Here is a 57,671-nt window from a genome sequence, read left to right as displayed (position 1 = left end):
GACGCGGATGCCGAGTCGGCCGACCTCTGTCGCCAGCGTCTTCGTCAACTGGACGACGGCCGCCTTCGCGGCGCTGTAGCACAGCAGCCCTGACCCTCCGGTGTCGATCGCACCCGAGGCCATGGTGACGATGCTGCCCCTCGTGCCCCGGTCGAGCATCAGCCGGGCCGCCTCCTGACAGGCGTACAGCACCCCTTTGAAGTTGACGTTCAGCACCCGGTCGAGATCCTCGTCCCGGGTCTCCAGCACCGTGCTGCTGTGCATGATCCCGGCGACCGCGGCCATCACATGCAACTCCTCGCAGGACTCGACGGCCTGCCGGACCTGCGCGCGATCGGTGACGTCGAGCTGATGGGTGCGGGCGGTGCCCCCCTTGTCCTTGATCAGGGTCGCCGTGTCGTGCAGACCCTGCGGGTCACGGTCGGCGCAGTGCACGGTGGCACCCGCCTCGGCGAGCAGCACGGCGGACGCGCGGCCGATACCGCTGGCGGCGCCGGTGACGAAAGCGGTGCGTCCGGTGAGGTCGTACGCCTTGACGGGCATGCAGCGACGGTACGAGGGTTTCTGACGGGTCGTCAATTAGTCGTACGGTGCTGAGTTCCGCGCGGTGGAGAGGCACCCGGCGCCGGACCCACCTGGCAGGCCGGGCACCAGTAGGTGGGCCGCTCGCGGGAGCCGTCGCCCTGGTCGGCCGTGCGGATCGGGGTGCCGCAGCGCAGACAGGGGCGGGGTGCGCGGCCGTAGACGAACAGGTCGGGGGAGTGGGGGCCGCCTGTGGGGCGGTGCGTGGAACCGTTCGTGATGGTGCTCGTGGTGTTGCGAACCGGGCGGTCGCGGTTGGCTTCCAGGAGTCGCTTGGCGATGGCGGGCAGCTTCGCGGCGCGGTCGGCGGGGAGGGCGCCGACGGGGAGCCAGGGGGTGGCGCCGAGGAGGTAGCAGAGTTCGCTTTTGTAGATGTTGCCGATACCGGCCAGGTTCCGCTGGTCGAGCAAGGCCTCGCCGAGGGGACGGGAAGGGGCGGCGAGGAGGTTGGCCAAGGCCTGCTCCGGGTTCCAGTCGGGGCCCAGGAGGTCGGGGCCGAGGTGGCCCACGGCGCGGTGTTCGTCGGCGGTGCGCAGCAGTTCCAGGACGGGGAGGCGGTAGCCGACGGCCGTGCGGTCGGCGGTGCCGAGGATCGCGCGGATCTGGTGGGCCGGGCCGCCACCGCTCCAGCGTCGACCATTGGCGTACACCCGCCAGGTGCCGTCCATGCGCAGGTGGGAGTGGAGGGTCAGGCCGCCCTCGACACGGGTCAGCAGGTGCTTGCCCCGGGGTGTGACGTCCAGGACGGTGCGTCCGGTGAGGTCCGCCGTGGCGTACTTGGGGACCCTGAGGTCGCTGCGGGTCAGCACCTTGCCCGCGAGGGCCGTGTGGAGGCGCTCCGCGGTCTGCCAGACGGTGTCGCCTTCAGGCATGGGTCAAGGGTGGCATGCGGTGGTGAGGGTCGGTTCGGTTCACGCGCGCAGGCGCAGGCCGCGCGGTGTCGCGATGAAGCCCGCTCCTTCCAGGAGGGTGCCGATGGGGGAGGTCAGAGCCGAGGCGCCGTTGACCCGCTCCACCGTGACCGTGCCGAGCGAACCGGCTCGGGCCGCTGCCGCGAGGGCTTCGGCGGCCCCTTGGAGGCGTGGGTCTTCGGTGGCTGTGGTGTCCGGCGCGGAGGGCCAGGCGAGCAGGGTCTTGCCGCCGCGCTCCATGTACAGCGTCAGCTCACCGTCGACGAGTACGACGAGCGAGCCGGCCTTCCGCCCCGGCTTGTGCCCGGCGCCCGTCGGCGGCTCGGGCCAGGGGAGGGCGGCGCCGTACGCGTTCGCCGGGTCGGCTGCGGCCAGGACCACGGCTCGGGACGAGAGGGACGGACGGCGGGGGTGGTGGCTGGCGTAGGGAGAGGCGGTGCTGGTCCGGGGTGTCGGGGCGGGGAAGTCGCGGGGTGAGATGTAGTCGCCCGGGGACGGGGGGTGGGAGGAGGGGGAGCCTTGGAGCCGTGAGGTGGGCCCGGCCGGTGTGCCCGTGTCGTCGAGGTCATCGAAGTCGGTGAACGGGCCGAAGGCGTCGGCGAAGTCGTGGACTCCGGAGGGGGTGGGTGTGTGCGGCTCGGAAGTGGCGTGCCGACCGTGGTCGTAGGGGGTCGGGGCTGCTGTGGAACGGTCTGCCGAACCGGGGGTCGGCGTCGGGGAGTTGTCGAGGGCCCCGAAACCGTACGGGTCGTTGTCCGTGGCGTCCGGTGCGGGCAGTTCGTCGCCCCGGTCGCGGGCGTTGGCGACCGCGCGGAGGCGGTCCACCGCGCCGTCCATCGCGAACTGGGCGGCGCCGAGCCCCTCCACGACATAGCCGCGCCGAGCCTGACCGCTGTCCTCGAAGACCGACAGGACGCGGTACGTCGCCGAGAAGCCGCCCTCGACACCCTCCGCGGCGACCGCTCCCCGGGTCACCACGCCGTGCCGGTCGAGCAGGGTGCGGGCCAGGGCGTGGGCGCGCACGGTGGGGTCCGGTTCATGGGCGGGGAGCAGGGACCAGCGGCCCGCGACGGTCGGCGGACCGGTTCGGGAGGCGGGGCGGGCGGCCGCGGTGAGGGAGCCGTAGCGCCCGCGCGGGACCGTGCGTTTCGCGCGGTGGGCCGTGGAACCCGCTGTACGGCCGGAGCCCAGCAGGGAGCGCATGGGGGTGAGCGTGTCGTTCGTGAGCCGACCGGACCAGGCCAGGTCCCAGACAGCGTCGGCCAGTTGGGGATCGGTGGCGTCAGGATGGGTGGTCGCGCGGATCTGGTCGGCGATCTGGCGGAAGAAGAGGCCGTAGCCGCCGGAGAGGGCGTCCAGGACTGACTGGTGCAGTGCCGTGAGTTCGAGCGGGTGCGGGGGCGGGAGGAGCAGGGGGGCCGCGTCCGCCAGGTAGAGGGAGATCCAGCCGTCCTTGCCGGGGAGGGAGCCCGCGCCCGCCCACACCAGCTCGCCGGCGGAGGTGAGTTCGTCGAGCATGGCGGGCGCGTAGTTCGCCACGCGGGACGGCAGGACGAGCTTCTCCAGGGCGGACGCGGGCACGGAGGCACCCTGCAACTGCTCGACCGCGCGCACCAGTCCGTCGATACCGCGCAGTCCATGGCCCTTGCCGATGTGCTGCCACTGGGGGAGGAACTGCGCGAGCGCGGCCGGCGGCACCGGCTCCAACTCGTGCCGCAGCGCGGCGAGCGACCGGCGGCGCAGGCGCCGCAGCACCGTCGCGTCGCACCACTCCTGACCGATGCCGGCCGGGTGGAACTCCCCTTGTACGACACGGCCGTTCGCCGCGAGCCGCTGCAACGCGCCGTCGGTGACCGCCACGCCCAGCCCGAAGCGGGCGGCTGCCGTGGCCGATGTGAACGGACCGTGGGTGCGGGCGTGACGCGCGAGGAGGTCGCCGAGCGGGTCCTTGACCGGTTCGGTGAACGCCTCCGGGACACCGACCGGCAGCGCCGTGCCGAGCGCGTCGCGCAGGCGGCCCGCGTCCTCGATCGCCGCCCAGTGGTCGGCACCGGCGATACGGACCCGGATCGCGCGCCGCGCGGAAGCGAGGTCGTGGGCCCATGGTGCTGCCGCGCCCCGCTCGGCCAACTCGGCGTCGGTGAGCGGGCCGAGCATCCGCAGCAGGTCGGCGACGCCTTCGACGTCCTTGATGCGGCGGTCCTCGGTGAGCCACTGGAGCTCCCGCTCCAACTCGGTGAGCACCTCGGCGTCGAGGAGTTCGCGCAGTTCCGCCTGGCCGAGCAGCTCCGCCAGCAGTCGGGAGTCCAGGGACAGGGCGGCCGCGCGGCGCTCGGCGAGCGGTGAGTCTCCCTCGTAGAGGAACTGGGCGACGTACCCGAAGAGGAGGGAGCGGGCGAAGGGGGACGGCTCGGGGGTGGTGACCTCGACGAGGCGGACCTTGCGGGACTCCAGGTCGCCCATCAGCTCGGTGAGGCCCGGGACGTCGAAGACGTCCTGGAGGCATTCGCGGACCGCCTCCAGGACGATCGGGAACGAGCCGAACTCGCTTGCCACCTGGAGCAGTTGGGCCGCTCGCTGGCGCTGCTGCCACAACGGGGTGCGCTTGCCGGGGTTGCGGCGCGGCAGCAGCAGCGCGCGGGCGGCGCACTCGCGGAAGCGGGCCGCGAACAGGGCCGAGCCGCCGACCTGGTCCGTGACGATCTGATTGACCTCGCCCTTGTCGAAGGCGACGTCCGCCGCGCCCACGGGGGCCTGGTCGGCGTCGTACTCCGCGCCGGCCTTCATCGGCTCCTGGTCGAGCAGGTCCAGGCCCATCAGGTCGGCGTCGGGCAGCCTCAGGACGATGCCGTCGTCGGCGTGCATCACCTGGGCGTCCATGCCGTAGCGCTCGGAGAGGCGGGCGCCGAGGGCGAGTGCCCAGGGGGCGTGGACCTGGGCGCCGAAGGGGGAGTGGATGACGACGCGCCAGTCGCCGAGCTCGTCGCGGAAGCGCTCCACGACGATCGTGCGGTCGTCCGGGATGTGGCCGCAGGCCTCGCGCTGTTCGGCCAGGTACGACAGCACGTTCTCCGCGGCCCAGGCGTCGAGACCCGCGGCGAGGAGGCGCGGGCGGGCGTCCTCCTTGGGCTGGGAGCCGACCTCGCGGAGGAACGCGCCCACCGCGCGGCCCAGTTCGAGCGGGCGGCCCAACTGGTCGCCCTTCCAGAAGGGGAGCCTTCCCGGGACACCCGGCGCGGGGGAGACCAGGACGCGGTCGCGGGTGATGTCCTCGATCCGCCAGGAGCTGGTGCCGAGGGTGAAGACATCGCCCACCCGGGACTCGTAGACCATCTCCTCGTCCAGCTCGCCGACCCGGCCGCCGCCCTTCTTGGGGTCGGCGCCCGCGAGGAAGACCCCGAAGAGACCGCGGTCGGGGATAGTGCCCCCGGAGGTGACGGCGAGGCGCTGCGCGCCGGGGCGGCCGGTGATCGTGCCGGCGATGCGGTCCCACACCACACGCGGGCGCAACTCGGCGAACGCGTCGGACGGATAGCGGCCCGCGAGCATGTCCAGCACGGCCGTGAACGCCGACTCCGGGAGCGAGGCGAAGGGCGCGGCACGGCGGACCATGGCGAGCAGGTCGTCGACCTGCCAGGTGTCCAGCGCCGTCATCGCGACGAGCTGCTGGGCGAGGACGTCCAGCGGGTTGGCGGGGACCCTCAGGGACTCGATGGAGCCCGTGCGCATCCGCTCGGTGACCACGGCGGCCTGGACGAGGTCGCCCCGGTACTTCGGGAAGACCACTCCCGTGGAGACCGCGCCGACCTGGTGTCCCGCGCGGCCCACGCGCTGGAGACCGGAGGCCACGGAGGGCGGGGACTCCACCTGGATGACGAGATCGACGGCACCCATGTCGATGCCCAGTTCCAGACTGGACGTGGCCACCACGGCGGGCAGTCGGCCCGCCTTGAGGTCCTCCTCGACCTGGGCGCGCTGCTCCTTGGAGACCGAGCCGTGGTGGGCGCGGGCGATGACCGGTGGCGCGCCCTGGGCCGCGCCGGAACCGCCCATCAGCTCGGCCGGTGCGTGGTGCTCGTCCAGGGGCTCGCCGGTCGCGCGCTCGTAGGCGATCTCGTTGAGCCGGTTGCACAGACGCTCCGCCAGGCGGCGGGAGTTGGCGAAGACGATTGTTGAACGATGGGACTGGACGAGATCGGTGATGCGCTCCTCGACATGCGGCCAGATCGACGGCTTCTCCGCGCCCTCACTGCCGTCGGCCACCGGGGAGCCGCCCAACTCGCCCAGGTCCTCGACCGGGACGACCACGGAGAGGTCGAACTCCTTGCCCGACTTCGGCTGGACGATCTCCACCTTGCGGCGCGGGGAGAGATAGCGGGCGACCTCGTCGACCGGGCGCACGGTCGCCGACAGGCCGATACGGCGGGCCGGCCTCGGCAGCAGCTCGTCCAGCCGCTCCAGGGACAGCGCGAGATGCGCGCCCCGCTTGGTGCCCGCGACCGCGTGCACCTCGTCCAGGATCACCGTCTCGATACCGGTCAGCGCGTCACGCGTGGCCGACGTCAGCATCAGGAACAGGGACTCCGGGGTGGTGATCAGAATGTCCGGCGGGCGTGTGGACAGGGCGCGGCGCTCGGCGGGCGGGGTGTCGCCGGAGCGGATGCCGACCTTGACCTCGGGCTCGGGCAGGCCCAGGCGCACGGATTCCTGGCGGATGCCGGTGAGCGGGCTGCGGAGGTTGCGCTCGACATCGACCGCGAGGGCCTTCAGCGGAGACACGTACAGGACGCGGCAGCGCTTCTTCGGGTCGGCGGGCGGAGGTGTCGCGGCGAGCTGGTCCAGGGCGGCGAGGAAGGCGGCCAGGGTCTTGCCGGAGCCGGTCGGGGCGACCACCAGCACGTCCGAGCCCTCGCCGATGGCCTTCCACGCGCCCGCCTGGGCCGCGGTGGGCGCGGAGAAGGCCCCCGTGAACCAGCCGCGGGTCGCGGGGGAGAAGCCGTCGAGGGCTCGGTGTGCGGAGCTGACCATGCGTCCATCCTGCACCCGACCACTGACAATGCGTTTGACCAGCGGGAATTCAACTGCGACGGCTTGCGGAACCGTTTTGGTGCCGGTCGGCCGCCGTGGCGGAGAATGGCCGTATGGCGGGTTCGGGCGAGCGGGCGAGGCACTGGCGGTACACGGAGCTGCCCGGGGTCGACCTGCTCCGGGCCCGGTACATCCGCAAGACGTTCGTACGGCACACGCACGAGAACTTCGTCATCGCCGCCATCGCGGACGGCGCCGAGGTGTTCCATCACGGTGGGGGCGATGTCTACGCCGGGGCCGGGGCGCTCGCCCTGGTGAACCCGGACACTCCGCACACCGGCAGGGCGGGCGTTCCCGAGGGCTGGCGGTACGGCGCGGTCTACCCGTCGCCCGAGGTGGTGGCCGCGATAGCCGCAGAGACCACCTCGATCCGAGGCACGCCCGGGTTCGTCAGCCCCGTGCTCGACGACCCCTACACCGTCGGGCTCGTCCACCAGGTGCTGCGGGCAGCCGACGAGGGCAACGCGCTCGCCGCCGACACCCTGCTGCGGGTCGCCGTCACCAGGCTGCTCCGGCTGAACGGTGGATCGCTGCCGCAACGCGCCGTGCCCACGGCGGGCGGTCGGGTCGCCGCACGCGCGCGTGCCGTGCTGGAGGACCGGATGGTGGATCCGCCCACCCTGGAGCAGCTCGCCGGGGATCTGGAAACCAGTCCGTTCGCGCTGCTGCGCGCGTTCCGGGCCGCCTACGGAATGCCGCCCCACACCTGGCTGACCGACGCCCGGGTGCGCCGGGCACGTCGGCTCCTGGACGCGGGCACGGCGCCCGCGGAGGCCGCCGTAGCCGTCGGATTCACGGATCAGCCGCACCTCAACCGGCACTTCGCCCGGATCGTGGGCGTGCCCCCGGGCGCCTACCAGCGGGAGCGCAAGAACGTACAAGACGCGGGGCGGCGGCTCCTCCTATCGTCCGACATGTGCCAGAACAGATCGCTTCAGACGACATACACACCAGAGAGGAAGGAGAAGAGGCCGGGAGCAAGCCGGACTCCGCCGTCGTACGGGACGCCCTCGGGGTCGGGATCGCCGTAGGGCTGTCGGGGTTCGCCTTCGGGGTGACCTCGGCAGGTGGCGGGCTCACCCTGCTCCAGACCTGCGCTCTCAGCCTCCTCGTGTTCACCGGCGCCTCCCAGTTCGCGCTCGTGGGAGCGCTCGCGGTCGGCGGCAATCCGCTCACCGCGGCGGCGGGAGCCTTCTTCCTCGGCGTGCGCAACACCTTCTACGGGCTGCGCCTCTCGCAGTTGTTGGCCCTCCCGCGCGCGGTGCGGCCGTTCGCAGCCCAGTGGGTCATCGACGAGACGACGGCCGTCACGCTCGCCCAGCCCACCCGGCGTGCCGCGCGGATCGGGTTCACCGTCACCGGGCTCACCCTGTATGTGCTGTGGAACCTCACCACGCTGCTCGGCGCGCTCGGTGCCAAGGCCATCGGCGACACCGACGCCTGGGGTCTCGACGCGGCCGGACCCGCCGTCTTCCTGGCACTGCTCGCGCCCATGCTCAAGTCCACCGTCGAGCGTGCCGTCGCCGCGCTGGCGGTCCTGCTGGGGCTTGGGCTGTTGCCCGTGCTGCCGGCCGGAGTGCCGGTGCTCGCGGCGGCTCTCGCGGCGCCGATCGCCCTCTACGTAGAGGGCCGTCGGCAGGGCGGAACACGTAATGACGCACAGGAGGAAGACCGTTGACCGTCTGGATCGCGATCGCGGCCACCGCCCTCGGCTGCTACCTCGTCAAGCTCGCCGGACTCCTGGTACCCGCCGGTGCGCTGGAGCGTCCGCTCGTGAAGCGGCTGGCCGCCCTGCTGCCCGTCGCCCTCCTCGCCGCGCTCACGGCCCAGCAGACCTTCGCCGACGGGCACGCGCTCGTGCTCGACGCCCGGGCCGCGGGGCTCGCGGCCGCCGCCGTGGCGCTGGTGCTGCGGGCACCCTTCCTGCTCGTCGTCGCGGCGGCCGTGCTGGTGACGGCGGGTGTGCGGGCCATGGGCGGCTGAGCCCCCGAGTCAGCCGACGGAGCGGCCGTACGCCTTCAGGGTGCGCAGCGCCTGGATCGTCACCATGGGGCGTGCCTCCAGGGCGATGCCCGGCGCCCACTGACGCCAGCGGATGGGCCAGCCGCCGTCCTCCCGCTGACCGGCCGACAGATGGTCCAGGGAGCGGGCCATCTCGTCGTCCGTGAACCACGCGCGCGCGAGGGAACTCGGCGTCTTCGCGTAGTCGTACGGGAAGTGGTGCTCGCCCGGCGCGTATCCGGGGGCGACCGGGTAGGCCTCCAGGTGGTCCGGGTCCAGGGCGGCGAGACGATGCTCACGCACCAGGCGGCCGAGCCGGTCGGCGGCGGCCTCCGCGCGCGGGCGGTCGGGCGCCGAGTCCAGGAAGGCGACGGCGGCCTCGATCTCGTAGGGGTGCGACTTCTCCAGGGAGTCCACGGCCTGCCAGCAGAAGTCGGTGGCCCGGAACAGCCAGGCGTGCCACACCTCGTTGCGGTGCAGGAGGCCCACCACCGGCCCGGTGGCGAGGAGTTCACTGGGCGGGTCGTCCACGATCGGCACGAACGGCGCCGTCGGATAGCCGCGCTGGCCGGGAAGGATCGTCGGCAGGGCGCCGTCGGCGGTGGAGACCGAGGTCAGATAGCGGCACACGCGTTCCACCCGCTGCCCGCCGCAGCGCCCGATGGAGTCCAGGACGCGAAGAGCGTGACCGGTGTGCAGCGGCTGGCTCACCGGGCCGCGCAGATCGGGTTCCAGCGCGTGCCCGTACCCGCCGTCCTCGTTGCGGTACGCGTCCAGGGCCGTCTCCACCGGATCGGGTTCGCCGTTGAGGAAGTGGTACGCGAAGAGGCGCTGCTCCAGCACGCGCGCGGTGAGCCAGACGAAGTGCTCGCCGCGGAAGAGCGGGGAGTGCGCCGGGGGCGTCGGGGGGAGTGGGGAAGCTCCTGTTTCGGCCATGCGTCAGACCGTAGGACGGAAAGCGGTCTCGGCAGGCGGTCCCGGCCCGGGCCCACTCTCAGGGGCGGGATACTGGCGTCATGCGGTTGACGGTCTTCTGGCAGCGGATGACGGAGCACTTCGGCGCGGGATACGCCGAGAGCTTCGCGCGCGATCACGTGATGACGGAACTCGGCGGGCGGACGGTGGACGAGGCGCTGGACGCGGGCTGGGAGGCCAAGGACGTGTGGCGCGTGGTCTGCGCGGTCATGAACGTTCCGCGGGAAAGTCGCTGATCGGTCACGAAGATCGACGGCGGTGACCGGTTGTCAGTGGCGTAGGCGAGACTTGGCCCGTGGCATCCACTGACGAGAGCGGGCACGACGCCCCGCAGGCACCCCCGTTCGGTACGACGCCGCCGACCCGGCCCCCGGCCGACGGCGCCGCGCCGGGTACCGGCATGCCACGCTGGCTGCCGCGCGCCATGGTGCTGGCGCTCGCGCTCGTCGCCGTGTTCCAGCTGGGCAGTTGGGCCTTCCACCAGCTCATCGGACTGCTGATCAACATCCTCATCGCGTTCTTCCTGGCCCTCGCCATCGAGCCCGCGGTGAGCCGGATGTCCGCCCACGGCATGCGTCGGGGGCTGGCCACCTTCCTGGTCTTCCTCGGGCTGCTGATCGTGAGCGCCGGGTTCGTCACCCTGCTCGGCTCGATGCTCGCCGGCCAGATCATCAAGATGATCGAGGACTTCCCGGACTACCTCGACTCCGTCATCAACTGGGTCAACGGCCACTTCCACACCGACCTGAGACGGGTCGACATCCAGGAGGGGCTGCTCCACTCCGACTGGCTGCGCAAGTACGTGCAGAACAGCGCCACCGGCGTGCTGGACGTGTCCACACAGGTCCTCGGCGGCCTCTTCAAGCTGCTGACGATCGGCCTGTTCTCGTTCTACTTCGCCGCCGACGGGCCGCGACTGCGGCGCGCCCTGTGCTCCGTGCTGCCGCCCGCCCGGCAGGCCGAGGTGCTGCGCGCATGGGAGATCGCCGTCGACAAGACCGGCGGCTACATATACTCCCGCGGTCTGATGGCGCTGGTCTCCGGAGTGGCGCACTACATCCTGCTGCAGGCGCTGGGCATCCCGTACGCGCCCGTGCTCGCCGTCTGGGTGGGACTGGTCTCCCAGTTCATCCCGACCATCGGCACGTATCTCGCGGGCGCCCTGCCCATGTTGATCGCCTTCACCGTGGACCCCTGGTACGCCCTGTGGGTGCTGATCTTCGTCGTGGTCTACCAGCAGTTCGAGAACTACATGCTGCAGCCCAAACTGACCGCGAAGACCGTCGACATCCACCCCGCGGTCGCCTTCGGCTCGGTCATCGCGGGCACCGCGCTCCTGGGTGCGGTGGGCGCGCTGATCTCCATTCCGGCCGTGGCCACGCTTCAGGCGTTCCTCGGGGCGTACGTGAAGCGGTACGCGGTCACGGACGATCCCCGGGTCCAGGGGCACCGGAGGACCCGCGGGTCCGGAGGGCCCGGCTTGCTGACGCGGGTGGGAAGGCTGTGGGAACGGCGGCCGGGAGCGACGGAGGCGACAGAACACACGGCGGCCGACTCCACCGGGACAGCCCGTTCCGGGGCGACCGGGTCCGAGGCAGCCGACTCCGGACCTGATGATTCTGGACCGGGTGATTCTGAGGCGACCGACTCCGGGGCGACTGATGCCAGGGCGGCCGACTCCGGCCCCGGGAACTCCGGCCCCGGGAACTCCGGGCCGACCGACCCCCACCCGAGGGACTCCGGAGAAGGCTCCTCCTGAGGGATGACCCCGCGCGAGCCCCAGGGGGCATCGAGGTCAGTATGTGAGCGCGGCCCACGCTCCGGCTCCGGCCACCGCGAGGGCGTAGCAGCCGACGGCCACCGCCACGGTCCGCAGCCGTACCGTCTCGCTCCAGGACGTGCGGGACAGCAGCCAGGCCAGGGCCGGCAGGACCAGGACGGCGTGCAGGCTCACCCCGTGCAACGGCTTGAGCGGGGCCGTCGAGTGGTAGGCGGCCTCCTGGTGACCGGTCCGGGCGAGGACGACCCCGCGCGCGATCATCGCGGCGCCCGAGGCCAGCGCGACGAGCAGGATCGCGAACCCGGAACGCACCGCGAGCGCCATCCCCGCGGGACCCGTCGGCCGGTGCCGGAAGGACGCCACCGCGAACACGGTGAGCAGTACCACGAGGACACCGCCGCCCACCGCGAGCGTCATGGACACCGCCGTGTCGAAGGGCGTCTCCATGTCGAGGTGCGACGGCACCCGGCGCCACGCCTGAAGGGTGATGCCGCCGACCTCCACCACACAGTCGGCGGCGAACACGACGAGCAGCACGGTGCGCGACCGGGCCCCGACACGTAGATACGACGTCACCCAGGTGACCGCGATCAGCGTCGCCCCGAAGGAGAGCCCGAACGTGACGGGCTTGCGCCAGGAGACGGGCCCGTACCAGGGGCCGCCGTCGACCGCGAACACCACCAGGTGCACCAACCCGGAGAGGATCAGCAGGGCACCGGTCGCATGGCAGAGGCGCTCGGCGGGGCGTAGGTGGCTCTTCAGGGCCCGAGTCATGGCCCGAGCCTCGCGGGAAGCCGCCGCGCAGTCGTCGTACGACCGAAGACACCAGCCGTACGCCGACGGAAGTAGGGCTCCCTGGGGCGTGGCTACGAGTTCCCACCTTCGGTCGGCCGAGGCTGCTGGTTCGGCTCGGGCTCGGGTGGCGAGCCTGTAGGACTGGCTTCACGACTCGTGAACAAGGCCACGTTGCAGCCACTCGGTGTACCAGGCCCGGAAACCGGGGTTCACCGGGACGAAGCCGCCCCAGTCAGGGTCGATCTGCCAGACCTCGCCCTTTCGCGGGCCGTTCAGGATCAGCCGGATGTAGATGCCGCAGCCCTCTTCGGCCAGCATGAGCGTGCCCCGGGTCAGCCCACAGGCCGATGGGCCGATGCGGCCGGGCAGGGGTTCGGTGAGGGGAAACGGCTCGGCAAGTCGGCCCGGCAGCCGGTCTTCTTTCCACTCGTCGTCCACGGCCCACCCCTCGTCGGCCTCCGCGCGGGGGGCGGTCAACGGCATCAACCCGTGGCCGGGACCGGCGGGCCCGTTGCCCACCTCCGTAACGAAGGACCGGTACTGCGCCGGCAGATCGATGGCATGGGCTTCCTCGAAGGCTCTGATCTCCGCCTCCGGCAGCGCCGGTGCAAGCTCGTACCGGTGTGTATCCGCCCCGAAGCGCGACCGCTCCTGGTCCCGTGCGGCCATCTCCCGTATCCGGGCACGTACGCCGCCCTCGTCCCAGCTCTTCATCCGGCGACCGTAGCAATGACGTCGGCGACACGAACTCGCCCTCATCGGGGTTCGACGGCGCAGGACACAGATGACGTGAGTGCCGCGTGGTGCGCTTGACACAAAAATCGAACATCCATTCTCATGGAAGCTCCGGCGAGGCCATGACGGGCATTTCGGCAGGCTTTTGATGGTGAAGTGCCCGAGTTATCCACAGGCCGGACGGGCGTCGGGGCGCATTGTCAGTGGCAGGCGTTAGCGTCTTTGACGTGAAGCGATCGACTCAAGCAAACCGGGTGGAACCCATGGCAGGAACCGACCGCGAGAAGGCGTTGGACGCCGCACTCGCACAGATTGAACGGCAATTCGGCAAGGGCGCGGTGATGCGCCTGGGCGAGCGGCCGAACGAGCCCATCGAGGTCATCCCCACCGGGTCGACCGCACTCGACGTCGCCCTCGGTGTCGGCGGCCTGCCGCGCGGCCGAGTGGTGGAGGTCTACGGCCCGGAGTCCTCCGGCAAGACGACCCTGACCCTGCACGCGGTGGCGAACGCCCAGCGGGCCGGCGGCCAGGTCGCGTTCGTGGACGCGGAGCACGCCCTCGACCCCGAGTACGCGAAGAAGCTCGGCGTCGACATCGACAACCTGATCCTGTCCCAGCCGGACAACGGCGAGCAGGCCCTGGAGATCGTGGACATGCTGGTCCGCTCCGGCGCCCTCGACCTCATCGTCATCGACTCCGTCGCGGCGCTCGTCCCGCGCGCGGAGATCGAGGGCGAGATGGGTGACAGCCACGTCGGTCTGCAGGCCCGTCTGATGAGCCAGGCGCTCCGCAAGATCACAGGCGCGCTCCACCAGTCCGGGACCACCGCCATCTTCATCAACCAGCTCCGCGAGAAGATCGGCGTGATGTTCGGCTCCCCGGAGACCACGACCGGTGGCCGCGCGCTGAAGTTCTACGCCTCGGTGCGACTCGACATCCGCCGCATCGAGACCCTGAAGGACGGCACGGACGCGGTCGGCAACCGCACCCGCGTCAAGGTCGTCAAGAACAAGGTCGCCCCGCCCTTCAAGCAGGCCGAGTTCGACATCCTCTACGGCCACGGCATCAGCCGCGAGGGCGGCCTGATCGACATGGGCGTGGAGAACGGCTTCGTCCGCAAGGCCGGCGCCTGGTACACGTACGAGGGCGACCAGCTCGGCCAGGGCAAGGAGAACGCGCGCAACTTCCTGAAGGACAACCCCGACCTGGCCAACGAGATCGAGAAGAAGATCCTGGAGAAGCTGGGCGTGGGCGTCCGTCCGGAGAAGCCCACCGCCGAGTCGGTCACGGACGCGGCGGTTCCCACCGCCACGGACGACGCCGCCAAGGCGGTGCCCGCTCCGGCGACCGCGGCCAAGACCACCAAGGCCAAGGCCACGGCAGCCAAGAGCTGACCCGTGACACGACGAACGGACTGGGCCGACTACGCGTATCCCGGCGCCCCGCAGGGGCGCGGGGGAGGCGGTGACGGCCAGGCCTACGGTGCGGACGGCGTACCGGAGGAGCCGTACGGCATGGACGGGCCGTACGGCGACGAGTCGGGCGGTGGCTGGTCTGCCGACGGTTTCGACGGTGAGGCCGGTCCGCCTTTCGGCGGCTCGGAACCCGGCGACGGTCCGGCGGGCACCGGTCGGCTTTTCAGAAGCTCGGCGCCTGGCGGCACTTCGCCCGGCGGCGAGCCCGCTGACGACGGTGCACCCGGCCGCGGTTCGCGCCGCAGCCGCGGAGCGCGCGGCGGAGGCGACGGGGATCGCTCAGGGGAAGGCAGTTCACGGGAGGGTGGCTCACGCGGGGGTACGGCGCGTGGTGACGGCGCACGCGGCAGGCGTGGGCGCCGTGGCCGCGGCTTCGGAGAGTCGTCCGGAGAGAACGGGGGTGACTTCTCCTCGTCGAGGGCCGAGAAGGAGGAGCCGCCGACAGACCCGGCCGAGCGGGCGCGGGGCATCTGTCTGCGCCTGCTCACCGGGAACCCGCGCACCCGCAAGCAACTCGCGGACGCCCTGCGCAAGCGGGAGATCCCGGACGAGGTCGCGGACGAAGTGCTGTCGCGGTTCGAGGAGGTCGGACTGATCAACGACGGTGCGTTCGCGGACGCCTGGGTGGAGTCCCGGCACCACGGCCGGGGACTGGCGCGACGCGCGCTCGCCCAGGAGCTGCGCACCAAGGGTGTCGACTCCACGCTGATCGACGAGGCCGTCTCCCAGCTCGACTCCGAGCAGGAAGAGGCGACGGCACGCGAACTGGTGGACCGCAAACTGCGGTCAACCCAGGGCCTCGACCGCGACAAGAGGCTACGACGCCTCGCGGGCATGCTGGCCCGCAAGGGCTACTCCCAGGGCATGGCCCTCAGGGTGGTCCGCCAGGCGCTGGAAGAAGAGGGCGAGGACACGGAGTTCCTCGGGGACGAGGGGTACTGATCCGGGTTCCGGTCAGGGTTCTTATCCGGGCTCTTATCCGGGTTCCCCTCTGGGTTCCTGGCCGGTTCCGGCTTCTCGGTGGTGCACACGGCCTGAACACGGTGGACGCGCGGGGGCGCCGACCGCGTTCAGGCGCGCACCGGCCGATGCCTCAGGTAGGGCTAACCCCCCGTTGAAGACGCCGGATTGCCACAGTGCACAGACACCTGTGCACAAACGACTGTGTACGCATGGCACAGGAACCCCGCATACCTGGCGCGGAGACACCCACCGAACAGACCTCGCCGACACCCGCGCCGGTCGAACTCTCCGACCTCGCCACGCTGAAGGCGCTCGCGCAGCCCCGTCGACAGCGCATGCTCCAGCACCTCACCCTGCACGGCCCCGCGACCTCGGCCACACTCGCCCGCGCACTGGGCCTGAACACCGGCTCCACCAGCTACCACCTGCGTGAACTCGCCCGCTACGGCTTCGTCGAGGAGACGGGGCCGGGGCCGGAGCCGGGGCCAGGGCGTGCATCCGACCACGGCCATGGTCGCGAGCGCTGGTGGCGGGCCGTTCCCGGTGACCGTCGCTTTCCGCCGCGCAGCCGCCAGAGCAGCGAGATGCGGCACGTCATGGACGAGCTCAACCACCATGCGTACGCCGCCGATCTGGAACTCTTCGAGCAGTTCCAGCGGGACGCCACCGAGACCGGGCCGTGGGCGGACGCCGTCCCCTACTCGCGCGGCACGATCCGGCTGACGCTGCCCGAACTCGGGGCGTTCTTCGAGGAGTACATCGCCCTCCTCAACCGCTACAAGCGCCCCGAAGCCGAGACACCGGCCGACGCCCGCACCGTACTCACCCGATTCCTCGCCTTCCCGGCCCCCCTCGCTGAAGCCGAGCCCGAAACCGAAAGCGCCCTTGCGCCCCTCGCCGGGCCCGAGGCCGATCCGGCGTGCGACGGAAAAGAGACCGAGCCCTCATGATGCTGCGCTACGCCCTCCGTTCAGTCCGCGCCCGCAAGGCCGGTTTCCTCGGCGCCTTTCTCTCGCTGATGTGCGCGGCTGCCCTCATCACAGCCTGCGGCACTCTCCTCGACACCGGCCTGCGCGGCACCATCCGCACCGAGCGCTACGCGGCGAGCCCCGTCGTGGTCTCCGCCGATCAGAACGTTCACCGGACCACCGCCAAACACAAGAAGGGCAAGACCAAGGTCAAGCACAAGGCGAAACCGATCGCCGAGCGCGCCTGGCTCCCCGAGAACCTGGAAACCACGCTCGCACGCACCCCGGGCGTCGCCCGTGTCATCCCCGAACTGACCTTCCTGGCCCAGCCGTTGACACCCCTCGGCACCGGCGACCGGACCGCCTACGGGCACGCCTGGGACTCCGCCGCGTTGACGCCGTACCGCCTCGTCGCCGGGAGCGCTCCGCGAGCCGCCACCGATCTCGTCATCGACCGCGACTTCGCCCTGCGGGCCCGACTCCGGCCCGGCGACCGGCTAACCGTCCAGTCCACACAGGCCCCGCGCGCCTACCGGATCACCGGAATCGCCGCTCCCGCCACGCCCGTACGCCATCAGACGTCACTCTTCTTCTCCGCGGGCGAGGCCCGCCGTCTGGCCGCGCACCCCGGGCAGGTCACCGCGTTCGGAGTGCTCCCGGCCAAGGGCACAAGCGCGAATCGGCTGCGGCAGGCCATCACCACAACCCTCCACCGGGCCACCGAACTCCCCTCACCCCCGGGCACCACAACCTCACCCGGCTCCACCGTTCAGGTCACCACCGGCGACGCCCGTGGCCCCGTCGAGTTCCTGGACGCCGCCACGGCCAGGACCAGGCTGGTCAGCATCGGCGGTGCCATGGGCGGCACTTCGTTGCTCGTGGCGGTTCTCGTGGTTGTCGGCACCTTCGTGCTCTCCGTCCAGCAGCGTCACCGCGAACTCGCCCTGCTCCGCGCCGTGGCCGCCACCTCCGGCCAGATCCGCCGACTCCTCGGCCGCGAGGCCCTGATCGTCGGCACGGTCGCCGGTGTGGTGGGCGCGCTGATCGGGCTTCCGCTCGGCACTTGGCTCTACGACAGGTTCGTCGCCCTGGGTGCTGTCCCGGCCACCCTTCAGCACACCACCGGCGTCGTCCCGCCGCTGGCCGCTCTCGTCGCGACCGCTCTCGGCGCCTGGACCGCCGCCCGGGTCGCCTCCCGCCGTATCTCCCGGATCCGCCCGGCCCAGGCGCTGGCCGAGGCCGAACCAGGAGCAGGGACAGGAGCGGGAGCGGGAGCCGAACCAGGAGCCGAAGCCGAGGCCAAGTCCGCGCGCACCCGTCTCACGACACGCACCCGTCTCACGACACGCGCCGGACTCACCCGCGGTCGTCTCCTCGCCGGACTCGTCCTTCTCGCGGGCGGGGTCGTACTGGTCGCCGTGCTCAGCAAGCTGCGCACCGAGCCTGCCTCAACACCCGTGACCTTCCTGGCCGTTGTGGTCCTGTCCACCTCCGTCGCTCTCCTCGGGCCGCTCCTCGTCAAGGTGGCCGTCCTCGTCCTGCGCGGTCCGCTCCGGCGCAGCGGCCCGACCGGCCGACTGGCCACCGCCAACCTGCGTGGCAACGCCGTTCGCATGGCCTCCGTCGTCACCCCCCTCACCCTGCTGATCGGCATGACCTGCACCGTTCTGTTCGTCCAGCCCACCCTCGGCGACGCCGCGCGTGCCCAGGCCCGCGAAGGTGTCCGTGCCGACTGGGTCGTCGCCTCCCAGGGACCCGGTGTCCCCGCCGAGGCCGCACGCCAACTCCGCGCGCGGCACGACATCGTCACCGAAGTCGTCCGTACGACCGTCCGTGTGGGCCTCGACAAATACGTGGCCCAAGGCGTCACACCCGCCGGACTCACCCGCACCTGGGACCCGGACGTCACCGCCGGATCGCTCGCCGGACTCACCGAGCACACCGCTGCCGTGAGCGAACTGGCCTCGGACCAGCTGCACTTGAAGCCCGGTGGCACCCTGAAGCTCACGCTCGGCGACGGCACGCCCGCCACGCTCACCGTCGTCGCCGTCTATGCCAGGGGTCTCGGCTTCGGCGATCTCACCCTCGCGCACGATCTCGTCGCCCGGCATGTCGACAACCCGCTCGCCTCCTCCGTCCTCGTCAGCACGCCCCGTACACAGACACAACTCGCGACTACCCTCCGTGAGTTCCCGGGCATCCGTGTTCTCGCGCCGGCCGCCGCCGACTCGCTCCAGGTGCGGCGGCAGCAGGCGAACGCCGAGGTCAACTACCTGGTCATGGGCCTTGTCCTGGCCTTCACGGCCATCGCCGTGGTCAACACGCTCGCCATGTCGGTCGCCGAGCGGGTCCGGGAGTTCGCGCTGCTGCGGCTCGCGGGGGCGACCCGCCGTCAGGTGCTGCGGATGCTGCGGATCGAGGCGCTGTCGGTGGTGCTGCTCGCCACGGCGCTCGGCAGCGGTGTCGCCCTCGCCGTCCTGACCGCGTTCAGCATCGGGATGACAGGCCGGGCCGCACCGGCGGTCACCCCTCTCGTGTACGTCACGGTGGTGACGGTCGGCGCGGCGCTCGCGCTCGTCGCCACGGCCCTGCCGGGGCGGGCGGCGCTCCGGGTGCGGGCGGTGACGGTGGCGACGGCGAGGGAGTAGCCACTGGGTGTCGCCCCCTGTTTCCCGGTCGCCGGGGATACGTGTTGCGCATGCTTAGTGTGCGCTCCGTGAAGGGTTCGCGGGTTTGGTGCGGGAGTAGCTTCTGCTGCCGTCACTCCCCGGCCCTCCCGCCTGCTGAGCCGCGGTCAGGCCCGCCTGAGCGGCTTCAGGCCGTTCCATCGGCCGATCCTTGGCATGTCATGAAAGGCGGCCCCCTTGTTCCTGCCCGCGCACCACCGAAGATCGCTGGTGGCCTCCCTGGCCGGTGTCGGCCTCTTACTGAGTGGCTGCGGTCTTGAATCGAGTGCCGCGCCCGCCGACGACGGGCCGATCACGCTCGGGTTCGTCAACGGCGGCAGTACGGAGTTCCACACCTGTCTGCAGGAGTCGATCGCGAACACGGCCAAGAGCAACTTCGCGAGGCTCGTCACGGCCAACTCGCATCAGGACGCCGCGCAGGAACTCTCCAACATCCAGGCCATGATCGCGCGCCATGTCGACGCGATCATCGTGCAGACCGTCAACACCGACGCGCTCAAGAGCGACATCGCCAAGGCCGGGACGGCGCACATTCCGATCTTCCTGACCTCGGTCAGCGCCGATCCGTCCGACATCCTCGGAGCCGTCGTCGTCGACCTGAAGGCGGTGGGCAAGCTCGACGCCGACTGGATCGAGGACGACGCCGCCGGCCGCGACGTGCAGGTGGCGGTCATCGCGGGTGCGCCGGGCGCCGCCTCCGACCTGCTCGTCGGCGGATTCACCAAGGGACTGCCGGCGAACGCGAAGGTGGTCGCGAACCAGCCCGCAATGTTCGTCGCCGTGAAGGCGAAGGTCGTCGCCGCGGGCATGATCAAGGCGCATCCTGGTCTGGACTACGCCTTCGTCGCCAACGAGGAGATGGCGTTCGCCGCCCGCGAGGCGTTCGACGCCGCCGGCGGCAAGAAGGTCAAGATCGTGACGGTCAACGGCACCGACGAGGCACTCGCCGCCCTCAAGGACGGCCGCTTCGCCGCCACCGTCTCCAACTCGGCCAAGGACACCGGTGAACTGGCCGTCACCAACGTCATCAGCCTTCTCCGTAAGGAGGAGGTGGAGAAGATCGCCACGACCCAGGCGCGCCTGGTCACGAAGGCCAACGCGGACACCGCCCCGCTCTACTGCCCCTCCGACGGACTGTGAGCCGAGGCGGGAGTCGGACTGTCACGTCGTAGACACTGTGTCTATGACGTGACAGGCAGTCCCGCCGCTTTCCAGGCCTGGAAGCCGCCGACCAGGTCCGTCGCGCGGTGCAGGCCCAGTCGGTGCAGGGACGCGGCGGCCAGGCTGGAGGCGTAGCCCTCGTTGCAGATCACCACGACGCGCAGGTCGTGGCCGGTGGCCTCGGGGACGCGGTGGCTGCCTTGGGGGTCGAGGCGCCACTCCAGTTCGTTGCGCTCGACGACCAGGGCGCCGGGGACGAGACCGTCCCGCTCGCGCAGGGCCGCGTAGCGGATGTCGACCAGGAGGGCCGTACCGTCGCGGGCGGCGTCGTAGGCCTCCCTGGCCTCGATCCGCTGATAGTCCGCGCGGACCCGCTCCAGCAACTCGTCTATGCCGGGCGGCTGTTCGCGTACGGCACTCACTGCCAGTCCTCCGGGCGCTCGACCTGCTCCAGGCGCAGTACCGGGCCGGTGCGGCTGTAGCGGCGGATCTGCGGCAGCGGCGGGTAGTAGGCGTGGACGGAGATCGCGTGCTCTTCGGTGGACTCGTTGAGCACCTCGTGGACATGGTGGTGGCCGAAGGCGCGGCCCTTGCCGGTCGGCAGCCGCCGCTCGCGGTCCACGCCCTCCTCCAGTTCGAGGGTCTTCCAGCCGTGGCTCGGGAGCCGCGCGGCGAGCGAGTTCTCCTTGAGCTCGCCGGCGGCGGTGAGGAAGGCGCCCACCGAGTCGGCGTGGTCGTGCCAGCCCGTTCCGCTGCCGGGCGGCCAGCCGATCAGCCAGGCCTCGCTGCCGCCGGGCCCTTCGAGCCGCACCCAGGTACGGCCCTCGGGGTCGAGCGGGAGCGAGGCGATGAGCTCGGCGTCGGCGGCCGTACGCCGTACGAAGTCGAGCAGGTCCGCCTGCGTCGGGGCCGGGGCGGGTGCGGCGGGGGACGCCGAGGCAGAGGGGGAGACAGACACGTGTACCGTCCTGATGAGTGTTCGCGAGGGCACGCGCGGACCCACGGAAAGGGTGCGCGCGAGATGAGAGAGATGCGAATTCAGCAGGAGACGTGACAGACACAGCCCACGTAGCGGACGAGGTCCAGATGGACCTTCCGCCAGAGGTGGACAGAGGTGTCGGTCATGATCCGGAGTACAGCACGGCGGTGCGTGCGGGTCAACTCAGCGTCACTATGTGGACAGTTGACGTACGGAGGCCTCAGCGTGAGCCGGCCGTGGCCTCCGTCTTCGCCGGGCCGCCCAGGGTCGCTTCGGCCGCCGCGTACAGGTCGGCCGGCCGCACCCCGCTCAGGGCGGTGACCAGGTGTCCGTCGGGCCGTACGAGCAGGACCGTGTGGGCGGCAGCGCCCGGGTAGCTCTCAGCGACCAGCAGCTCGGCCGGGTGCGGCAGCGCCGTCACCGCGGCTGCCAGCCGTGGCATGACCCCGGCGGTCACCCAGTGCTTGCGCTCCCACACGCCCGTGCCCGGTGCGACCAGTACGACCAGCAGGGCACCACGCCCGAGGCGGTCCCGCAGCCGTACGAAGGAGCCGTCCTCCGCGGTGACCCGGACATCGACGACCGGCGCACCGGGCGGGGTGTCGACGGGGACCTCGCCCTCGATGTGCCGGGGCGCGAGCGGCGAGTCGGCGTACGCCCCCGGCGCACCGAGCGAGCCGCGCCCCAAGTGACCGTCCGTGAGCAGCGAGTCGTGGCCACGGGCCGAGCCGGGCACGACAGCACGCAGCCCGGCACCGCCGCGCACCAACGGCAGCGCCTGGTCGGCGGCGCGCAGCCGGGCCGCGACGACCGCCCGCCGCTCCGCCTGATAGCTGTCGAGCAGCGCCTCGTGCGGCCCGTGGTGCCAGGCGAGCGCCAGCTTCCAGGCGAGGTTGTCGGCGTCCCGCAGCCCCTCGTCCAGCCCCTGCGTCCCGAGCGCCCCCAGCAGATGCGCCGCGTCCCCGGCGAGAAACACCCGCCCCACCCGCCACCGGCGCGCGAGCCGGTGGTGCACGGTGTGCACGCCGGTGTCGAGCAGTTCGTACGGCGGTGTCGGCCCCTCGGTCCAGCCCGCGAGGGTCTCCCGGATACGGGTGAGCAGCAACTCGGGCGTGACCAGGTCCTTGCCCGGCGGCAGCAGCCAGTCCAGGCGCCACACGCCGTCCGGGAGGGGGCGTCCGGTGACCTCCCCGGCCGAGGGTCCGGACGTCCGCCACGGCGGCACCCGATGCAACAACGCCTGGTCGGGCCACGGAAGTTCCGTACGCAGCGCGGCCACGGCGTGTCGCTCCACCGCCGTACGGCCGGGGAAGCGGATGTCCAGGAGCTTGCGCACGGTGGAGCGCGGGCCGTCGCAGCCGACCAGGTAACTGCCGCGCCACCAGGTGCCCTTGGGGCCGCGGGTGTGGGCGGTGACGCCCGAGGATTCCTGTTCGACCGCGTCGAGGCGGTTGTCCACGGCGAGCTTCACCAGCCGCTCGCCCATGAGGGCCTGGCGCAGGGCACCGGTCAGCACGTGCTGGGCGATGTGCAGGGGGGCGGGCTCGGTGTCGTCGAACGTGATCTCGCGCATCACCTGCTTGCGCCGCATGGACCGCCATCCGGCCCAGCGTGAACCGGCCTTGGTGAGCGGAACACCGGTCAGCCGCTCCAGCAGCGCGGCGGTGTCCTCGCGCAGGACGACGGTCCGCGCGGGGCGCGGTTCGTCCTTGCCCGGACCCTCGTCGAGGACGACGGAGGGCACCTCCTGCCGCGCCAGCGCCAGGGCGAGCGTGAGCCCCACGGGCCCCGCGCCGACGATGATCACCGGGTCCACGGTGCGGCGCCCCCTGCCCGTGACGGTGTCCTCAGGGACGCATGTGAACAGGAAGTTGGAGCAGGGTGCACGATCACAGAACGTATGCAACCCATTGCCGGTGCTTGCGTCAAGTGACGGAGGCAGTGGCGATCATGCCACTGCCTCCGTGTCGTTCATGCCACTTGACCGATCATCAGATCGAGCCGCCGGCGCCGGTTCCGAAGGTGCCCGTCACCTGCGCGGGGTTGAGACCCGCGGAGTCGTCGGGGCCGAGCACCGCACCCGTACTCTTCTTGCTGCGCCGCAGCCTGCGCTCCAGCCAGCTCGCGAAGGTGGTGAGAGCGAGGTTCAGCACGATGTAGACGATCCCGACGACGATGAAGCTCGCCACCACGTTGGCGTAGTTGGCGGCCAGGGTGCTGCGCGCGTTGAGCAACTCGGTGAAGCCCAGCATCACGCCGCCCAGCGCGGTGTCCTTCACGATGACCACGAGCTGGCTGACGATGGCCGGCAGCATGACGGTGACGGACTGCGGGAGCAGGATGCTCGTCATCGTCTGCCCCTTGCGCAGACCGATCGCGTACGCGGCCTCCGTCTGCCCCTTGGGAAGGGACAGGATGCCCGCCCGGACGATCTCGGCGAGCACCGAGGCGTTGTAGAGCACCAGGCCGGTGATGACGGCGTACAGGGGCCGGTCCTCGCTGCCCACATTCGTGGAGCGGACGTAGAACTCGTTCGCGAACAGCATCAGCAGCAGGACCGGGATCGACCGGAAGAACTCGACCACCACTCCGGCGGGGACGCGTATCCACCTGTGGTCGGACATCCGGGCGATCCCGAAGAACGCGCCCAGGGGGAGGGCGATCACCATGGAGAGTCCGGCGGCCTTCAGGGTGTCGGAGAGGCCCGGCAGCAGATATGTCGTCCAGGCCTCCGACGTGGTGAACGGCTGCCACAGGTCCCACTTCAGCTGGCCCTTGTCGTCCATCGTCCGCCAGATCCACCACAGGAACGCGGCGAGGAGGACCACGAAGACGACGGTCAGGAGCATGTTGCGCCGCTTGGCGCGGGGGCCGGGCGCGTCGTAGAGGACGGAGGTCATCGCTTCACCGCCATTCGCTTGCCGAGCCAGCCGAGGAAGAGGCCGGTGGGCAGGGTCAGTACCACGAAGCCGAACGCGAAGACCGCACCGATGGCGACCGTCTGGGCCTCGTTCTCGATCATCGACTTCATCAGGGCCGCCGCCTCGGCGACACCGATCGCCGCCGCCACGGTCGTGTTCTTGGTGAGGGCGATCAGTACGTTGGCCAGCGGTGTGATGACCGCGCGGAACGCCTGCGGAAGGATGACGATCCGCAGTACCTGACTGAAGCTCAGTCCGATGGCGCGGGCCGCCTCGGCCTGTCCTACGGGCACGGTGTTGATGCCGGAGCGCACCGCCTCGCAGACGAAGGCCGCGTGGTAGGCGATGAGACCCAGCAGCGCGAGTCGGAAACCCTGCACCTTGAAGTCGTCGGACGCGCCCATCGTCACGCCGAAGATGTCGGCGAGGCCGAGCGAGGTGAAGACGATGATGACCGTCAGGGGGATGTTCCGGACGGTGTTCACGTAGAAGGTGGCGAAGCCACGCATCAGGGGGACCGGGCTGACCCGCATTCCGGCCAGCAGTGTGCCCCAGACCAGGGAGCCGAGGGCGGAGATGACGGTGAGTTTCACCGTCATCCAGAACGCCCCTAGGACGTCATAACCTTGAAGAAAGTCGAACACGATCTCCCGCGCTTCCGGGTATGGGGCCTGCCTTACGGGCGATTTCCAGGGCTACTTGACGATGTTGCCGATCTTCGGGGCGGCCTCGTTCTTGTACCCGGCCGGGCCGAAGTTCTTGGTGACCGCCGTCTGCCAGGCGCCGCTGCTGACCATCTTCTCCAGCGCGGTGTTGATCTTGGTGACGGTCGCGGAGTCGCCCTTCTTGACGCCGATGCCGTAGTTCTCATTGCTGAGCTTGAGGCCGGCGAGCTTGAACTGACCCTTGTACTTGTCCTGCGAGGCGAAGCCCGCGAGGATCGAGTCGTCGGTGGTCACCGCGTCCACGGCGCCGCTCTGGAGGCCCGCGATGCACTCCGAGTAGCCGCTGTACTCACGGAGGTTGGCCTTCGGGGCGATCGTGTCGTGGATGTTCTGCGCCGAGGTCGAGCCGGTCACGGAACACAGCTTCTTGCCGTTCAGGTCCGTGCCCTTGGCGATCGTCGAGTCCTTCTTGACCAGCAGGTCCTGGTGGGCCAGCAGGTAGGGGCCGGCGAAGTCGACCTTCTGCTTGCGCTCGTCGTTGATGGAGTACGAGGCCGCGATGAACTTGACGTCACCGCGCGCCAGCGCGTTCTCGCGGTCGGCGCTCTTGGTCTCGACCCACTCGATCTGGGCGGGCTTGTAGCCGAGCTGCCCGGCCACATAGGTCGCCACGTCCACGTCGAAGCCGGCGTACGTCCCGTCCGGCTGCTTCAGGCCGATGCCCGGCTGGTCGAACTTGATGCCGACCTTGATCTTGCTGCCGCCGCTTGAACCCGAACCGGAGTCGTTCTTGTCGCTGCTCCCGCAGGCCGTCGCGGCGAGCGAGATGACGAGCGCGGTGGCTGCGACGGCGGTGACCTTGCGAAGCTTCATGATGAACATCCTTTGAATGGTGGGGAGATGAGGGCCCGTCAGGGCGCGTGGCGGTGGCTCTGAGGGCGTGCGGGGTCCACAGCGGCAGTCGGCGGCCACCCGTCCTCGACGGGCCGTCAGCGGCCGGCTGTCGGCGTTCTTCGGTGCTCTTGGGTTCTGCCGTTGTTCTTCGGTGCTCTTGGGCGTTCTCGGGTGGTCGTCAGTGGTGCAGGATCTTCGACAGGAAGTCCTTGGCCCGGTCGCTGCGCGGATTGCTGAAGAACTGGTCGGGCACGGCCTCTTCGACGATGCGGCCGTCGGCCATGAACACCACGCGGTTGGCCGCCGAACGCGCGAAGCCCATCTCGTGGGTGACGACGATCATCGTCATCCCGTCCCGGGCCAGCTGCTGCATGACCTCAAGGACCTCGTTGATCATCTCCGGGTCGAGCGCCGAGGTGGGCTCGTCGAAGAGCATCACCTTGGGATCCATGGCCAGCGCCCGCGCGATGGCGACACGCTGTTGCTGACCGCCGGACAACTGCGCCGGGTACTTGTCCGCCTGGGTGGCCACGCCGACCCTGTCGAGCAGGGCCCTGGCCTTCTCCTCGGCCTGCTTCCTGTCGGCCCTGCGGACCTTGACCTGACCCAGCATCACGTTCTCCAGCACGGTCTTGTGCGCGAAGAGGTTGAAGGACTGGAAGACCATCCCGACGTCGGCACGCAGCCGGGCCAGCTCCCTGCCCTCCTGGGGCAACGGCTTGCCGTCGATCGCGATGGCACCCGAATCGATCGTCTCCAGGCGGTTGATCGTGCGGCACAGCGTGGACTTTCCGGATCCGGAGGGCCCGATCACCACGACGACCTCGCCGCGGGCGATCGACAGATCGATGTCCTGGAGTACGTGCAACGCGCCGAAGTGCTTGTTGACGCTCTTCAGGACGACCAGTTCGCCCGTCGGGACCGCGTCTTCCTTGGCCACCGATACCTTGGTCATCGCTTGCTGGCTCCGTCCTCGTCGGTTGCGGAGGACAGTAGTGAGGCCTTGCGACCAGCGTCATCACATCTGAGCGAGATCTGAGCATCACGATCGGATAGCAATCGGACACGTGTTGTAGCACTTGCCGTAAGGACGCGTACCGGCTGCGTAACGGAAACCGCCCGCAACCGGAACCCCCTTGACGGCGTCTTCGTCCATCAGCGTGACTGCCTGGGTGCACGCGCGCGTGAGACGTGCTTTCGTACACGCCGAGACCATACGAACGATGAACCGGAGGGGGCCGGGATGAGACTGCTCCTCGTCGAGGACGACAACCATGTCGCCGCCGCTCTGTCCGCGGTCCTGGCGCGGCACGGCTTCGACGTCACCCACGCCCGCAGCGGCGAGGAGGCCCTCCAGGCACTCGTCCCCGAGGGCGACGTCTTCGGAGTCGTCCTCCTCGACCTCGGCCTGCCCGACCAGGACGGCTACGAGGTCTGCGGCAAGATCCGCAAGCGCACCAGCACCCCGGTGATCATGGTGACCGCGCGGTCCGACGTACGCTCCCGCATCCACGGCCTCAACCTCGGAGCCGACGACTACGTGGTGAAGCCGTACGACACCGGGGAACTGCTGGCCCGCATCCACGCCGTCAGCCGGCGCAGCGTCCACGAGGACGCGGCCGGGGGCGGCGACACCGCGCTGCGGCTCGGCCCGGTGCGCATCGAACTGCCCACCCGCCAGGTCAGCGTGGACGGTTCGGTCGTCCAACTGACCCGCAAGGAGTTCGACCTGCTGGCCCTGCTGGCACAGCGCCCCGGGGTGGTCTTCCGGCGGGAGCAGATCATCAGCGAGGTGTGGCGCACCAGTTGGGAGGGCACGGGACGCACCCTGGAGGTACACGTCGCGTCCCTGCGCGCCAAACTGCGGATGCCCGCGCTGATCGAGACCGTACGAGGCGTCGGCTACCGGCTCGTCGCCCCGGCCACGTAGCGGGCCCGGGTGCGCACACGTCTCCTCCCGCTGCTCATCGTCCTGATGGCGGCCGTTCTGCTCGCCCTGGGCGTCCCGCTCGCCATCAGCGTCGCCGCGGCCCAGCAGCAGAAGGTGATCGTCGACCGTATCGACGACACCGCGCGGTTCGCGGCGCTCGCCCAGTTCGTCACCGACGCGCCCACGGGCAGCCGCCCCGCCGACATGGTCCCGGACGAACGCAAGCAGACCCTGGACCGCGAACTCGCCAGCTACTACGAGGTCTACGGCATCCGCGCGGGCGTCTTCTACCGCACCGACACCTCCATGGCGAACGCGCCGGACGACTTCCTGCTCCCCAAGGCCGGCGAGGTGCGCGAGGCCTTCGACGAGGCCCTGCTCAGCCGCCGCAGCCACGACCCGGAACAGGTCTGGCCCTGGCAGCGGCACCGCCTGGTCGTCGCCTCGCCGGTCATCCGGGACGGCGACGTCATCGCGGTCGTGGTCACCGACTCGCCCACCGGACCGATGCGTTCACGGACCCTGCGGGGCTGGCTGACGATCGGCGCGGGCGAGATCGGCGCCATGCTGCTGGCCGTCGGCGCCGCCCTACGGCTGACGGGCTGGGTCCTGCGGCCCGTACGGGTGCTCGACGCCACCACCCACGACATCGCCACCGGACGCCTCAAGTCCCGGGTCGCCGCGGCCGGCGGGCCGCCGGAACTCCGGCGGCTGGCCCGTTCGTTCAACGAGATGGCGGACAACGTCGAGGACGTGCTGGAGCAGCAGCGCGCCTTCGTCGCCGACGCCTCGCACCAGCTGCGCAACCCGCTCTCGGCGCTGCTGCTGCGCATCGAACTGCTCGCGCTCGAACTGCCGGAGGACAATGACGAGATCGCCTCGGTCCGCACCGAGGGCAAACGCCTCACCCAGGTCCTGGACGACCTGCTCGACCTCGCCCTGGCCGAACACGCGGACGCGGACCTCAGGATCACCGACATCGGCGCGCTGACCGCCGAGCGCGTCGCCGCCTGGTCCCCGACCGCGGAGGCCAAGGGCGTGCGCCTGGTGGGCAGTTGTCCACCCACCACCGCCTGGGCCGACCCGATCACGCTGTCCAGCGCCCTGGACGCGGTGATCGACAACGCGGTGAAGTTCACGCCCGAGGACCAGTGCGTCGAGGTGACGGTCGCGTCGAACGGCGAGACCTCCACGGTCGTCGTCACGGACCACGGCCCGGGCCTCACCGAGGAGGAACTCGCCCGCGTCGGCGACCGCTTCTGGCGCAGCGGCCGGCACCAGAACATCAAGGGCTCCGGCCTGGGCCTGTCCATCTCCCAGGTCCTGCTGGCCGCGGGCGGCGGCTCCCTGACGTACGACCACCACGAGCCGCACGGGCTCAAGGTGACCGTGTCGGTCCCCAGGGGCGGGCCTACGGCCTGAACAGGCGTCCGGGTGCGCCCACGGCCTGAGGGGGCGTCAGCGGCCCCTGTGCGCCTACGGCTTGACGGAGCGGTAGTAGCGCCGGGCGCCCTCGTGCAGGACCAGGGGGTCGGTGTAGATCGCCGTGCGCAGGTCCACGAGCTGCGCGGAGTGCACATGCGCGCCGATGCCGTCCCGGCTCTTGATCACGGTCCTGGTGATCCACTCGGTGAGCCTGGGGTTCAGGTCCTTGCGGGTCATCAGCACGTTCGAGACGGCGATGGTGGGCACCGTCGACCCCCGCTGGATCCCGGGGTAGGCCGACTCCGGCATGTTGGTGGCGCGGTAGTAGCGGGTGGCGTCGCCCTGCTCGTGCATCTTCGCGACGAGGCCGGCCTCTATCGGCACGAAACGGAACGCGTAGTGGGCGGCCAGGTCCTTCAGGCCGTCCGTCGGCAGCCCGCCGGACCAGAAGAAGGCGTCCAGCTTGCCCCGCTTGAGCAGGTCCGGTCCGGTGTCGATGCCGGCCGCCACCGGCTTGACGCCCTTCTTCGGGTCGATGCCGGCCGCCGTGAGCACCCGGTTCGCGATCAGTCGCACACCCGAACGGTCCGGCCCTATGGCCACCCGCTTGTTCCGCAGATCGGCCACCGAGTTGATGTCCGAGTCGCGCGGGACGATCAGCTGGACGTAGTCGTCGTACAGCCGCGCGATCCCGCGCAGCCCGGCTGCACCGGGCTTGCCGTCCGCCTCGTACGTCTCCACCGCGTCGGCCGCGGCGATGGTGAAGTCGGCGTGACCGGTCGCCACGCGCGCGACGTTCTCCTGCGACCCGGCACTGTTCACCAGCTTCACCGTGAGGCCCGGCATGTCCTTGTCGAGCTCGGCCCGCAGCAGCTTGCCGTACTCCTGGTAGACCCCGAGCGGTGTCCCGGTGCTGAAGGTGATCGTCCCGGTCGGCGGCTCGTCGCCCAGGGGCAGCAGCCACCACAGCAGCAGCCCGAACACGACGAAGCCGGCCGCCGCGCCCGTCAGGGCCCGGCGCCTGCTGATGCGGGAGAACACCTTGAGCATGCGCGCGATCCTGCCAGTCCTTGAGCGGTACTGACCAGGGCCGGGCTCACGGGCCGGAGCTGTCAGTGGCGGCCGCTAGGGTCGTGGCATGAGTTCTTCGCCCGCCGACCTGGTCCGCGAATTCCACCTGGCCTTCGGGCTCGACGCCCGCAGCACACCCACCGAGGTCGCCCCCGACCTCGCCGCCCACCGCGGTGAACTGCTCGCCGAGGAGGCCGCGGAGGTCGCCGAGGTCTCGGTGAGCGGCCCCCTCGACCGACTGGCGCACGAACTGGCCGACGTCGTCTACGTCGCCTACGGCACGGCCCTCGTCCACGGCATGGACCTCGACGCGGTGATCGCCGAGGTCCACCGCTCCAACATGACCAAGATCGGCCCGGACGGCGAGATCGCCCGCAGGGCCGACGGCAAGGTCCTCAAGGGCGAGCACTACGAGACGCCGGATGTCCATGGGGTGCTGCGCAAACAGGGGTGGAGCGGCGGAACACCGGATTCCGGCCGTGGCTCCGAGTGACGTGAGCCACGGCGGTTCTCAGTCGCAGAAGGAGTCACTCCCGGCACCGCCTACCCTTGTCGCATGAGCAGCGGTGACCGGAGCGGGGCAGTGGACGTCAAAACGTACGAAGTACGCACCTACGGGTGCCAGATGAACGTCCACGATTCCGAACGGCTCTCCGGTCTCCTGGAAGGTGCCGGTTACGTGCGCGCGCCCGAGGGCTCGGACGGGGACGCGGACGTCGTCGTCTTCAACACCTGCGCCGTGCGCGAGAACGCCGACAACAAGCTCTACGGCAACCTCGGCCGGCTCGCCCCGATGAAGACCAAGCGTCCCGGGATGCAGATCGCGGTCGGCGGCTGCCTCGCGCAGAAGGACCGCGACACCATCGTGAAGAAGGCGCCCTGGGTGGACGTCGTCTTCGGCACGCACAACATCGGCAAGCTGCCCGTCCTGCTGGAACGCGCACGCGTCCAGGAAGAGGCACAGATCGAGATCGCGGAGTCCCTGGAGGCCTTCCCCTCGACGCTGCCGACCCGGCGCGAGAGCGCCTACGCGGCCTGGGTGTCGATCTCCGTCGGCTGCAACAACACGTGCACCTTCTGCATCGTCCCGGCCCTGCGCGGCAAGGAGAAGGACCGCCGCACCGGCGACATCCTCGCCGAGATCGAGGCCCTGGTCGGCGAGGGCGTCTCCGAGATCACCCTGCTCGGCCAGAACGTCAACGCGTACGGCTCCGACATCGGCGACCGCGAGGCCTTCAGCAAGCTGCTGCGGGCCTGCGGGACCATCGACGGCCTGGAGCGCGTCCGCTTCACGTCCCCGCACCCTCGTGACTTCACCGACGACGTCATCGCCGCGATGGCCGAGACGCCGAACGTGATGCCACAGCTGCACATGCCGATGCAGTCCGGTTCCGACCCGATCCTGAAGGCCATGCGCCGGTCCTACCGCCAGGAGCGGTACCTGGGGATCATCGAGAAGGTCCGCGCGGCCATCCCGCACGCCGCCATCACCACCGACATCATCGTGGGCTTCCCCGGGGAGACCGAGGAGGACTTCCAGCAGACGATGCACGCGGTCCGCGAGGCCCGCTTCGCGCAAGCGTTTACGTTCCAGTACTCCAAGCGGCCCGGCACCCCGGCCGCGACCATGGAGAACCAGATCCCCAAGGAAGTCGTCCAGGAGCGCTACATGCGTCTGGTCGCCCTCCAGGAGGAGATCTCCTGGGACGAGAACAAGAAGCAGGTCGGCCGCACCCTGGAGCTGATGGTCGCCGAGGGCGAGGGCCGCAAGGACGGCGCCACCCACCGCCTCTCCGGACGCGCCCCCGACAACCGTCTCGTCCACTTCACCAAGCCGGACCAGGACGTCCGCCCCGGTGACGTGGTGACGGTCGAGATCACCTACGCAGCCCCGCACCACCTCCTCGCGGAGGGCCCCACCCGGAGCGTGCGTCCCACGCGCGCGGGCGACGCCTGGGAGAAGCGGAACGCGGCCGAGGCCGCCAAGCCGGCCGGCGTGATGCTGGGCCTCCCGAAGATCGGCGCCCCCGCGCCCCTGCCGGTCGCCACGGGGAGCGGTTGCGGCTGCGACTGAGTCGACGTGCGGGGGCGGGGCTCCCCGCGCCGCACGGCCGTCCTCACGCCTGACGGCTGTGCGTGCCGTGCCCGACGGCGTGGCCAGGTGGACTGTCGGTGCTCCTTGTTAATGTTCCGGCCATGCTCGTAGCCGCCGCGGTCTGCCCCTGCCCCCCGCTTCTCGTCCCCGACGTCGCCGCCGGTGCCGCGTCCGAGCTGGATGCCGCGCGTGCCGCGTGCACCGACGCGCTCGGGGTACTCGCTGCCGCCCGGCCCGACCGTCTGGTGGTTGTCGGGCCTGCCGAGCAGAGCGGGCGCGGGCCGCATCCCGAGGGCACCCGGGGGTCGTTCCGCGGCTTCGGAGTGGACCTCGACGTACGCCTCGGGAGGGACGTGGCCGCCGTCTCGGAGGGGGTACTTCCCCCCTCGCTCGCCGTCGCCGCGTGGCTGCTGGAGCGGACCGGCTGGTCCGACGCCCCGATCGAGGGACTCGGTGTGGGGGAACCTCTCGTGGCCGAGCGGTGTATCGAAGTCGGGAGGGACATCGTCGCGCAGGCCGAGCGGGTCGCCCTGCTGGTGATGGGCGACGCCAGTGCGTGCCGGACGCTGAAGGCGCCGGGCTATCTCGACGAGCGCGCGGCACCCTTCGACGCCGAGGTCGCGCGAGCGCTGGGTGCGGCGGACGTGCCCGCCCTCAAGGCGCTGGACGCCGAGCTGGCGTACGAGCTGAAGGCCTCCGGCCGCGCCCCCTGGCAGGTCCTCGCGGGCGCGGCGGAGGGCGCGGAGCTCGGCGGCGCGCTGCTGTACGAGGACGCGCCGTACGGGGTCGGATACCTGGTCGCGACCTGGTCGTAGACGCGGCGCGGCCGAGAACACGGTGTAGCCGTGGACGTGGTGCTGCTGTGGACGTGGTGCGGTCGCGGACGTAGTGCAGTCGATAGCGCGTCGCGGTCGGCCGAGAACGCGGTGCAGCGGACAACGCGATGCAACCGTGCACGTGGTCCGGCCGTGCGCGGCGTCGTGAAAGCGGCGTAGCCGCGAAGCCCGCCGTGAACACGGCTCAGCCGTGAAACGGCGGACGGCCGGGTAGCCGAGTGCTCCGCGGCCGTCCGCCGATCGATGTGCGGGTGCTGTTCAGGTGGTCGGCGGGGGCGAGTCCGGCGGTGCGGTCGTGCCGCCGCGCTCCGGCCCCGTGCTTCCCGCGCTCCCCGCGTCGTCCTTGTGCGCGAGTCGGTCCATGGCGTCCTTGGCCTTGCCCGTGCCCGTCTGGATCTTGTCGCTGTACTTGCCCTTGGTCTTCTCGTCGACCATCTTCGCGGCCTTGTCGAGGCCGCTCTCGATCTTGCCTCCGTGCTGCTGCGCGAGGCCCGAGACCTTGTCCTTCGCCGGGGCGAGTTTGGCCTTCAAACTGTCCATCAGACCCATGGTTCACCTTTCACGCGGGGCGGTTACGTGCGGGCGCCTTCACCGGCCTCGTTGTCGGCGGCCTCTTCGGCGGACTGCTGCTTGGGGATCTCGACGCCGTCCGCGGCCGCGAGGGCCTCCGTCGCCGTCGTCTTGGCCGCTTCCTGAACGCCTGCCCCCGCCTCGGCCTCCGACACCTCGTCCGCCGGTTCGGCCGAGAAGTCCTCGGCCGTCTCCCTGTCGGCCCGGGCTTCGGCGGTCGACGCCTCCTCCGTAGCCTTCGACCTCCGAAGAAGTCGGTCAAATACTCCCATATCCACTCCATACGTTACTCGTGCGGGCGAAATCCCGCGTAGCCCGGCGCGTCCGTTTGCGTCGCCCGGTCGCCGCCTCCGGAAACCGGCGGCGGGACATCTCGAAACGGGCAACGACCCCGCACGGGTGCCGACACGTAACTCGTTCGAGGCGAGGTCCGACGTTTGCGAGACTGGGAACGTGAGCAGCGCACACCCCGCCCCCCGAGTCATCGCCGTCGTCGGACCGACCGCGGCCGGAAAGTCCGATCTGGGCGTCTTCCTGGCCCAGCGCCTAGGTGGCGAGGTCGTCAACGCCGACTCCATGCAGCTCTACCGAGGGATGGACATCGGCACCGCCAAGCTGACGCCCGAGGAGCGCGGCGGCATCCCGCACCACCTCCTGGACGTCTGGGAGGTCACCGTCACGGCGTCCGTCGCCGAGTACCAGCGCCTCGCCCGCGAGCACATCGACTCCCTGCTCGCCGAGGGCCGCTGGCCGATCCTGGTCGGCGGCTCCGGACTGTACGTGCGCGGGGCCGTCGACAACCTGGAGTTCCCCGGCACCGACCCCGAGGTCCGGGCCCGCCTGGAGGAGGAGCTCGCACTGCGCGGCTCCGGCGCCCTGCACGCCCGCCTGGCCGCCGCCGACCCCGAGGCCGCGCACGCGATCCTGCCCAGCAACGGCCGCCGTATCGTCCGCGCCCTGGAGGTCATCGAGATCACCGGCAAGCCCTTCACCGCCAACCTCCCGGGCCACGACTCGGTCTACGACACCGTCCAGATCGGCGTCGACGTGGCCCGCCCCGAACTCGACGAGCGCATCGCGCGCCGGGTCGACCGGATGTGGAGCGCGGGACTCGTCGACGAGGTGCGGGAGCTGGAGGCGCGGGGTCTGCGCGAGGGGGTCACCGCGTCCCGCGCGCTCGGCTATCAGCAGGTGCTCGCGGCGCTCGCGGGGGAGTGCACGGAACAGGAGGCGCGCGCGGAGACCGTGCGGGCCACCAAGCGCTTCGCGCGCCGCCAGGATTCGTGGTTCAGACGCGATCCCCGGGTGCACTGGTTGAGTGGGGCTGCGGCCGATCTCACAGAACTTCCGCACCTGGCACTGGCGTTGCTCGAACGACCGGTCACAGCCTGATCACGTCATGGCATCGGGACGCTCCAGCCGCGGTTACGGCCTCCGGGGGCGTGCCATCATCGAGCTTCGATCGACCAAGTGGAGTCCGAGTTGGGAGGGCGCGTGGCGATGGAGGCCGGCCCTCGCGACACCGCAGAAGGCCCTGAGCAGGTCACCGCGGACCGCGGTGAACCGGAAGAGGTCGACGGCCGACTGAGCCCGGACGGCCCGGACGAGATCCAGGGCGGCGTCACCGCCGACGGTCCCGGGCCCGACGAGATGTACGCGGGACCCGAGGTCGAGGTCGAGCTGCGCCCGCAGCGTCGCTTGCGCATCTGGCAGCTCGCCCCCATCGTGGCCCTGGCCGCCGTCGGCTCCCTGATGTTCGCCTTCCCGCTCGCCTTCGACTTCGGCGACAGCGGGGCCGTGATCGCCATGCTGGGCCTGCTGATCTGCTCCTGCGCGGCCGGCTGGGGCATGACCGCGGCCCGCCGCGTCGGCCACACCTTGCCCGGCTTCCCGCAGCGCGGCTCCGAGCGCCGCCTGGACTGGCGGGTCGTCATCGCCTACGCCCTGATGGTGGCCGTGGTCGTGGTGCTCGCCGTGTGGCGCGTGGCCAGGCTCCGCTAGCCGCCGAGGCCGGTCGCAGCACTCATGGAGGCCGGCCGTCGAGGTCGGTCACAACTGGCCGTCGGGATGTCCTAGCCACCCCGTACGATCGACGCATGAGCACGCGGATCGCCTTCCTCAAGGGGCACGGCACCGAGAACGACTTCGTGATCGTCCCGGACCCCGAGAACGTCATCGACCTCCCCCCGGCCGCCGTGGCCGCCCTGTGCGACCGCCGCGCGGGCATCGGCGGGGACGGACTGCTGCATGCCGTGCGGTCCGCCGCGCACCCCGAGGCGCGGGACATGGCGGCCGAGGCGGAGTGGTTCATGGACTACCGCAACGGCGACGGCTCGGTCTCCGAGATGTGCGGCAACGGAGTGCGTGTGTTCGCGCGCTATCTCCAGCGCGCCGGACATGTGGCCGCAGGGGACATCGCGGTCGCCACGCGTGGGGGAGTCAAGACCGTCCACCTGGCCAAGGACGGTGACGTCACGGTCGGCATGGGCAAGGCGCTTCTCCCCGAAGGGGATGTCACGGTGAGCGTCGGCGAGCGCAGCTGGCCCGCGCGGAACGTGAACATGGGCAACCCGCACGCGGTCGCCTTCGTCGACGACCTCGCGCACGCCGGAGACCTGTACTCCCCGCCGCCCTTCAGCCCGACCACCGCCTACCCGCAGGGTGTGAACGTCGAGTTCGTGGTCGACCGGGGCCCCGGCCACGTGGCCATACGGGTACACGAGCGCGGTGCGGGCGAGACCCGCTCGTGCGGCACGGGCGCGTGCGCGGTCGCCGTGGCCGCCGCCCGGCGCGACGGCGCCGACCCGGCCGTCACCGGAACACAGGCGGTCTACACCGTCGACGTACCCGGCGGAACACTCGTGATCACCGAGTGGCCCGACGGCCGGATCGAGATGACCGGTCCCGCGGTGATCGTCGCCGAGGGCGAGATCGATACCGAATGGCTGGAAAACGCCATCCGCTGAACGGGTGATTCGTAGTCCTGGCCGCTCCGGATGCCCTGATCCGAAGTCTCCGGCGTCCGGCTCGGCTTGAAAGCACGGCTGACCCGACAGAGTGTGGCGCAAAACCGTAAACCTCCCGACCTTCGCTCGAATGGGTGATCCGTTTCACGCTCGGCGAGAGGCGGTCAGTCGCACGTGGTGGGCTCGGTAGCATCAAGCACCGGCCCGGACGGGGGATCGTCACCATCCCCTGAGCCGAGTCCGCCATGGGGCACCCGTCCGCCGGTCAAGCAGCCGGAGGTGCCCATGAGTGCGGAGGCCACGAACCCTGCGAGCCCAGGCCCTGTGACCAACACAGCGCCCCGCAGGAAGGCCCGCCCCCGGATCGACCTGCGCCGGCTCGGCCGGGCCGCCCTGCTCGGCCCCACGGCCCGCGACCGACTGCCCGACGCCATCGGCCATGTCGCCGAGGCGCATCGCGCCCACCACCCCGACGCCGACCTCGAACCGCTGCGCCGCGCCTGGGTCCTGGCCGAGTCCTCGCACCGCGGCCAGATGCGCAAGAGCGGCGAGCCGTACATCACGCACCCGCTCGCGGTGACCCTGATCCTCGCCGAACTCGGCGCGGAGACCACGACGTTGACGGCCTCTCTGCTCCACGACACCGTCGAGGACACGGAAGTGACACTCGATCAGGTCGGCGAGGAGTTCGGCGCAGAGGTGCGCTATCTCGTCGACGGCGTAACGAAGTTGGAGAAGGTCGACTACGGCGCCGCCGCCGAGCCCGAGACCTTCCGCAAGATGCTCGTCGCCACCGGCAGCGACGTCCGCGTGATGTCGATCAAACTCGCCGACCGGCTGCACAACATGCGCACCCTGGGCGTGATGCGCCCCGAGAAGCAGGCCCGTATCGCCAAGGTCACCCGGGACGTCCTCATCCCGCTCGCCGAACGGCTCGGCGTCCAGGCGCTCAAGACCGAACTGGAAGACCTGGTCTTCGCGATCCTCCACCCCGAGGAGTACGACCACACACGCGAGTTGATCGTCGACAACGCCTCCCGCGCGGACGACCCGCTCGCCGAGGTCACCGACGAGGTGCGCACCGTCCTGCGCGACGCCGGCATCCAGGCCGAAGTCCTCATCCGGCCACGGCACTTCGTCTCCGTGCACCGCGTCGCCCGCAAGCGCGGCAGGCTGCGCGGCGCCGACTTCGGCCGTCTCCTGGTGCTGGTGAACGAGGACGCGGACTGTTACGGCGTCCTCGGCGAACTGCACACCTGCCTGAAGCCCGTCGTCTCGGAGTTCAAGGACTTCATCGCCGTACCGAAGTTCAACCTCTACCAGTCGCTGCACACCGCCGTCGCCCACACGGACGGCCAGGTCGTCGAAGTCCTCATCCGCACCCACCAGATGCACAAGGTCGCCGAGGCCGGCGTCATCGCGCTCGGCAATCCCTACGCTCCTCCTTCGGAGGAGCAACAGGCCACCAGCGACGGGGAGCGCGCCGACCCCACCCGGCCCGGCTGGCTGTCCCGCCTCCTCGACTGGCAGGAGGGCGCGCCCGACCCCGACACCTTCTGGTCGACGCTCCGCGAGGACCTCGCCCAGGACCGCGAGATCACCGTGTTCCGGCCCGACGGCGGCACCCTGGGCCTGCCCGACGGCGCGACCTGTGTGGACGCCGCGTACGCGCAGTACGGCGAGGACGCCCACGCCTGCATCGGCGCCCGCGTCAACGGCCGTCTGGCGACCCTCAGCACCGTTCTGCGGGACGGCGACACCGTCCAGCCGCTCATGGGCCAGGACCCGGCCTCCGAGCCCTCCAGGGAGTGGCTGGAGCACGCGCACACCCCCGCCGCCCGGATCGCCATCCAACGGTGGCTCACGGCACACCCGGGCAGCGGCGACGCGGAGGGCACCGAGCCGGACACGGCGGCCCCGGACACGCAGACCGTACGATCGGCGCCACCGGCCGCCGAAGACGCCCCCGCCGGCAACCCCGCCACTCCTGTCGTCGACCAGCCCGGCGCGACCGTACGGCTCGCCGGCTGCTGTACGCCCGTACCGCCCGACGAGGTCACCGGATTCTCGGTGCGCGGCGGCGTCGTGACCGTCCACCGCGTCGAGTGCAGCGCGGTGGCGCACATGAAGAGCGTGGGGCGCGCGGAGGTCGGTGTGCGCTGGGGCGACACCACCGAGTGCCGGGTGACGCTGGTAGCCGAATCGTTCGGCCGCCCGCATCTGCTGGCCGACCTCACCGAGGCCATGGCCCTGGAGGGCGCCGAGATCGTCTCGGCGACGGTCGAACCCCCGAGCCAGCAGCGCGTCCGCCATACCTACACCCTCCAACTCCCGGACGCCGCGCACCTCCCGGCCCTCATGCGGGCGATGCGCAACGTGCCGGGCGTCTACGACGTGAGCCGCGCGCAGCACCACACGACGGCCTTCTGACACCGACTCAGGCCCGCGGCTCCGCGTCTCTCGGGGCGCGCGCCTCCGGCGTGCCCGGCGCCCCGTGGGCCCCCGGAAGACCTCGTTCGAGTGGGCCGGGCGCGAGTCGTCGACGTGCGGTACGCGCGCGCTGGTAGCGGTGGTCCATGCTGCTCACCCCCCGCACCGCCACCCCTGGGGCCGGTACCAGGGCTCCCCGACGGCTGAAGGCGGCTCTGCTCGCCTCCGCCGTGTCCGTCTGCCTCGTCGCCGCGAGCGCTCCGCCCACGCCTCTGGGCGTCGGGGACCGCCTCTTCCCCGACCTGGGCAACCCGGGCTACGACGTGGCGTCGTACGACCTCTCCTTCACCTATCCCGGCACCAACACCAAGCCGCTCCGGGCCGTCACCACCATCGACGCGTGGACCACGGAGTCCCTGGACCGGATCAACCTCGACTTCGCGCACGGGACCGTGGACTCGGTCGAGGTCGACGGGCGGCCGGCCACGTTCGCCAGCGCCGGCGAGGACCTGGTGGTGACGCCCGAGGAGCCGCTGGCCCAGGGGAGTTGGACGCGGATCACCGTGCGGCACACCAGCGACCCCGTCTCCGCCAAGGGGCAGGACGGCGGCTGGGTGCGCACCAAGGACGGGCTGGCGATGGCCAACCAGGCCGATGCCGCGCACCTGGTGTTCCCGTGCAACGACCATCCCTCCGACAAGGCGATGTTCACCATCAGGGTCACCGCGCCCAACGCCTACACGGCCGTCGCCAACGGACTGCCGGCCGGCGTCGACAAGGCCGGTCCGAACACCACCTGGACGTACCGCACCCAGCACCCCATGGCCACCGAACTCGCCCAGGTGTCCATCGGTCGCTCCGCCGTACTGCACCGCACCGGGCCGCACGACCTGCCGATGCGCGACGTCGTACCCGCCAAGGACGCCAAGCAGCTCGAACCGTGGCTCAAGAAGACCCCCGACCAGATCGCCTGGATGGAGGGCAAGGTCGGCCGGTACCCCTTCGAGACGTACGGCCTGCTCATGGCCGACGCGTCCACCGGCTTCGAACTCGAAACCCAGACGATCTCTCTCTTCGAGAGAGATCTCTTCACCGAGCCCGCCTACCCCAAGTGGTACGTCGAGTCGATCATGGTGCACGAGCTGTCCCACCAGTGGTTCGGCGACAGCGTCAGCCCCCGCACCTGGTCCGACCTGTGGCTCAACGAGGGACACGCCACCTGGTACGAGGAGCTGTACGCGGAGGAGAAGGTGAACAAGCCCATGGAGACGCGGATGAAGGCCGCCTACGGCGCCTCCGACGGCTGGCGCGCCGCCGGCGGACCACCTGCGCTCCCCAAGGCGCCCGCGCCCGGCCAGAAGATCAGTATCTTCCGCCCCAACGTCTACGACGGCGCCGCCCTCGTCCTCTACGCGCTGCGCCAGGAGATCGGCCGCCCCGCCTTCGAGCGCCTGGAGCGCACCTGGGTGAGCGTCCACCGGGACGGCACGGCCACCACCGCCGACTTCGAGGACCTCGCCTCCGCGATCTCCGGCCGAGACCTGGGCGACTTCTTCAAGGCCTGGCTCTACGGCGAGAAGACCCCGCCGATGCCGGGTCACCCGGACTGGGTGTCGCAGGCACCCGCGAAATAAGGCCGTGACGGGGCGATCCGTGCCGTGCGACCATCGTCGGGTCGGCGGAGCGGATCGCCCGGAATCTCCGGTCACCGGGAATCTCCGGGGGCACTCGCACGATATGACCTTCGCAGGACTCCCATCGACGTAAGGACCCAATGACCTCCTCTTCTTCCCCTTCCCAGGACACTGAGCGCTCCGCGCACACCTACCCCGAAGGTCTTCGGGCCGATGCCCTGATGGAAGAGGACGTCGCCTGGAGCCACGAGATCGACGGAGACCGGGACGGCGACCAGTTCGACCGCTCCGAGCGCGCGGCCCTGCGCCGTGTCGCGGGCCTCTCCACCGAGCTTGAGGACGTCACCGAGGTCGAGTACCGGCAGCTCCGCCTGGAGCGCGTCGTACTCGTCGGCGTCTGGACCACGGGAACGGCTCAGGACGCGGAGAACTCGCTAGCCGAGCTGGCCGCCCTCGCGGAGACCGCGGGCGCGCTCGTTCTCGACGGTGTCGTCCAGCGCCGCGACAAGCCCGACGCGGCCACCTACATCGGTTCCGGCAAGGCCAACGAACTGCGGGACATCGTCCTGGAGACCGGCGCCGACACCGTCGTCTGCGACGGTGAGCTGAGCCCGGGCCAGCTGATCCACCTCGAAGACGTCGTCAAGGTCAAGGTCATCGACCGTACGGCCCTGATCCTCGACATCTTCGCCCAGCACGCCAAGTCTCGGGAGGGCAAGGCGCAGGTCGCGCTCGCGCAGATGCAGTACATGCTGCCGAGGCTCCGCGGCTGGGGTCAGTCGCTGTCCCGTCAGATGGGCGGCGGCTCGGGCGGCGGCCTCGCCACCCGTGGTCCCGGTGAGACCAAGATCGAGACGGACCGGCGCCGTATCCGCGAGAAGATGGCGAAGATGCGCCGGGAGATCGCGGACATGAAGACCGGCCGTGACATCAAGCGCCAGGAGCGCCGTCGCCACAAGGTGCCCTCGGTCGCGATCGCCGGCTACACCAACGCCGGCAAGTCGTCCCTGCTCAACCGCCTCACGGGCGCGGGCGTCCTGGTCGAGAACGCGCTGTTCGCGACCCTCGACCCGACCGTGCGCCGGGCCGAGACACCGGGCGGACGGCTCTACACGCTGGTCGACACCGTCGGATTCGTCCGGCACCTGCCGCACCACCTGGTCGAGGCCTTCCGCTCCACGATGGAGGAGGTCGGCGACGCCGATCTGATCCTGCACGTGGTCGACGGTTCGCACCCGGTCCCCGAGGAGCAGCTGGCCGCCGTACGCGAGGTGATCCGGGACGTCGGCGCCACCAAGGTGCCCGAGATCGTGATCATCAACAAGGCGGACGCGGCGGACCCGTTGACGCTCCAGCGACTGATGCGGAACGAGAAGCGTTCCATCGCCGTCTCGGCCCGCACCGGCCAGGGCATCGAAGAGCTGCTCGCGCTCATCGACGCCGAACTGCCGCGCCCCTCGGTCGAGATCGAGGCGCTCGTGCCGTACACCCACGGCAAGCTGGTCGCCCGCGCCCACTCCGAGGGCGAGGTGATCTCCGAGGAGCACACCCCGGAGGGCACCCAGCTCAAGGTGCGCGTCCACGAGGAACTGGCGGCGGAACTCGCGCCGTACGTCCCGGCACCGCTGGCCTGACGGTCGTAGCGCAGTAAGTCCTGAGGCTCGTCCCGGATCACCCGGGGCGAGCCTCAGGCGTGTCTACTGCCCCGCGTACTTCTTGCTGACCGAGTCGTACACGCCCTTGGCCACATCGCCCAGCCGCGGGCCTGCCAGCCAGCCCGAAGTCACCGGGCCGATCGAGGTGTTGGACACCAGCGCGGGCTTGCCGTCCGTGCCCGTCTCCACCCAGCCGCCGCCGGACGAACCACCGGTCATGCTGCACCCGATGCGGTACATCGTCGGGTCCGAGGCGCTGATCGACAGCCGCCCCGGCTTGTCCGCGCACTGGTACAGCGTCGAACCGTCGTACGGCTTCGCCGCGGGGTAGCCGGTCGCCGTGATGCTCGACACCTTCGGCACGGCGGGCGCGTCGAAGTTCACCGGCAGCGCCGAACCGACCGTCTCCTCAAGGGACTTGCCCCCGCTGCCCTTCTCGGGCGTCACATGGATCACGGCGTAGTCGTACGACGAACCCTGCCCGCCCGTCTCGCCGCCCTGGTCGATCCACTGCTGCGAGGTCTGCGCCCAGTCGGCCCACCACACCCCGTACGGCGCGACCTGGGCCCGGGAGGCCGTCTCCAACTGGGCTGTCGTCATACCGGAGTTGTTGTACGACGGCACGAACGCGAGGTTGCGGTACCAGCCGCCGTTCTTGCCCGCGTGCACGCAATGCCCCGCTGTCCACACCAGGTTGGACTTGCCCGGGTGCGCCGGGTCCTCCACGACCGTCGCCGAGCAGACCATCGTGCCTTGGGGGGCGTCGAAGAACACCTTGCCCGCCGTCGCCGCGTTGGCGTGGTACGTAGGCGACACGGCCTTCGCGTCCACCACCGCGGGCGTCGGGTCGGTCACGCCCTGGTCACCGGAGATGTCGTTGGTGTCGACACCCTTGTCCGGGTCGTTGGCGTCCCGCATCCGGCCGGAACTCCACAACCCGTCGATGATCGGGTTGATGTAGTCGTTGGCCTCGCGCAGCCAGTCGTCCTTGTCCCAGTTCTTCCAGGCGCCGTTCTTCCACTTGTCGATGTCGATCCCGTGCTCTTTGAGCTTGTTCTTGATGTCGTCCGGGATCTTGATCTTGCCGTCGCCGGTGTCACCGCTGGTCGCCGACGCCGTGGACTGCCCGTCCGCCTTGGTGTCACCGGAACCGCAGGCCGTCGCCGTGAGCGCGAGCGCCGAGGCGAGGGCAACGGCGGCCAGCACAGGGGTGGTTCCGCGACGCGCACCCCTGCCACGCCGGGTGGTGAAGGACGGCCGTATCGATCGCATGGTCTTGACTCCCCCTGGAGTGAACGGTTGGTGCGCCACGGCTGTCATCTCAGCCGGAACTCATGGTGAGTTCACGCTGAACTCACGACCTACGGGAACGGCATCACACACTATGCGCTCGCTGTGGGGGACTTCCGACGGAACGGCAACGGTTTCGCTACGGCAAGGATCTTGAAGCAACCCGTAACCCGTTGGGCGGTACGGGAGTTGGCTTCGACAGGGGCGGAGGGGGCTGCTGTCGACGCGTGGTCCGCTGTGCCCGGGGCGACGCGAGATCTCACATCCCGAGGAACAGTCTTGAACCCCACATCCACCGCTGACAGTCACTCCCACCCGCACACCCTGGCAGTGGCGTCGGCCGAGTCCGTTCCCCAACAGCAGCCGCGCAGCCCGGAAGTGAACCGTCCCCGGGGCGCGGGTGCCGAGCTTCTGGAGCATCCGGACCCCCGAACCGCCGCCCAGGCCGCGGCTGTTGAGAACCTGCTGCGCTGCTGGGCGCGGGAGACCAACCTCCGCGCCCCCGACGACGGCACCCTCCGCGTCCCCCTCCCCGCCAGCGGCACGGCCCTGCACGCCCAGGTCCAGTACTGGTCCCCGACCGGCTGGCACCGCTTCGGCCTTCCGTACCTGTCCGGCGCTCCCCACGGCGCACCACCGGCCGACGCGGTGACGGTCGCGGCGCTGCTCGTCAGGGAGACGGCCGCGCGCGACGGGGACTCCGCACAGGAAGCGGCGGTGGCAGCCGAGGCGACATCCGACACCGGCACCGATCTGGTGGCCCGCGTGGCCGACTCCCTCCGGCGTACCGTCACCTTCATCACCGACCGCCGCGCACGCCCGGCCGACGGCCCCGATCTCTTCCTCTCCGCCGAACAGGCGCTCCTCCTCGGACACCCGCTCCACCCGACCCCCAAGAGTCGCGAGGGTCTCTCCGAGGCCGAAGTCCGGCTGTACTCACCGGAGTTGCGCGGCTCCTTCGCACTGCACTGGCTGGCCGTCGCCCCCTCCGTCCTCGCCACCGACTCGGCCTGGACCGAGCGCGGCCGACCTGTCTCCGCCGCCCACCTCACGGCCCGACTCGCCGGAACCGGGCTGCCGTTGCCCGCCGGACACACCGCGCTTCCCCTGCACCCCTGGCAGTGGCGCGAGATCCGACACCGTGCCGACGTCGCAGCCCTGATCGACGCCGGATCGATCCAGGACCTCGGCCCCTACGGCACCCCGTGGAACCCCACGTCCTCCGTACGAACCGTCCATCAGTCCGGCGCCCCCGCCATGCTCAAGCTGTCCCTGGGCCTCCTTATCACCAACTCCCGCCGGGAGAACCTCCGCAAGGAACTCCATCGCGGCGTGGAAGTGCACCGCCTGCTGCGCAGCGGCCTGTCCCAGCAGTGGCAGGCCGTCCACCCGGGCTTCGACATCGTCCGCGATCCGGCCTGGCTGGCCGTCGACGCTCCGGCGGACGGGGGCTCCGCTGAACGCGGCCAAGGGGGTGCGGTCGGTACCCGTGCGCCCCTGGCCGGAATCGATGTGGTCATCCGGCACAACCCGTTCAGCCCGTCCGACGACGTCTCCTGTGTCGCCGGGCTCGTCTCGCCCAGGCCGTACAGCGGGCGGAGGGTCAACGCCGGTGGACCGCAGGCGACTTCACCGACCGACCACTTCGGCCTCCCCAGCCGCTCCGCGTCCGGTGCGCCTCCGCTGCGGTCCCGGCTGGCCGAGGTCGTCACCGGTCTCGCCGAGCGGACCGGCCGGTCCCGTGAAGCAGTCGCCGCGGAGTGGTTCCTGCGGTACCTGGAGCAGATCGTCCGTCCCGTGCTGTGGCTGGACGGCGAGGCAGGCATCGCCCTGGAGGCCCACCAGCAGAACACCCTGCTCCTGCTGGACGGCGCGGGCTGGCCCGCAGGGGGCCGCTACCGCGACAACCAGGGCTACTACTTCCGGGCGTCCCGGCGCGCGGAACTCGACGCCCGCCTGCCCGGCATCGGCGAGCACAGCGACACCTTCGTCTCCGACGAGGTCACCGACGAACGCTTCGCGTACTACCTCGCGATCAACAACGTGCTCGGTCTCATCGGGGCGTTCGGCTCCCAAGGTCTCGCCGACGAACGGCTGTTGCTGTCCGCCTTCCGACGCTTCCTCCGTGACGTCGCCTCCGGTCCCGCCCGGCTGCGCACCTCCCTGCCGACCCGCCTGCTCGACTCACCCGTCCTGCGCTGCTAGGCCAACCTCCTGACCCGCCTGCACGGCCTCGACGAACTCGTCGGCCCGGTCGACACCCAGTCCGTCTACGTCACCATCGCCAACCCCCTGCACTCCTGATCGCCAGTACCTCCTCTTCCATTCCGACCGTCGCCAACTCCCTTCACCGCTGAGGAACATGACCCACCCCGTCTCCTGAGAGGAGCGTCCGCGTGCGGCCCACGGATGCGAACGCCGACACCGCGACGGCCCCCGGTTCCACCCCGGGCACCGGTACCGGCCGGAGCTCCGGCACGGACGCCGAGGACACCCTCGACCTCCGCCTCCCCGCGGAGTTCCTCGCGCTCTGCGCCGAGGCGGACGCGGTCGAACGTGACGATCTCCTAGACCGTGTCGGCGACTGGGGGCGGATCCGTACCCCCGTGGGCGTCTTCCACCTCGCCCCTGTCCTTTGCGAGCGAGACCTCCCGCTCATCAGCGGCTGGATGAACGACCCCGCGGTCGCGGAATTCTGGGAACTGGCCGGCCCCCGGGCACTGACCGAGGACCACCTGCGCGCCCAACTCGACGGCGACGGACGCAGCGTGCCCTGTCTCGGCCTACTGGACGGCACCCCGATGAGCTACTGGGAGATCTACCGGGCGGACCTCGACCCCCTGGCCCGCCGCTACCCCGCCCGACCGCACGACACCGGCATCCACCTGCTCATCGGTGACGTCGTCGACCGAGGACGAGGGGTGGGCAGCACCCTCATCCGGGCCGTCGCCGACCTCGTACTCGACAAGCGCCCCGCCTGCGCCCGCGTCGTCGCCGAACCGGACCTTCGCAACACCGCCTCCGTAGCCGCTTTCCTGAGCGCTGGATTCCGGTTCTCCGCCGAGGTCGACCTGCCCGCCAAGCGGGCCGCCCTCATGGTCCGGGACCGTTCCGCACGCGAACTGCTGTAGCGCCCCGTGGCAGCGCCATCGCTTTCGGTACACCGCTCGGCCCGACGGCCCGACGGCCCGACGGCCCGACGGCCCGACGGCCCGACGGCCCGACGGCCCGACGGCCCGACGGCCCGACGGCCCGACGGCCCGATCCGGTTCCACCTGGGCCGAACCAATCCCCGTCCGTTCCGATCCGACCCCCGTTCCGATCCGACCCCCGTTCCGATCCGGCGCGGTCTCCGTCCGATCCGACCTGGTCTCCGTCCGATCGCCACCCGGACGAAACCCGCCCCCTTCCGAAAGCCCCGGCGTCTTGATCCACTCCCTCCCGCAACCGTGATCGCCCGGTTGTCAGTCCCGCCCCGTAGGGTTGGTCGCGCTATGACGAAGCCCTCACTCCCCGAACTCCTGCATGCTGCCGTCACTGCCGTCGGCGGTTCGGAGCGCCCCGGCCAGGTGACCATGGCCGAAGCCGTCGCGGAGGCGATCGACGACGGCTCCCATCTGCTGGTCCAGGCCGGCACCGGTACCGGAAAGTCGCTCGGCTACCTGGTGCCCGCGCTCGCGCACGGGGAGCGTGTGGTCGTCGCGACCGCCACCCTCGCGCTCCAACGCCAGCTGGCGGAGCGCGACCTGCCGCGCACGGTCGACGCACTGCATCCCCTGCTGCGCCGCCGCCCCCAGTTCGCGATGCTCAAGGGCAGATCGAACTACCTGTGCCTGCACCGACTCCACGAGGGCATGCCGCAGGACGAGGAGGAGGGCCTGTTCGACCAGTTCGAGGCGGCGGCGCCGACCAGCAAGCTGGGCCAGGACCTGCTGCGGCTGCGCGACTGGAGGGACGAGACCGAGAACGGCGATCGCGACGACCTCACGCCCGGAGTCTCCGACCGCGCCTGGGCACAGGTCTCCGTGTCCTCCCGCGAGTGCCTGGGCGCCCAGAAGTGCGCCTACGGAGCGGAGTGTTTCGCCGAGGCGGCCCGCGAGCGCGCCAAGCTGGCCGACGTCGTCGTCACCAACCACGCGCTGCTCGCGATCGACGCGATCGAAGGCGCCCCCGTCCTCCCGCAGCACGAGGTGCTGATCGTCGACGAGGCCCATGAACTGGTCTCGCGGGTCACCGGAGCCGCCACCGGCGAGCTCACCCCGGGCCAGGTCAACCGCGCGGTGCGCCGCGCCGCGAAGCTGGTCAACGAGAAGGCCGCCGACCAGCTCCAGACCGCCGCCGAGGGCTTCGAGCGGCTCATGGAGCTCGCCCTGCCGGGCCGCCTGGAGGAGATCCCGGAGGACCTCGGTTACGCGCTCATGGCGCTGCGGGACGCCTGCCGTACGGTGATCTCCGGGATCGGCGCCACCCGCGACAAGTCCGTCCAGGACGAGGACGCGGTCCGCAAGCAGGCACTGGCCTCCGTGGAGTCCGTGCACGACGTGGCGGAGCGGATCAGCAACGGCTCCGAGTGGGACGTCGTCTGGTACGAACGCCACGACCGCTTCGGAGCCTCCCTGCGCGTCGCCCCCATGTCCGTCTCCGGCCTGCTGCGGGAGAAGCTCTTCGCGGACCGTTCGGTCACCCTGACGTCCGCGACGCTGAAGCTCGGCGGCGACTTCAACGGCGTAGGGGCCTCCCTGGGCCTCGCCCCGGAAGGCACTGCGGGCGACGACCTCCCGCAGTGGAAGGGCGTCGACGTCGGCTCGCCCTTCGACTACCCGAAGCAGGGCATCCTGTACGTCGCCAAGCACCTCTCGCGCCCCGCGCGGGACGGCGATCGCGCCGACATGCTGGACGAGTTGACCGAGTTGATCCAGGCGGCGGGCGGTCGCACCCTGGGCCTCTTCTCCTCGATGCGGGGTGCCCAACTCGCCGCCGAGGAGCTGCGTTCCCGCATCCCCGAGTACCCGATCCTCCTCCAGGGCGAGGAGACACTCGGCGAGCTGATCAAGAACTTCGCGGCTGACCCGAAGACCTGTCTCTTCGGCACGCTGTCGCTCTGGCAGGGCGTCGATGTCCCCGGCCCCAGCTGCCAGTTGGTCGTCATGGACAAGATCCCGTTCCCGCGTCCGGACGACCCGTTGATGAGCGCCCGCCAGAAGGCGGTCGAGGACGCGGGGGGCAACGGCTTCATGGCGGTGGCCGCGACGCACGCGGCGCTGCTGATGGCCCAGGGCGCCGGCCGTCTCGTCCGGGCGTCGGGAGACCGGGGTGTGGTCGCCGTACTGGATCAGCGGCTGGCCACCGCCCGCTACGGCAGCTATCTCAAGGCGTCACTGCCCGACTTCTGGTACACCACGGACCGTAACCAGGCTCGGCGGTCGCTGGCGGCCATCGACGCCAAGGCGAAGCAGGCGGAGTCGGAAGCGGAGACGGAGACGGAGTGACCGACGGTTGCCCCGGTGTCTCGGGGCAACCGCTGATCGACAGCGGCTCCCGTGATCGACAGCGGCTCCCGCCGGACCCGGGACAGCACAGGACCCCGGAACCGGCGCAGGGGTCCCGGGGTCCGGTCAGAGGGTGGGCCGATGCGGCCCGCCCGCCGCGGCCGTCACACGCGCCGCAGCACCGCCACCACCTTGCCGAGGATCGTCGCGTCGTCGCCGGGGATCGGCTCGTACGCGGAGTTGTGCGGGAGGAGCCAGACATGGCCGTCCTCGCGCTTGAAGCGCTTGACGGTGGCTTCGCCCTCAAGCATGGCGGCCACGATGTCGCCGTTCTCCGCGACCGGCTGGCGGCGCACGGTGACCCAGTCTCCGTCACAGATCGCGGCCTCGATCATCGAGTCACCGACGACCTTGAGGACGAACAGCTCACCGTCACCGACCAGTTGGCGGGGGAGGGGAAACACGTCCTCGACCGACTCCTCGGCGAGGATCGGGCCACCGGCGGCGATCCGGCCCACCAGGGGGACGTACGACGCGGCGGGTTTGCCCGCGGTGTCCGTGGGCTGCACCGACGAGGACTGGTCGGAGCCGCGGACCTCGTACGCGCGCGGGCGGTGCGGGTCGCGGCGCAGGAAGCCCTTGCGCTCCAGTGCCATCAGCTGGTGTGCGACCGAGGACGTGCTGGACAGGCCCACGGCCTGGCCGATCTCGCGCATCGACGGCGGGTAGCCCCGGCGCTGCACCGAGTCCCTGATGACCTCGATCACCCGACGCTGCCGGTCCGTGAGCCCCGAGCTGTCCGCCCGGATGCCGGGAGGTCGGCCCGGCAGGGAGCGCTTGTGTCCCTCGGGATTCGCGGCTTCGTTCATTGCATGCACCGGTTCGAGTCGGCCCTGGGAGCGATCCTGGGCAGTGATGGTGGCGCTGTCTGCGGTGGTGGTCACGTCGGCCCCTCTCGATGTTCTCCCTGCTGGACAACGGTAGTTGCTTTCGAAAGGTTGCGCCAAACACACGTTCGAGTGAAAAAACGCGGATAGCCTGCCGCGATCATGTGTCTGGGTGTATGGCCTACGCGGCACCTAACGGACGAAGGGGCCCATTGTCTGGCTCTTCGCCGCCCGGGTGGTGACCTTGCGGGTTGTCGCCCCAGTCTGCCACCCGGTGTCCCGGCAACCGGGGGCCGGTCCCGTTCTGTGCGGGAGCCCCACGTCTTCTCCGTGCCGCGCTCACGGTATCCCCGTAAGTGCCCTGGCGGTACGGGTGTGTGCCCGCGTGTTCGGGGCGACGGTATGGCCGTATGGCACATGCCAATACGGTGCGACACGCGCGTACGGCGTGTTTGTGTAAGCCAATCACCACATCTAGTGGTTGGATTGCGGCAGCAGCCCAGAAGTTGTGGTCCCCCGGGTCTCCATCGTCTCGGCCATCGCCTATGCTTGGGGCTGCTTCGAGAGGCCCAAGGGGTCCTACGAGGCTATTGAGTCTGCTGTGAGGGAGGGTTGGAGATCATGCACTGCCCCTTCTGCAGGCACCCCGACAGCCGTGTCGTCGACAGCCGTACAACGGACGACGGCACGTCGATCCGCCGACGCCGCCAGTGCCCTGACTGCTCCCGTCGTTTCACGACCGTGGAGACGTGCTCGCTCATGGTGGTCAAGCGGTCCGGAGTCACCGAGCCTTTCAGTCGTACCAAGGTCATCAACGGTGTGCGCAAGGCATGCCAGGGACGGCCTGTCACCGAGGACGCACTCGCCCAGCTCGGCCAGCGGGTCGAAGAGGCGGTGCGCGCCACCGGAAGCGCCGAACTGACCACCCATGACGTCGGGCTGGCCATGCTCGGCCCGTTGCAGGAACTCGACCTCGTCGCCTATCTGCGATTCGCCTCCGTCTACCGGGCGTTCGACTCGTTGGACGACTTCGAGGCCGCGATCGTGGAACTGAGGGAAGCGACGCCAGGCCCCGCCGCGGACGACGAAGACGCGGGATCGGGGAGCCAGGAAGACGACGGCGGGCCCGGAGGGACTGTTCAGGTCCCGGTGCCCGCCCACTCCGCCGACTGACCGGCGGGCCGGAAACCGGGCGGAGACCCCGGATCCGGTCGGACGGCGGCGGACCAGGACTTGTCGCGGAGCCATGAGCGTGTGGGCTGCCGTGACACCAGACAAACACTCTGCCACGGGAACATCGTGGCATTTCAGGGCGTTTTTGCCTGTACAGGGAGGCGGCATGACAGAGACGGCGAGCGGTCCGGCACGAGGTTCTCGCGCGAAGGGAACCAAGGTCACCAAGGGACTGCGCATCGAGCGTATTCACACCACCCCCGGCGTGCATCCGTACGACGAGGTGGAGTGGGAGCGTCGTGACGTCGTCATGACCAACTGGCGCGACGGCTCGGTCAATTTCGAGCAGCGTGGCGTCGAGTTCCCCGCCGAATGGGCGGTGAACGCGGTCAACATCGTCACCAGCAAGTACTTCCGCGGTGCCGTGGGCACCCCGCAGCGCGAGGTGAGCCTCAAGCAGCTCATCGACCGCATCGTGAAGACGTATCGGAAGGCCGGCGAGGACCACAAGTACTTCGCCTCGCCCGCCGACGCCGAGATCTTCGAGCACGAGCTGGCGTACGCCCTCCTGCACCAGGTCTTCAGCTTCAACAGCCCCGTGTGGTTCAACGTCGGGACCCCGCAGCCCCAGCAGGTCTCGGCCTGCTTCATCCTGGCCGTCGACGACTCCATGGAGTCGATCCTCGACTGGTACAAGGAAGAGGGCATGATCTTCAAGGGCGGCTCCGGCGCCGGCCTGAACCTCTCCCGGATCCGCTCCTCCAAGGAACTGCTCTCCTCCGGGGGCAACGCCTCGGGACCGGTCTCCTTCATGCGCGGTGCCGACGCCTCCGCGGGCACCATCAAGTCCGGTGGCGCCACCCGCCGCGCGGCCAAGATGGTCATCCTGGACGTCGACCACCCCGACATCGAGGACTTCATCCAGACCAAGGTCAAGGAAGAAGAGAAGATCCGCGCGCTCCGCGACGCGGGCTTCGACATGGACCTGGGCGGCGACGACATCACGTCGGTGCAGTACCAGAACGCCAACAACTCGGTCCGCGTGAACGACACGTTCATGAAGGCCGTGGAGAACGGCGACAAGTTCGGCCTGACGTCCCGGATGACCGGCGAGGTCATCGAGGAGGTCGACGCCAAGCAGCTGTTCCGCAAGATGGCCGAGGCCGCCTGGGCCTGCGCCGACCCGGGCATCCAGTACGACGACGCCATCAACCAGTGGCACACGTGCCCGGAGTCCGGCCGGATCAACGGCTCGAACCCGTGCAGCGAGTACATGCACCTGGACAACACGTCCTGCAACCTCGCCTCGCTGAACCTGATGAAGTTCCTCAAGGACGACGGCAAGGGCCACCAGTCCTTCGAGGTCGAGCGCTTCGCCAAGGTCGTCGAGCTCGTCATCACCGCGATGGACATCTCCATCTGCTTCGCGGACTTCCCGACGCAGAAGATCGGCGAGAACACGCGCGCGTTCCGCCAGCTCGGCATCGGCTACGCCAACCTCGGCGCCCTGCTGATGGCGACCGGCCACGCGTACGACTCCGACGGCGGCCGTGCCCTCGCCGGTGCCATCACCTCCCTGATGACCGGCACGTCGTACAAGCGTTCCGCCGAACTCGCCGCGGTCGTCGGCCCGTACGACGGCTACGCCCGCAACGAGCAGCCGCACCTGCGCGTCATGAAGCAGCACGCCGACGCCAACACCACGGCCCCGCGCGCGGACGACCTGGACACGCCGATCTGGGCCGCCGCCACGGAGGCCTGGCAGGACACCCTGCGCCTCGGCGAGAAGAACGGCTTCCGTAACGCGCAGGCGTCCGTCATCGCCCCGACCGGCACCATCGGTCTCGCGATGTCCTGCGACACCACCGGACTTGAGCCCGACCTCGCCCTGGTCAAGTTCAAGAAGCTGGTCGGCGGCGGCTCGATGCAGATCGTCAACGGCACCGTCCCGCAGGCCCTGCGCCGCCTGGGCTACCAGGAGGAGCAGATCGAGGCGGTCGTCGCCCACATCGCCGAGAACGGCAACGTGATCGACGCCCCGGGTCTCAAGACCGAGCACTACGAGGTGTTCGACTGCGCCATGGGCGAGCGTTCCATCTCCGCGATGGGCCACGTCCGCATGATGGCCGCCATCCAGCCCTGGATCTCCGGCGCGCTCTCCAAGACGGTCAACCTGCCGGAGACGGCGACCGTCGAGGACGTCGAAGAGGTCTACTTCGAGGCCTGGAAGATGGGCGTCAAGGCGCTCGCGATCTACCGCGACAACTGCAAGGTCGGCCAGCCCCTCTCCGCCAAGACCAAGGAGAAGGAGAAGGTCGAGGTCACCGCCAAGGCCGAGGAGACCATCCGGACCGCGGTCGAGAAGGTCGTCGAGTACCGCCCCGTCCGCAAGCGTCTCCCCAAGGGCCGCCCGGGCATCACGACCTCCTTCACGGTCGGCGGCGCCGAGGGCTACATGACCGCCAACTCCTACCCGGACGACGGTCTCGGCGAGGTCTTCCTGAAGATGTCCAAGCAGGGCTCCACCCTCGCGGGCATGATGGACGCCTTCTCGATCGCCGTCTCCGTGGGCCTTCAGTACGGCGTCCCCCTGGAGACGTACGTCTCGAAGTTCACCAACATGCGCTTCGAGCCGGCCGGCATGACGGACGACCCGGACGTGCGGATGGCGCAGTCGATCGTCGACTACATCTTCCGCCGCCTGGCGCTCGACTTCCTGCCCTTCGAGACGCGCTCCGCACTCGGCATCCACTCCGCCGAGGAGCGCCAGCGTCACCTGGAGACCGGTTCGTACGAGCCGACGGACGACGAGGTCGACGTAGAGGGCCTGGCCCAGTCGGCGCCGCGCGCCCAGGAGTTGAAGGCGGTGGCCGCCCCCAAGGCGGTCGTCGAGGCGGCCAAGCCCGTCCCGCAGCAGGCGCACACCAGCGCCGAACTGGTGGAGATGCAGCTGGGCATCCAGGCGGACGCCCCGCTCTGCTTCTCCTGCGGTACGAAGATGCAGCGGGCCGGTTCCTGCTACATCTGCGAGGGGTGCGGTTCGACCAGCGGTTGCAGCTGAAACTGGGCGGAATTGCATCGAGTGCAACACTCGGCAATCGCTCACCTGACAAGTAATCCCTGATGAGAGGGGCGTCAGCCTCGTGCTGACGCCCCTCCCGCGTAGCGGCTGGCCTGGGGATACACCCGCCGCTGAAGCGCACGCAACAATGTTGCATCCGGCGCAACCGCCCTACAGGTCCCCGGTGAAGGTGATACAGAGGAAAAGTCATGGACTACGTAGTCCACGATCTCGGTCGTCAGTCCAAGGGTGCGACCGCAGTCATCAATCTGTCCGGAAGCGCAGCCAATGTGCGTCTGATGGACAGCAGCAACTATCAGAAGTACAAAAGCGGGCGAGACCACAGGTGTATCGGTGGGCTGGCGAGGCGCTCGCCGGTACGTCTTACGGTTCCGAGCAGCGGCCACTGGTACGTGACCGTTGATCTAATGGGCCTCAAGGGCAGGGTGAGGTCTTCGGCCTCCGTCGAACCGCCCCCGCTGCCCGTGCTCCGCCCGAGCAATGCTGGTTCCCTGGCGGACATCAGGCATGAGCTGCCGCCTTACTCTGCAGGCCGCAGTGAGCCCGTACGAGATGTCTTCATCTCCCATGCCAGTGAAGACAAAGAGGCCGTGGCCCGACCGCTCGCACAGTATCTGCAAGAAGCTGGCATCTCTGTGTGGCTCGACGTTCTCGAACTGAGGATCGGCGACAGCCTCCGCCGCAAGATCGACCATGGGTTGGCTAACAGCCAGTTCGGCATCGTGATTCTCTCGCGCCCCTTCTTCGAGAAGGGGTGGCCGCAGTACGAACTTGACGGCTTGGTGACGAGGTATGTGACGGGGCAACAGAACCTGTTGCCCATCTGGCACAACATCACCAAGGACGAGGTAATGGCGCAAAGCCCGTCCCTGGCCGACAAGTTGGCGAGAAGCACCGCTCAGTTCACGGTCGAGGAGATCGCCAGCGAGATTGCTGATGTGATTCGAGAGAGCCGAGAGGGCGGTGCTCAGCGTGATGTTGGGTAACTCGAATCTCATACCTGAGAATTCCGGCGGAGAAGCCGCCGGATGGTGATCGGCTGACCCTTCGGAGGGGTCAGACGATCACCGCAGCCAGAACGAGACGTCCTGTACCGCATCCAGGCATGCATGACATCACGTTCTGAGCTGCAACGCAAAGTGGCACGAAAGGAACTGTGATCATGTCCAAGAACCCACGTCAGACAGGTAAGAAGGCCGCGTCGGCCGCAGCCAAGGTCCTGGCCAACCCGAAGTCGACCAAGGCCGAGAAGTCTGCGGCGGCAAGCGCGCTGTCGCAGACGCCGTCCAAGAAGAAGTAACACCTGAAGGTGCCCAGGGCCTGCGCCCTGGGCACCCCAATCTTCAAGGGCACCCATGGCAGGCCCAGCATAACCAACTCAACGATGATGCGTTAGACGCAACATGAGCAGTGGGGTGGGCCTGCCAGGTGCTGCGCACCTGATGCTTGCTGACGGGGTCGTGCATCTGGACCCCGAGACAGCCGTCTTCGAGGCGATGCTGGAGGGGTGGGCTCGGCAGCAGCGGGCCAGGTTTTTGGACTGGGATGGGAACGATCAAACCGCGCCTCGCCCTTATCAGGAGATTTGCCGACTTCACCAATGAGTACCCATGGCAATGGTAGCCGAAGTTGACGCATTCATGAATTCCCTTCGGGATAGGCGACCAACCTTCGCGGCGTCAACTGGGCGGAGCTATCAGAACGCGCTGCGAATGTTCTGCGGTTACGTTACGGATGCTCGTTATGGCTGGCCGGTAAAGTGCTTTGATTCCTTTGGTCAAGCACCAGTGCAGATTCTGCACGAGTGGAACACCATCGGCCACTCTAGTGAATATGAAGGTGATTCGGAACGGCGCCCCCTCGCTTATGACGAGGTGCAAGCCCTATTCGACGCAGCGGATGGACGGGTCGAGGACATCAGAGCCTGTCGCCGCAAGGGCGCTTTGGCAGCCATGAGGGATGCCGTATTACTCAAAACGGTATACGCATACGGGTTGCGCCGGCAGGAGGCTGTGCGCCTAGATCTACATGATCTGAGGAGGAATCCCAAGGCTCCATCGTATGGGCGTTTCGGGGCGATTTTTATTCGCTACGGTAAATCCTCAAAGGGCGGTCCGCCGAAGCGGCGAACCGTGTTCACGGTTCCCGAGTTCGACTGGGTGGTTGAATTGCTGGATCACTACATTGAAGAGATTCGGCCGCTTGCGTCGCCAGGTAAGCACCCCGCCCTGTGGATTACCGAGCGTCTAAGCCGTATCTCTATGCGCCGACTGGACGAGGCATTCGAAACGGCTCGAACCATGGCAGGGCTTCCTGAAGAGCTAAATCTTCACTGCCTTCGGCATAGCTATGTTACGCATCTCATCGAATTCGATTACCCGGAGCGATTCGTGCAGGATCAGGTAGGTCATGAATATGCTTCCACTACAGCCATCTACTCAGGCGTATCTGACGAATATCGGAATCGGCTAGTTCAGAGCTCTCTGAAAGCCAGGTACTCGTGATCAAGAAGATGGGGATCCGATAGAACCTGCGCCAACTTATGGCAGCTCGCGAGATGTTTCAAACCACGGACTTGGTTCCCTTACTTGCGGAGAGGGGAATCCACCTCTCTCGCGAGCAGGTATTTCGCCTAGTGACTCAACCACCGCAGCGATTGTCTATGGATACGTTGGCTGCTCTCTGTGACATCCTTGGGTGCACTCCCAACGACCTCATTGGCGTTGAGGTTGTTCATTCGGAGGTGCGAAAGGTTTCTGGTGCTGAGGCCAATCCTGTTCCGCTGTTGCGGCGTACCACTATCCGTCGCCCTGGCCAACAATGAGCAGCCGCGGTCGCCAGTTGTCCGAGAAGCGCTGGCAGCGAGTGCTACAGCATATGTCCTCAACGCTGCCTAGCCTCGATGAAGAGGGTGCGGCGGAGATTCTTCGGAATGCTAAAGCGGATCAGGGCACTCTGTCTGAACCAGGGGATTGCGAGGGATGCGGCAAGCGGCGAACGCTAATTGCCACTAACTCATTTGGAAGGCGTGTGTGCGGCCCTTGTGGCGGTAGTTTGGTGGACTACCTTTGCCGCACCTGCGGAGAAGCGGGATTCCCGTATGAGGACGGGAATTGTGATCGTTGCGTCCTTAAAATGAGATTGCGTGACCTCTTCTCCGATCAAGACGGCTTGATCAAGCCGGAAATTCAGCCGTTGATCGAGGTGCTAGGAAGCGTTCCGCGTCCATACCGCACACTTCAATGGCTAGCCAAGGGGCGTGCTGCACAGTTACTAGTCCAAGTTGCCCGAGAGGATAGGGAAGTAAGCCATGAACTCTTGGATGAGATGCCGCTGGGGCCTGCCGCGGATTATGCTCGCAGTGCACTAGTCCATACTCGCGTACTGCCTGAGCGGGTGGAACACTTTGGACGCCTTGAGACTTGGTCAAAGAACCTGCTAGTGGGCAAGCCTGCTCATCACGTGCGCTTGGTACGCCCGTTCATACAATGGCATATCATCCTCCGAGTTCGACGGAAGGTTCAGCGTCACCAACTCAGTTATGGTGCGGCTCAATCG

The 57,671-nt window shown here is 69.7% G+C and carries 48 protein-coding genes (1 of these 48 running past the window's edge); 30 read left to right on the top strand and 18 right to left on the bottom strand.

Annotated elements, in window-relative coordinates; all coding sequences use genetic code 11:
* The 3 genes in view from ACWIHT_RS12080 to ACWIHT_RS12070 are tightly spaced (at most 39 nt apart) and all read right to left on the bottom strand, a layout consistent with a single transcriptional unit that may run on beyond the window.
* Positions 1–543 carry the 5' portion of an SDR family NAD(P)-dependent oxidoreductase gene (locus tag ACWIHT_RS12080; protein WP_456167073.1) on the bottom strand. It extends 222 nt beyond the left edge of the window, so only the first 543 of its 765 coding nucleotides appear in the window; its start codon is at positions 541–543; the stop codon falls past the left edge of the window.
* Between the two features lie 32 nt (positions 544–575).
* Positions 576–1,454: an Fpg/Nei family DNA glycosylase gene (locus tag ACWIHT_RS12075; RefSeq protein WP_456167071.1), complete on the bottom strand. Its 879-nt coding sequence runs from the start codon at positions 1,452–1,454 to the stop codon at positions 576–578.
* 39 nt (positions 1,455–1,493) lie between these two features.
* Positions 1,494–6,521, bottom strand: a complete 5,028-nt coding sequence (locus ACWIHT_RS12070; RefSeq protein ID WP_456167069.1) for an ATP-dependent helicase — start codon at positions 6,519–6,521, stop codon at positions 1,494–1,496.
* A 113-nt stretch (positions 6,522–6,634) separates the two neighbouring features.
* Between ACWIHT_RS12070 and ACWIHT_RS12065 the strand changes: the two genes are divergently transcribed.
* The 3 genes from ACWIHT_RS12065 to ACWIHT_RS12055 are packed head-to-tail and all read left to right on the top strand — an operon-like array spanning position 6,635 to position 8,564.
* Positions 6,635–7,612, top strand: a complete 978-nt coding sequence (locus tag ACWIHT_RS12065) for an AraC family transcriptional regulator (RefSeq protein WP_456167067.1) — start codon at positions 6,635–6,637, stop codon at positions 7,610–7,612.
* Complete coding sequence (locus ACWIHT_RS12060; RefSeq protein WP_456167065.1) at positions 7,498–8,259, top strand: AzlC family ABC transporter permease; 762 nt, start codon at positions 7,498–7,500, stop codon at positions 8,257–8,259. The genes ACWIHT_RS12065 and ACWIHT_RS12060 overlap by 115 nt, the downstream gene beginning before the upstream one ends.
* Positions 8,256–8,564 carry an AzlD domain-containing protein gene (locus ACWIHT_RS12055; RefSeq protein WP_201048136.1) on the top strand — a complete coding sequence of 103 codons (309 nt, stop codon included), beginning with the start codon at positions 8,256–8,258 and terminating at the stop codon, positions 8,562–8,564. The genes ACWIHT_RS12060 and ACWIHT_RS12055 overlap by 4 nt, the downstream gene beginning before the upstream one ends.
* A 9-nt stretch (positions 8,565–8,573) precedes the next feature.
* On the opposite strand, the gene ACWIHT_RS12050 is transcribed toward ACWIHT_RS12055, so the two are convergent.
* On the bottom strand, positions 8,574–9,518 hold the full coding sequence (locus ACWIHT_RS12050; RefSeq protein ID WP_456167063.1) for a hypothetical protein: 945 nt from the start codon (positions 9,516–9,518) through the stop codon (positions 8,574–8,576).
* Positions 9,519–9,598: 80 nt separating this feature from the next.
* Here ACWIHT_RS12050 and ACWIHT_RS12045 point away from each other — a divergent pair, with 80 nt between their 5' ends.
* Positions 9,599–9,793: a DUF3046 domain-containing protein gene (locus tag ACWIHT_RS12045; RefSeq protein WP_456167061.1), complete on the top strand. Its 195-nt coding sequence runs from the start codon at positions 9,599–9,601 to the stop codon at positions 9,791–9,793.
* A 164-nt stretch (positions 9,794–9,957) separates the two neighbouring features.
* Entirely contained in the window at positions 9,958–11,316 is a 1,359-nt protein-coding gene (locus ACWIHT_RS12040) for an AI-2E family transporter (protein ID WP_456167121.1), read from the top strand.
* 36 nt (positions 11,317–11,352) lie between these two features.
* On the opposite strand, the gene ACWIHT_RS12035 is transcribed toward ACWIHT_RS12040, so the two are convergent.
* Together ACWIHT_RS12035 and ACWIHT_RS12030 are read right to left on the bottom strand one after the other, a co-directional pair.
* Positions 11,353–12,111 carry a hypothetical protein gene (locus ACWIHT_RS12035; RefSeq protein WP_456167059.1) on the bottom strand — a complete coding sequence of 253 codons (759 nt, stop codon included), beginning with the start codon at positions 12,109–12,111 and terminating at the stop codon, positions 11,353–11,355.
* Between the two features lie 168 nt (positions 12,112–12,279).
* The gene (locus ACWIHT_RS12030) at positions 12,280–12,846 is read right to left on the bottom strand and encodes an SMI1/KNR4 family protein (RefSeq protein WP_456167057.1); all 567 of its coding nucleotides are present in this window, start codon (positions 12,844–12,846) and stop codon (positions 12,280–12,282) included.
* A 284-nt stretch (positions 12,847–13,130) separates the two neighbouring features.
* Here ACWIHT_RS12030 and recA point away from each other — a divergent pair, with 284 nt between their 5' ends.
* The 5 genes from recA to ACWIHT_RS12005 all read left to right on the top strand — a co-directional run bounded on the left by recA (position 13,131) and on the right by ACWIHT_RS12005 (position 20,100).
* Positions 13,131–14,261 carry a recombinase RecA gene (gene recA / locus ACWIHT_RS12025; RefSeq protein WP_456167055.1) on the top strand — a complete coding sequence of 377 codons (1,131 nt, stop codon included), beginning with the start codon at positions 13,131–13,133 and terminating at the stop codon, positions 14,259–14,261.
* Between the two features lie 3 nt (positions 14,262–14,264).
* Positions 14,265–15,284 (top strand): recombination regulator RecX, encoded by a 1,020-nt coding sequence (recX, locus tag ACWIHT_RS12020; RefSeq protein WP_456167053.1) that lies wholly within the window; start codon positions 14,265–14,267, stop codon positions 15,282–15,284.
* 230 nt (positions 15,285–15,514) lie between these two features.
* Positions 15,515–16,255 (top strand): ArsR/SmtB family transcription factor, encoded by a 741-nt coding sequence (locus ACWIHT_RS12015; RefSeq protein ID WP_456167051.1) that lies wholly within the window; start codon positions 15,515–15,517, stop codon positions 16,253–16,255.
* Entirely contained in the window at positions 16,252–18,921 is a 2,670-nt protein-coding gene (locus tag ACWIHT_RS12010) for an ABC transporter permease (protein ID WP_456167049.1), read from the top strand. Before ACWIHT_RS12015 ends, ACWIHT_RS12010 begins: the two co-directional genes overlap by 4 nt.
* Before the next feature lie 216 nt (positions 18,922–19,137).
* Positions 19,138–20,100 carry a sugar ABC transporter substrate-binding protein gene (locus ACWIHT_RS12005; protein ID WP_456167047.1) on the top strand — a complete coding sequence of 321 codons (963 nt, stop codon included), beginning with the start codon at positions 19,138–19,140 and terminating at the stop codon, positions 20,098–20,100.
* A gap of 41 nt (positions 20,101–20,141) precedes the next feature.
* Here ACWIHT_RS12005 and ACWIHT_RS12000 read toward each other — a convergent pair whose 3' ends face one another.
* The 7 genes from ACWIHT_RS12000 to ACWIHT_RS11970 form a co-directional block, all read right to left on the bottom strand.
* Complete coding sequence (locus ACWIHT_RS12000) at positions 20,142–20,543, bottom strand: rhodanese-like domain-containing protein (RefSeq protein ID WP_456167045.1); 402 nt, start codon at positions 20,541–20,543, stop codon at positions 20,142–20,144.
* Positions 20,540–21,079: a cysteine dioxygenase gene (locus ACWIHT_RS11995; RefSeq protein ID WP_456167043.1), complete on the bottom strand. Its 540-nt coding sequence runs from the start codon at positions 21,077–21,079 to the stop codon at positions 20,540–20,542. The genes ACWIHT_RS12000 and ACWIHT_RS11995 overlap by 4 nt, the downstream gene beginning before the upstream one ends.
* A gap of 241 nt (positions 21,080–21,320) precedes the next feature.
* A complete protein-coding gene (locus tag ACWIHT_RS11990; RefSeq protein ID WP_456167041.1) occupies positions 21,321–22,916 on the bottom strand; it encodes an FAD-dependent monooxygenase in 1,596 nt (531 codons plus the stop codon).
* 175 nt (positions 22,917–23,091) lie between these two features.
* Positions 23,092–24,000, bottom strand: coding sequence for an amino acid ABC transporter permease (locus ACWIHT_RS11985; protein ID WP_456167039.1), 909 nt, complete (start codon positions 23,998–24,000; stop codon positions 23,092–23,094).
* Complete coding sequence (locus ACWIHT_RS11980; RefSeq protein WP_456167037.1) at positions 23,997–24,665, bottom strand: amino acid ABC transporter permease; 669 nt, start codon at positions 24,663–24,665, stop codon at positions 23,997–23,999. Before ACWIHT_RS11980 ends, ACWIHT_RS11985 begins: the two co-directional genes overlap by 4 nt.
* Positions 24,666–24,716: 51 nt before the next feature.
* Entirely contained in the window at positions 24,717–25,559 is an 843-nt protein-coding gene (locus tag ACWIHT_RS11975; protein WP_456167035.1) for a glutamate ABC transporter substrate-binding protein, read from the bottom strand.
* Positions 25,560–25,758: 199 nt separating this feature from the next.
* On the bottom strand, positions 25,759–26,535 hold the full coding sequence (locus ACWIHT_RS11970; protein WP_456167033.1) for an amino acid ABC transporter ATP-binding protein: 777 nt from the start codon (positions 26,533–26,535) through the stop codon (positions 25,759–25,761).
* A 288-nt stretch (positions 26,536–26,823) separates the two neighbouring features.
* On the opposite strand from ACWIHT_RS11970, the gene ACWIHT_RS11965 reads away from it, so the two are divergent.
* Positions 26,824–27,510: a response regulator transcription factor gene (locus ACWIHT_RS11965; RefSeq protein WP_200709679.1), complete on the top strand. Its 687-nt coding sequence runs from the start codon at positions 26,824–26,826 to the stop codon at positions 27,508–27,510.
* A gap of 9 nt (positions 27,511–27,519) precedes the next feature.
* Positions 27,520–28,932 carry an ATP-binding protein gene (locus tag ACWIHT_RS11960; protein WP_456167031.1) on the top strand — a complete coding sequence of 471 codons (1,413 nt, stop codon included), beginning with the start codon at positions 27,520–27,522 and terminating at the stop codon, positions 28,930–28,932.
* A 54-nt stretch (positions 28,933–28,986) separates the two neighbouring features.
* Here the strand turns inward: ACWIHT_RS11960 and ACWIHT_RS11955 are convergent, their stop codons facing one another.
* On the bottom strand, positions 28,987–29,985 hold the full coding sequence (locus tag ACWIHT_RS11955; RefSeq protein WP_456167029.1) for a TAXI family TRAP transporter solute-binding subunit: 999 nt from the start codon (positions 29,983–29,985) through the stop codon (positions 28,987–28,989).
* Between the two features lie 88 nt (positions 29,986–30,073).
* On the opposite strand from ACWIHT_RS11955, the gene ACWIHT_RS11950 reads away from it, so the two are divergent.
* The 3 genes from ACWIHT_RS11950 to ACWIHT_RS11940 all read left to right on the top strand — a co-directional run bounded on the left by ACWIHT_RS11950 (position 30,074) and on the right by ACWIHT_RS11940 (position 32,916).
* Positions 30,074–30,499, top strand: a complete 426-nt coding sequence (locus ACWIHT_RS11950; RefSeq protein WP_456167027.1) for a pyrophosphohydrolase domain-containing protein — start codon at positions 30,074–30,076, stop codon at positions 30,497–30,499.
* Between the two features lie 63 nt (positions 30,500–30,562).
* The gene (gene miaB / locus ACWIHT_RS11945) at positions 30,563–32,080 is read left to right on the top strand and encodes a tRNA (N6-isopentenyl adenosine(37)-C2)-methylthiotransferase MiaB (RefSeq protein ID WP_456167025.1); all 1,518 of its coding nucleotides are present in this window, start codon (positions 30,563–30,565) and stop codon (positions 32,078–32,080) included.
* Positions 32,081–32,202: 122 nt separating this feature from the next.
* Positions 32,203–32,916: a class III extradiol dioxygenase subunit B-like domain-containing protein gene (locus tag ACWIHT_RS11940; RefSeq protein ID WP_456167024.1), complete on the top strand. Its 714-nt coding sequence runs from the start codon at positions 32,203–32,205 to the stop codon at positions 32,914–32,916.
* 279 nt (positions 32,917–33,195) lie between these two features.
* On the opposite strand, the gene ACWIHT_RS11935 is transcribed toward ACWIHT_RS11940, so the two are convergent.
* Positions 33,196–33,486 (bottom strand): antitoxin, encoded by a 291-nt coding sequence (locus ACWIHT_RS11935; RefSeq protein WP_456167022.1) that lies wholly within the window; start codon positions 33,484–33,486, stop codon positions 33,196–33,198.
* Positions 33,487–33,509: 23 nt separating this feature from the next.
* Positions 33,510–33,779 carry a hypothetical protein gene (locus ACWIHT_RS11930; RefSeq protein ID WP_456167020.1) on the bottom strand — a complete coding sequence of 90 codons (270 nt, stop codon included), beginning with the start codon at positions 33,777–33,779 and terminating at the stop codon, positions 33,510–33,512.
* 181 nt (positions 33,780–33,960) lie between these two features.
* Here ACWIHT_RS11930 and miaA point away from each other — a divergent pair, with 181 nt between their 5' ends.
* From miaA to hflX, 6 genes are all read left to right on the top strand, one after another.
* Complete coding sequence (miaA, locus tag ACWIHT_RS11925; protein WP_456167018.1) at positions 33,961–34,899, top strand: tRNA (adenosine(37)-N6)-dimethylallyltransferase MiaA; 939 nt, start codon at positions 33,961–33,963, stop codon at positions 34,897–34,899.
* A 108-nt stretch (positions 34,900–35,007) separates the two neighbouring features.
* On the top strand, positions 35,008–35,508 hold the full coding sequence (locus ACWIHT_RS11920) for a hypothetical protein (RefSeq protein WP_456167119.1): 501 nt from the start codon (positions 35,008–35,010) through the stop codon (positions 35,506–35,508).
* Positions 35,509–35,603: 95 nt separating this feature from the next.
* Positions 35,604–36,473, top strand: coding sequence for a diaminopimelate epimerase (dapF, locus tag ACWIHT_RS11915; RefSeq protein WP_456167016.1), 870 nt, complete (start codon positions 35,604–35,606; stop codon positions 36,471–36,473).
* A 285-nt stretch (positions 36,474–36,758) separates the two neighbouring features.
* Positions 36,759–38,903, top strand: a complete 2,145-nt coding sequence (locus ACWIHT_RS11910) for a RelA/SpoT family protein (RefSeq protein ID WP_456167014.1) — start codon at positions 36,759–36,761, stop codon at positions 38,901–38,903.
* Positions 38,904–39,049: 146 nt separating this feature from the next.
* Entirely contained in the window at positions 39,050–40,537 is a 1,488-nt protein-coding gene (locus tag ACWIHT_RS11905) for a M1 family metallopeptidase (protein WP_456167012.1), read from the top strand.
* 140 nt (positions 40,538–40,677) lie between these two features.
* Positions 40,678–42,171 (top strand): GTPase HflX, encoded by a 1,494-nt coding sequence (hflX, locus tag ACWIHT_RS11900; protein ID WP_456167010.1) that lies wholly within the window; start codon positions 40,678–40,680, stop codon positions 42,169–42,171.
* A 63-nt stretch (positions 42,172–42,234) separates the two neighbouring features.
* On the opposite strand, the gene ACWIHT_RS11895 is transcribed toward hflX, so the two are convergent.
* The gene (locus tag ACWIHT_RS11895) at positions 42,235–43,464 is read right to left on the bottom strand and encodes a trypsin-like serine peptidase (RefSeq protein ID WP_456167008.1); all 1,230 of its coding nucleotides are present in this window, start codon (positions 43,462–43,464) and stop codon (positions 42,235–42,237) included.
* 297 nt (positions 43,465–43,761) lie between these two features.
* Here ACWIHT_RS11895 and ACWIHT_RS11890 point away from each other — a divergent pair, with 297 nt between their 5' ends.
* The 3 genes from ACWIHT_RS11890 to ACWIHT_RS11880 all read left to right on the top strand — a co-directional run bounded on the left by ACWIHT_RS11890 (position 43,762) and on the right by ACWIHT_RS11880 (position 48,971).
* Positions 43,762–45,687 (top strand): IucA/IucC family protein, encoded by a 1,926-nt coding sequence (locus tag ACWIHT_RS11890; RefSeq protein ID WP_456167006.1) that lies wholly within the window; start codon positions 43,762–43,764, stop codon positions 45,685–45,687.
* Between the two features lie 191 nt (positions 45,688–45,878).
* A complete protein-coding gene (locus tag ACWIHT_RS11885; protein WP_456167004.1) occupies positions 45,879–46,613 on the top strand; it encodes a GNAT family N-acetyltransferase in 735 nt (244 codons plus the stop codon).
* Positions 46,614–46,976: 363 nt separating this feature from the next.
* Positions 46,977–48,971: an ATP-dependent DNA helicase gene (locus ACWIHT_RS11880; RefSeq protein WP_456167002.1), complete on the top strand. Its 1,995-nt coding sequence runs from the start codon at positions 46,977–46,979 to the stop codon at positions 48,969–48,971.
* A gap of 164 nt (positions 48,972–49,135) precedes the next feature.
* Here ACWIHT_RS11880 and lexA read toward each other — a convergent pair whose 3' ends face one another.
* Positions 49,136–49,915, bottom strand: coding sequence for a transcriptional repressor LexA (lexA, locus tag ACWIHT_RS11875; protein WP_026151025.1), 780 nt, complete (start codon positions 49,913–49,915; stop codon positions 49,136–49,138).
* A gap of 564 nt (positions 49,916–50,479) precedes the next feature.
* Here lexA and nrdR point away from each other — a divergent pair.
* From nrdR to ACWIHT_RS11845, 6 genes are all read left to right on the top strand, one after another.
* Positions 50,480–51,031, top strand: coding sequence for a transcriptional regulator NrdR (gene nrdR / locus ACWIHT_RS11870; protein WP_456166999.1), 552 nt, complete (start codon positions 50,480–50,482; stop codon positions 51,029–51,031).
* A gap of 166 nt (positions 51,032–51,197) precedes the next feature.
* The gene (locus ACWIHT_RS11865; RefSeq protein WP_456166997.1) at positions 51,198–54,092 is read left to right on the top strand and encodes a vitamin B12-dependent ribonucleotide reductase; all 2,895 of its coding nucleotides are present in this window, start codon (positions 51,198–51,200) and stop codon (positions 54,090–54,092) included.
* 209 nt (positions 54,093–54,301) lie between these two features.
* Positions 54,302–55,099 carry a DUF1883 domain-containing protein gene (locus ACWIHT_RS11860; RefSeq protein ID WP_456166995.1) on the top strand — a complete coding sequence of 266 codons (798 nt, stop codon included), beginning with the start codon at positions 54,302–54,304 and terminating at the stop codon, positions 55,097–55,099.
* Between the two features lie 176 nt (positions 55,100–55,275).
* Positions 55,276–55,413, top strand: coding sequence for a hypothetical protein (locus ACWIHT_RS11855; RefSeq protein ID WP_329268144.1), 138 nt, complete (start codon positions 55,276–55,278; stop codon positions 55,411–55,413).
* A 310-nt stretch (positions 55,414–55,723) separates the two neighbouring features.
* Positions 55,724–56,617 carry a tyrosine-type recombinase/integrase gene (locus ACWIHT_RS11850; protein ID WP_456166993.1) on the top strand — a complete coding sequence of 298 codons (894 nt, stop codon included), beginning with the start codon at positions 55,724–55,726 and terminating at the stop codon, positions 56,615–56,617.
* Positions 56,618–56,643: 26 nt separating this feature from the next.
* Complete coding sequence (locus ACWIHT_RS11845) at positions 56,644–56,937, top strand: helix-turn-helix domain-containing protein (protein WP_456167117.1); 294 nt, start codon at positions 56,644–56,646, stop codon at positions 56,935–56,937.
* Positions 56,938–57,671 lie beyond the last annotated feature (734 nt).

The sequence above is a fragment of the Streptomyces sp. NPDC002276 genome, assembly GCF_053891435.1.
This window is presented reverse-complemented; position numbering and strand designations above follow the sequence as displayed.

Bases quoted from the DNA above. Each gene is read 5' to 3' on its own strand.
- ACWIHT_RS11935 (WP_456167022.1), bottom strand. From the start codon at position 33,486: ATGGGTCTGATGGACAGTTTGAAGGCCAAACTCGCCCCGGCGAAGGAC.
- ACWIHT_RS11880 (WP_456167002.1), top strand. From the start codon at position 46,977: ATGACGAAGCCCTCACTCCCCGAACTCCTGCATGCTGCCGTCACTGCC.
- ACWIHT_RS11950 (WP_456167027.1), top strand. From the start codon at position 30,074: ATGAGTTCTTCGCCCGCCGACCTGGTCCGCGAATTCCACCTGGCCTTC.
- nrdR (WP_456166999.1), top strand. From the start codon at position 50,480: ATGCACTGCCCCTTCTGCAGGCACCCCGACAGCCGTGTCGTCGACAGC.
- hflX (WP_456167010.1), top strand. From the start codon at position 40,678: ATGACCTCCTCTTCTTCCCCTTCCCAGGACACTGAGCGCTCCGCGCAC.
- ACWIHT_RS11975 (WP_456167035.1), bottom strand. From the start codon at position 25,559: ATGAAGCTTCGCAAGGTCACCGCCGTCGCAGCCACCGCGCTCGTCATC.
- ACWIHT_RS12030 (WP_456167057.1), bottom strand. From the start codon at position 12,846: ATGAAGAGCTGGGACGAGGGCGGCGTACGTGCCCGGATACGGGAGATG.
- ACWIHT_RS11855 (WP_329268144.1), top strand. From the start codon at position 55,276: ATGTCCAAGAACCCACGTCAGACAGGTAAGAAGGCCGCGTCGGCCGCA.
- ACWIHT_RS11955 (WP_456167029.1), bottom strand. From the start codon at position 29,985: ATGCTCAAGGTGTTCTCCCGCATCAGCAGGCGCCGGGCCCTGACGGGC.
- ACWIHT_RS12065 (WP_456167067.1), top strand. From the start codon at position 6,635: ATGGCGGGTTCGGGCGAGCGGGCGAGGCACTGGCGGTACACGGAGCTG.
- ACWIHT_RS11970 (WP_456167033.1), bottom strand. From the start codon at position 26,535: ATGACCAAGGTATCGGTGGCCAAGGAAGACGCGGTCCCGACGGGCGAA.
- ACWIHT_RS11895 (WP_456167008.1), bottom strand. From the start codon at position 43,464: ATGCGATCGATACGGCCGTCCTTCACCACCCGGCGTGGCAGGGGTGCG.
- ACWIHT_RS11865 (WP_456166997.1), top strand. From the start codon at position 51,198: ATGACAGAGACGGCGAGCGGTCCGGCACGAGGTTCTCGCGCGAAGGGA.
- ACWIHT_RS11920 (WP_456167119.1), top strand. From the start codon at position 35,008: ATGGAGGCCGGCCCTCGCGACACCGCAGAAGGCCCTGAGCAGGTCACC.
- ACWIHT_RS12045 (WP_456167061.1), top strand. From the start codon at position 9,599: ATGCGGTTGACGGTCTTCTGGCAGCGGATGACGGAGCACTTCGGCGCG.
- ACWIHT_RS12070 (WP_456167069.1), bottom strand. From the start codon at position 6,521: ATGGTCAGCTCCGCACACCGAGCCCTCGACGGCTTCTCCCCCGCGACC.
- ACWIHT_RS11985 (WP_456167039.1), bottom strand. From the start codon at position 24,000: ATGACCTCCGTCCTCTACGACGCGCCCGGCCCCCGCGCCAAGCGGCGC.
- ACWIHT_RS12035 (WP_456167059.1), bottom strand. From the start codon at position 12,111: ATGACTCGGGCCCTGAAGAGCCACCTACGCCCCGCCGAGCGCCTCTGC.
- dapF (WP_456167016.1), top strand. From the start codon at position 35,604: ATGAGCACGCGGATCGCCTTCCTCAAGGGGCACGGCACCGAGAACGAC.
- ACWIHT_RS11850 (WP_456166993.1), top strand. From the start codon at position 55,724: ATGGCAATGGTAGCCGAAGTTGACGCATTCATGAATTCCCTTCGGGAT.
- ACWIHT_RS12015 (WP_456167051.1), top strand. From the start codon at position 15,515: ATGGCACAGGAACCCCGCATACCTGGCGCGGAGACACCCACCGAACAG.
- ACWIHT_RS11965 (WP_200709679.1), top strand. From the start codon at position 26,824: ATGAGACTGCTCCTCGTCGAGGACGACAACCATGTCGCCGCCGCTCTG.
- ACWIHT_RS12050 (WP_456167063.1), bottom strand. From the start codon at position 9,518: ATGGCCGAAACAGGAGCTTCCCCACTCCCCCCGACGCCCCCGGCGCAC.
- ACWIHT_RS11910 (WP_456167014.1), top strand. From the start codon at position 36,759: ATGAGTGCGGAGGCCACGAACCCTGCGAGCCCAGGCCCTGTGACCAAC.
- ACWIHT_RS12075 (WP_456167071.1), bottom strand. From the start codon at position 1,454: ATGCCTGAAGGCGACACCGTCTGGCAGACCGCGGAGCGCCTCCACACG.
- ACWIHT_RS12040 (WP_456167121.1), top strand. From the start codon at position 9,958: ATGCCACGCTGGCTGCCGCGCGCCATGGTGCTGGCGCTCGCGCTCGTC.
- ACWIHT_RS11905 (WP_456167012.1), top strand. From the start codon at position 39,050: ATGCTGCTCACCCCCCGCACCGCCACCCCTGGGGCCGGTACCAGGGCT.
- ACWIHT_RS11940 (WP_456167024.1), top strand. From the start codon at position 32,203: ATGCTCGTAGCCGCCGCGGTCTGCCCCTGCCCCCCGCTTCTCGTCCCC.
- recA (WP_456167055.1), top strand. From the start codon at position 13,131: ATGGCAGGAACCGACCGCGAGAAGGCGTTGGACGCCGCACTCGCACAG.
- miaB (WP_456167025.1), top strand. From the start codon at position 30,563: ATGAGCAGCGGTGACCGGAGCGGGGCAGTGGACGTCAAAACGTACGAA.
- ACWIHT_RS11930 (WP_456167020.1), bottom strand. From the start codon at position 33,779: ATGGGAGTATTTGACCGACTTCTTCGGAGGTCGAAGGCTACGGAGGAG.
- ACWIHT_RS12010 (WP_456167049.1), top strand. From the start codon at position 16,252: ATGATGCTGCGCTACGCCCTCCGTTCAGTCCGCGCCCGCAAGGCCGGT.
- ACWIHT_RS11860 (WP_456166995.1), top strand. From the start codon at position 54,302: ATGGACTACGTAGTCCACGATCTCGGTCGTCAGTCCAAGGGTGCGACC.